Below are 42,551 nucleotides of genomic sequence, written 5' to 3'. Positions count from 1 at the left end.
TTAGTTAGTTTAACGCGATAAAGATAAAACTTTTCTACCATAATACAGCTATGCAAACAGTTAACTTTCATTTTACCAAGTTCTGGTAGGACTAGTCAATACTTTGACCACCGTTCTGGCTCTTGTCATCATTGATAAGGTAGGCCGCAAGAAACTTGTTTATTACGGAGTTTCGGGAATGGTTGTTTCTCTGATTCTCATCGGCCTGTATTTCCTCTTCGGAGATTCCTTGGGAGTATCCAGCCTCTTCCTGCTTGTTTTCTTCCTGTTCTATGTATTCTGCTGTGCCGTATCTATCTGTGCCGTGGTGTTCGTACTTCTCTCGGAGATGTATCCCACCAAGGTTCGCGGACTGGCCATGTCGATAGCAGGATTCGCTCTGTGGATCGGAACGTACCTGATCGGACAGTTAACCCCCTGGATGCTCCAGAACCTTACCCCCGCCGGAACATTCTTCCTGTTCGCCCTCATGTGCGTGCCGTATATGCTGATTGTCTGGAAACTCGTGCCGGAGACTACAGGGAAGTCGCTGGAAGAGATTGAAAGATATTGGACCCGTTCGGAATAAATATAAAACAGACCTTAATAACAATAAACTAACATCTTATAAATATGGATAGTAAGAACAACATTGGTCATTCAGCAGACATCTCTTTCACTGCTGAATTGCCCATACCAATCTATAATGGAAATAATAGTATGGATTTCGAGAAACTGGCAAGTCTGTACAAGAATGAACTTCTGGACAGTGTCCTCCCTTTCTGGCTTGAACACTCCCAAGACCACGAGTATGGTGGTTATTTCACCTGTCTGGACCGTGAAGGAAAAGTGTTCGATACGGATAAGTTCATCTGGCTGCAATGTCGTGAGGTGTGGATGTTCTCCATGCTTTACAATAAAGTGGAAAAACGCAAGGAATGGCTGGATTGTGCCGTTCAAGGTGGTGAATTTCTAAAAAAATACGGACATGATAGTTACTATAACTGGTATTTTTCCCTTGATCGTTCGGGTAGACCATTGGTAGAACCGTATAATATATTCTCGTATACATTCGCCACCATGGCTTTCGGACAGTTGAGCCTTGCAACCGGTAATCAGGAATATGCGGACATTGCCAAGAAAACTTTCGACATAATCCTTTCCAAAGTGGATAATCCGAAAGGGAGATGGAATAAGCTTCATCCGGGTACCCGTAATCTGAAGAACTTTGCCTTGCCAATGATCCTCTGTAACTTGGCACTGGAGATAGAGCATTTATTGGATGAAATGTATCTGCGGGAAACAATGGATACTTGTATCCATGAAGTGATGGAAGTTTTCTATCGTCCTGAACTCGGAGGTATCATTGTTGAAAACGTGGACATAGACGGTAATTTGGTCGATTGTTTTGAAGGCCGTCAGGTGACCCCGGGACATGCCATTGAAGCGATGTGGTTTATCATGGATCTAGGCAAGCGTCTGAATCGTCCGGAATTGATAGAGAAAGCCAAAGAGACTACTCTCACGATGCTTAATTATGGCTGGGACAAGCAATATGGAGGTATCTACTATTTTATGGACCGTAACGGTTGTCCTCCCCAACAATTGGAGTGGGACCAGAAACTCTGGTGGGTCCATATCGAAACGCTTATTTCCCTGCTGAAAGGCTATCAATTGACGGGAGACAAAAAATGCTTGGAATGGTTTGAAAAGGTACATGACTACACTTGGGAGCATTTCAAGGATAAAGAATATCCTGAATGGTATGGCTACTTGAACCGAAGAGGCGAAGTATTGCTACCACTCAAAGGAGGAAAATGGAAAGGATGCTTCCATGTGCCAAGAGGACTGTATCAGTGCTGGAAAACATTAGAAGATTTGATGAATTATAAATAACTATCTTGTTTTATTAACATTAATATTTAATATGGAGAAACAAATCACATGGAGTATAAGGTTTATAGCCTTATTCATCTGTTCGCTTTCTTTCTTAAACGTTCATGCTCAAAAAAACACGAACGTGAAAGGGACAGTGTATGACTCAAACAATGAGCCGCTTGTCGGTGCTACTGTTAGTGTAAAAGGGAATTCGTCCAACGGTACTATTACCAATATTGACGGACAGTTTAGCCTAAATGTACAGGATTTAAAATCGACTTTAGTAGTTTCCTTTGTCGGGTATCAGACTCAAGAGGTTGCTTTACATGGTCGTTCAGAAATTACTATTAGACTTCAAGAAGATGCACAAGCATTGGATGAAGTTGTAGTGGTGGGGTATGGAACTCAAAAAAAGAAATTCTTAATAGGTTCCGTTTCTCAAGTAGGCTCTAAAGAGTTGATGATGGCTCCTCAAGCTAACCTTTCTAATATGATGACAGGTAAGTTACCGGGGGTAACGAGTGTTCAACGTTCCGGTCTTCCCGGAAACGACCAGACATCTATCAACATCCGTGGTTTAGGTACTTTTTTAGATTCTAGTCCTCTGATATTAGTGGATGGCGTTGAACGTATGTTGAATACTGTGAATCCTAATGATGTAGAAAACATATCTATTTTGAAAGATGCAGCTACAGCATCCGTTTATGGTTTGGCAGCGGCAAATGGAGTAATCCTGGTAACGACCAAGAAAGGTACTGAAGGTAAAGTAACTCTTTCGTATGACGGTTCTGTTACTTTCCAGAAAAATACAGCCATGCCTGAAATGCTAAATGGTCCTGACTATATTTATTGGTATAATAAGGCAAGTGAACTTGATGGTAACGGGCCATATTATGGAGCTGATATTCAGACGAAAGTGGCTAACAACTATGATCCGGAAGGTAAATATGGAAATACAAACTGGACAAAAGAAGTTTTTAAGGATTATGGCTTCACACATCAACATAATATTTCAGCTTCCGGTGGTAACAAGAATATCCGTTTCTTCACCAGTATAGGCATGTTGGATCAATCCGGTATCATCGAAAATGTGAATTATGATCGTTACAATGTCCGTTCTAACGTAGAAGGTAATATTACCAAAGATTTAACGTTCGAACTTAATATTTCTGGCTTTTATGAAGAAAAGAACTGGCCCGGAATTAGCACAAGCGCACAGGCTGAACAAAATCCCATTCAGCAGGCTGTTTATTCAGCCCCTATTATTCCTATTTATTATCAAGGAGAATATACAGCTTGGATTGGTCCTGGTAGTTCCACCACACAGAGTCCACTCGCTACTTTAAGGAATAGCGGATTTCAGAAAAAACAAAGACATGAGTTTGATGGTACAATGAAAATTAGTTATGCCTTTCCTTGGGTAAAAGGGTTGAAAGCTTCTCTCGGTTTAGTTTATGATACTAGTTATTCGGAAGATAACGGTTTCTTGGTAGGATACAATGTTAATGCTTATAGTGCAGATTCTAAATCATATAATTTAATGCGTGCCTCTTCTACAAGCGAGAAAGGTAATTACACTAAATCTGCATCTTCTTTCAGAAGATTTATGGTCCGCCCGAGTGTGGAGTATGCTAATACCTTTGGCAAGCATGCAGTTTCAGCCCTATTCTTATATGAACAGACACAACTGAAAGGCTCTACAATGACAGGAAAGATGGGCGGCTATAATTTTAATGATCCGGTTGATCTTTCATTAGGTACTGAATTTATATCCAATCCTACAGGTAGTCATAGCGATAAAGCTACTATTGGTTATGTAGGGCGTTTCAATTATATTTTCGATAAAAGATATCTTGCAGAATTTGCTTTTCGTGTAGATGGATCCTATAAATTCGCAAAAGATAAAAGATGGGGATTCTTCCCTTCTGTATCTTTAGGATGGGTAATCTCTGAAGAAAACTTCATAAAAAACAATTTCTCTTCTATCAACCTGTTAAAGTTGCGTGCTTCTGTCGGTGAATTGGGTAGTGATAATACAGATGCTTTTTTGCATAGAAGCATTTTTAAGGTAGAGAAGAATGCGTATATATTCGGAGGAGTTCCTTATGCAGGATTAGGTGCATCCAACTCTATTACTTCCAGCTTAACCTGGTCTACTACCCGCAGTTACAATATTGGTGCTGACCTGACAATGTGGAATGGATTATTGGGAGTAGAATTCGATTTATTTTATAAGCTGACAAAAGATATACAAGAAAGCCGGAGTGGCGGTTTCCCTCCTTCATTAGGAGGAAATTATGCTCAAAAAGGAAATACGGGTAAGATCGACAATCGCGGTTTTGAATTGGTATTGAAGCACCAAAACCACGTTAATGATTTTTATTATAGTATAACCGGTAGTGTAGCGTGGGCTAGAAATAAAGTTCTGTCGCGGATTGAAAGTGAAAGTACTCCTTGGTACCGGACAAACATAGGTGAACCTTTAGGACAAATTTATGGCTATAAAGCTATAGGCTTATATCAAACACAAGAGCAATTGGATAACCGTCCTTTTGTTGGTAATGGAGTTCAACGTTTAGGAGATATCATGTATGAGGATATCAATGGAGATGGTAAAATTACGCAGGATGGGGATAAAGTTAAAATCGGCCACAGCACTTTACCAGAGTTAAACTACTCTCTGTCTATGGACTTCAACTGGAAAGGGTTCAATTTGAGTGCATTATGGCAAGGAGCTGCTATTGTTAGTTATACGTTGAATGGTACTTATAATCATGGTTCAATGGACAATACGGTCTATACACGACCATTCTACTCGGGAGGAAATGCTCCTTATTATCTGGTAGAAGATTCATGGACACCGGAAAATACGAGTGCCCGTTATCCCAGATTAAGTGCCATTCATAATGGAAATAATGCATATACCTCTTCCTGGTGGTTGGTAAATGGTAATTTCTTGCGTTTGAAGAATTTACAGTTTGGTTATACAATTCCTAAAAAAATACTTGCGAAAGCCAATATTGGACTATCTAACGTTCGTGTATATGTAGCAGGCACCAATCTGTTTACTTTCACAGAATTCAAATATTGCGACCCTGAAATGGCTATTATAAATAATGGTTATTATCCCCAACAAAAGAATTATAGTGTTGGATTAAATATCACATTCTAATTAAATCAATAATTATGAAAATAAAAAGATTATATCTATTAGGGATAGGGCTGATGTTTACGTCACAGTTTCTAACCTCATGCCATGATTTGTTGGAGAAAGATCCCACAGACTCATATTCAGAAACAGTAGCCTGGAGCTCGGAATCTTCTTTAGATATGTATGTGACTTACTTATATAAGCCTCTCAATGGCTTATCCAACTTTTCTTCTTTATCCTTAACCGATGGATATACAGATTTAGTTAAGTATGGAAATGGAGTTCCACAAACATGGAGTGCTCATAACAAGATTCTGTTGCAGCAAAACACAATAACATCAGATAATAATCCGATGTCATCGTGGGGACTTTATACTGACATATTTAGAGAAAATGTATTTTTGCGTGATGCCGGTATCTATGGAAGTAAGTTTAATGAAGATTTTCTCAATACTCGTATTGCTGAAATTCGTTTTATTCGCGCTGTGAATTATGCACGTATGATTAGAATTTTCGGAGGAGTTATTCTTCGTGACGAAACAAATGGAGTTGATTCAGAAGGGGAAAAAGCAAAAGCAAGAGCAACTGAAGCCGAATCATGGGATTTTGTTCTGAAGGACCTGGAATTCGCAGCCAAACACCTTCCGAAAGAATGGGACAGCAAATGGGATGGGCGTTTGACTAAAGGAGCAGCGTATGCCTATATGTGTCGTACAGCACTCTTTGCAAAACGTTGGGATATTGCTATTACCGCTGCTGATGAGATTAAAAAGCTCAATAAGTATGACTTAATGGATGAATATAAAGATGTATTTAAAGTGGCAGGTAATAAAGAAATTATTTTCTCCATAGCATACAAAATTCCGGATATGCCCCATTATTTCGATCGCTATTTTGCTCCTGACGGTAAACAAGGAATAAGAAGAGCTGTCCCGACAAGTGAACTGGTTGATTCTTATGATATGGCTGACGGAACTCCTTTCTCGTGGAGCGGCTCCATGGCCAAAGATCCTTATGTAGGTCGTGAACCTCGTTTCTATGCATCCATTATATATAATGGGGCTACTTGGAAAGAAAAGACTATTTATACCTATGTAGACGCTGAAAACGGTTTTGCTGCTTACAGAGATAATATGAATCCGGGAGAAAAACAAACTGTTACCGGATATTTCATCAGAAAATATCTACAAGAAAACAATACCGAATTTGATGATAAGGGAAGCGATCAGTTTTGGATTGAAATGCGTTATGCGGAGGTTTTGTTAAATCTGGCTGAAGCTCTGGCAGAACAGGATTATGCTAAAAATCAGGATGATGCCTTGGAAGCTCTCAATGAAGTAAGAAGACGTGTTGACCTACCGGAACGTACAACACAGGAAGCACCGGATAAAGACTCATTTATGAAACTATTACGTAAGGAGCGTATTTGTGAATTGGCCTTTGAAGGATTCCGTTATTGGGATTTACGCAGATGGCGTTTGGCTGGCGAAGTTATTGATGGAAAACAGGCACATGGAACAAAAATAACCAAAAAAGATGATAATTCTTATACTTATGAACAAGTGTCATGTGACGACAATATAAACCGCTTCTTTCCAGAACGCTATTACTTGCTACCTATTCCTGTAGATGAATTACAGAATAATCCGTTATGTGAGAATAATGCTCCTTGGTAATATTAAAAGATTATTATAGTTATGAAAAATTTCAAAGTAATTACATACATCATATTAATGATAGCATTTAGCTTTTCCTTTTCTTCTTGTGAAAAGCATGATGATATCCATTATCATTCTGATTGTGATATCATATCCATTATGGTTCGTGCTAATTCTCCGGAAGATGGTACTACTTATGATGGGGTTATATCAGAGAATGGAAATATAACTTTCGAACTTCCGGCAAAAGTGAAATTGAGCGAATTATATGTAACAGCCAATTTGCCTGTAGCAGCATTTGCTTATCCTTCATTGACTGGTGCTAAAGATTTATCTACTCCATTTAAACTAACTATTGTAGCAGGTGATGGAACGCAAAAGGAGTATACTCTGACTGCTAAACACCCAAATAACTAAAAAAGTAGATGTTATGAAAATAAAATATCATAATTGGCTTCAAGTTGCTGTCATGGCAACAATGGTTGCATTTTCCGCATGCTCGGATGATCCAACATTATACTCTGATACCGATATAACCGGATTCAAAGTTAGATTGGGCGAGGGTAATTATAAACAGGGTACCATTAAGGATGGTAACATCATTGAATTTAAGATTACTCCGGACTTGGATTTGAGCAAACTCAATGGAGTTACTTGTTCTTTCTTTATCTCTCCATATGCAACAGTTACACCTACCCCCGATGTACCTCAAGATTTTTCAAAAGATGTACATTACACAGTGAAGGCGCAAGATGGCACAACCACTGACTGGACCGTAAAATGGACTTATGGCGGAAAAGTAAATGATGGAGAAGGTTTTGAATATTTCTTCAAAAAATGGGAAATTAGTCTACCTACTCCATCCAATAAAGACAAAGATGGTTTCGGTGCAGTGTTTGGTAATTATATAATAGACACCCAATTTAATTTCTATGATAAATATACAGGGCAGAAAGTAGATAAGACTTTAAATGTGACAGGAATAGACGCTTCTTTGTGCCAGTTAGTCAATGATGACGCTGGTAATTTGATCGGTGTAGTAAAAAACGTAGGATTATACAGATGGACTACTGTTGAGGGAGCTCCACAAAAGGTTGCTAATGTAACTCCCGGAGCAAATAAAGTTTCTGCAATCGGTGATATTGACAAAGTGGGATATGTTTATGATTCTAAACCTGATGGTGTAGGTACACATGCAGTTTACAAATTTGAGAATGGTACATATACAGGCACTTCAACCTTGGTTACCGGTCGTCCCAGTAATGATAGTAACTGGCGACAGATTGTGGCTGTACTCGGAGTGTCAGATAACCCGCCATTTTATGTTATAGACGCAGTGAATACCGGAGGTGTAATGGGACCGGAAATCGGTTATAAAGCAAATACGGCAGGGGCATTTAACAGCATCACAGGTCCATATATAGACATGTGGAATAAGAAAGGATACGCTGGCTGGGGAAATCATGTACTTATTTCCGGTAGAGGTATTCCATTCAATGGCAGATGGTACGGAGCAACCATAACTTGCGGTTGGGGCTGGGTTGGACTACACCTGCTAGACCCGTCTAGTAATCATTCATTACCTATCACAGAAACACTCGAGCCATGGACTACCAACTCTTGTATCTGGACTACTTGTTCACCAAGTGATGACGGAGAATCATTATATCTCTATTACGGTTATGGTGTAGGTATTCGTTGTTATGAACTTACAAAATACGAGAAATAGGTATACTCCTAATTATATAGAATTGAAATATGTTGAATAAAAGCATTATATCGTTTTTTCTATTGTTATTTGCTACCTGTTCCTTTGCCGGGAACAGGGGCAAAGAACAACCTAAATACCTTTGGTTTGATGCAGAAGCTAATTTTGAACGCTTTGCCTCTAAAGATTCTATTTCTTACTATTTGGAAAAAGCCAAGTCAGTAGGATTCAATCAAGTAGTAGTAGACGTCAAACCTATATACGGGGAAGTACTGTATAAAAGTAAAATTCTACCTCCACTTACAACAGTAAATGGCAAAGTAATTCATCGTGATTGGGATTACCTGCAGTATTTTATCAATGAAGCTCGTCGGTTAGGATTAAAAGTCACTGTTTCTACTGCAATGTTTCCGTCCGGACATCCCGCTACCAACGAAGGTTTGGTCTATGAGGAGTCACGTTGGGATGGGAAAACATGCTTGGAATATACACCTGACGGAAAGATGCTTGACATCAGAGAGGACAAGAAAAAAGTAGGAGCTTTTTTAAATCCGGTTCGTAAAGATGTCCGCAAATTTGCTTTAAGTATTGTTCGTGAAATAGTGAAAAACTATGATGTTGATGCTTATGCATTAGATTATTGCCGATATCCGGGAGATGATAGTGACTTCTCTGCTGATAGTCATAAAGCTTTTGAACACTACTTAGGAAAAAAAGTCCGGAACTTTCCAGATAATATTTTTACATGGAATGCCGATGGAACGAAAAATCCTGGTGTTTATTATAAAGAATGGTGGGCATTCCGGGCTAATGTTATCACAAGTTTTGTGAAAGAAGTGCGTAAGGAGATTCATTCTATCAATAATAAAGTAGAACTGGAGTATTGGGCTGCTTCCTGGATTCATGGTATTTATGGACAAGGCCAGAATTGGGCCAGTCCAAAATCTGATTTCTCATTAAATTATCCGTGGGGATCGAAAGCCTACAATGAATCAGGATTTGCACCTTATCTGGATACTTTCTTATGTGGAACGTATTTAGAACGTATCTATGGCATGGATGATCCGGAATCGATAGAGTATGGTATTGCCCGTGCACGGAGATTAGTTGGTAATGATTGCAAAGTATTCGGAACGATATATGCTTTAAATCATAAAACCAATATAGCCGATGCAGTAAGTCTTTGTCTTGAAAAATCGGAAGGCTTGATGATATTCGACATAGTACAGGTTATTGAAATGAATCTGTGGGATGATATCCAAAAAGGTATTGAACGTGCGGAAGCACAGAGGTAATAAGAAATAAATATTTACGATTAAATCGATATGATAATGAAAAATATATCAAAATATTGGCTTCTTTTCATGATTGCCGCCATGTCTGCAACAAGTTGTTCAGATGATGATAATGAAAAGGTGGTAATGCCGGATCCTGATCCGACAACATTAGGCTGGGTTAAACAGACAACAGAGTTTGGCACGTTACCTGAATACATAAGTGTATACAAATCTCCGTCAGAACTGGAAGGCATGAAAGCCATAGCTTTTATTGCTGTTGCGGATATGTCAAAAGCAAATTTTGCAACTATCGGAGACCAGATATATTCTAAGACTCCCAATCAAATCTGGCAAGCAGAACAACAAAAATATCCGATAATTATGAATGGTGGATATTTTGTAATGGGAGCCGGAAAGTCTGTCAGTCTGCTATGCCGTGAAGGAGAGGTTTTAGCTGTGAACTCGCAGGAGGAAATACGTTCTCAAAAGAGTTATTATCCTACACGAGGTATCTTTCAGCTGTCGAAGAATGGTTATTTCTCCACAGATTGGGCTTATACAACAACTGATGGTGTGACATATACCTATGAACAACCTTCTCCCAATAAGTCCGGTTATGAGCCTCAACCTGCACCTTCGGCTTATTTTCCGACGAGAGGCGTGAAATTAAATGCAGAAACGGCGATTGGAGGTGGACCGATCCTGTTGAAAGACGGAAGTGTGAGAAATACTTTTATTGAAGAACTTTTTGATGAAGAAAGTGGAGTTGCTCCCGAAAGTTATCATCCAAGAACCGCTATCGGAGTAACAGCCAATAATAAGGTGATATTTTTCGTTTGTGAAGGCCGCAGTGTAACGGAAGGTGTAAAAGGTATGAATATGGCTATGATGGCTAATATCCTGAAGAGTTTAGGTTGTGTAGATGCTATGAATCTTGATGGTGGTGGTTCAACTTGTATGTTGGTCAACGGTCAACCGGTGATAAAGCCAAGTGCTGGTGCCCAACGTGCTATAACTACGGCAGTAGCTTTAAAATAACGGTCGAAAGATCTTTAGGATAACAAGTTTGTTTTATTTAGCTTTCTTATTATTCTCGATTTCAGGCTGTATTTTTTTTCTAAATATCAGCCTGAAGTCGGGAAATAAAAACAATAAAGTATGAAATACATTCCAAGCATTTTATTATTCTTTTTTCTTCTATCATTTAGTAGTTGTTCTACAAAGACTGTAGAATCCGAGCTTCCCGAGCCAAATCCTCCCACTCCTGTCATTCCGGAAGAACCCACTCCTGAAAAAGAAAAAATGCTATGGTTTGATGCAGAAGCAAATTTTGAACGTTTCTCAAAAAAAGAGAATATCACATATTATCTCGATCTCGCCAAATCAACAGGTTTTAATAAAATTGTAGTAGATGTGCGTCCTGTACAAGGCGATGCCCTGTTTAAAAGTTCTTATTTAACCCCATTGACCGATCTTGCCGGTACACATATCGAAAGAGATTGGAATTATCTTCAATTTTTTATTGATGAGGCTCATAAACGTGAACTTAAAGTAACGGTCTCTGCTACTATATTTACGGCAGGTCTACCTTCTTCTAAAAATGGAATGGCGTACCGTGATGATACATGGGATGGAAAAACTTGTTTGGAATATACCAAAGATCAGGGTTTGATAGATATTAAGGACGATAAAACAAAAGTCTCCGCCTTTTTAAACCCAGTTTTACCGGAAGTACAAGACTTTTGTCTGAATTTTATAAAAGAGTTAGTTACAAATTACAATTTTGATGGCTTTGCCTTAGACTATTGCCGTTATCCGGGAGATGAAAGTGATTTTTCGGAGGCAACAAAAATAGCTTTCGAACAATACATCGGAAAGCAATTAGATCGGTTCCCGGATGATATTTTCATTTGGAATACAGATGGCACTAAACGGACAGGGACTTATTATAAGAAATGGTGGGAGTTCCGCTCTATGGTCATACGTAATTTTGTAGAACGGGTGCGTACAGAAATTAAAAACATTAAACCGGATATTCAATTAGAATATTGGGCTGCCTCATGGATTCATGCTATTTATGGGCAAGGACAAAATTGGGCATCCACCGAATACGATTTTTCCAAAGAATACAGTTGGGCTTCACCTGAATATAAAAATACAGGTTTTGCCGGATTGTTAGACACCTTTCTATGTGGAACTTATTTAACCAAAATATTTGGATTGAACGATCCCGAATCCATAGAATATGGAATAGCGCGTGCACAACGCATTGTTCATGGAGCATGTAAAGTCTATGGCACTTTGTATGCTTTAAATCATAAGGACAATATAGCAGATGCTGTTTATGTCTGTCTTTCCCAATCCGAAGGATTAATGGTGTTTGACATTGTGCAAGTAATAGAATTCAATCAATGGACAGCCATTAAAGAAGGAATTCAACGAGCAGAGAGTCTTTAAATAGAGAATATTCAATAAAATATAATATACAAAATGAAACGAGTACTTATATTATTACACATTATTTTATGCACATGCATAGTAACTCAAGCCAAAAACTACACTGTAAGTTCACCGGATGGAAAAACCAAGGTGACGGTAACAGCCGGAAAACAATTGAGTTGGAGTATTAATTACAATGGTGAACGTATACTAAATCCCAGTCTGATGCAGATGGATATTGAAGGGCAGACTGAACAACCGGGAGTAAATCCGAAAGTAATAAAAGCTAAAACACTTAAAGTAAATTCGGAGCAAACAGCTGTCATTCCACTTAAACAAAGAATTATCAAAGATCAATATAACCAGTTAACTCTGACTTGTAAAGGTAACTACGCAATAGTCTTCAGAGTATATAACAATGGAGCCGCTTATCGTTTTGAGACTTCATTAAAGCAACCTAAAGTTATTATTAATACCGAAACTATTGAACAGAACTGGACTGAAGGGTGTAAGCTATATTGGCCAAGAGAAAAGAATCAAGAATACCTCACACACTGCGAAGCCATTTTTGATGAATTAAACATCTCCTCGCTCACTAACGATATGAAAGGCTATTTACCCATTTACCTCTCTACTCCTAAAGGAACGAAAGTTGTTATTATGGAATCCGATCTTTTCGATTATCCCAATCTATTTTTAACGGGTGATCGTAATAACACGCTATCCGGTGAATTTCCTCCTGTAGTTTTAAAAAGTGCCTTAAAGGAAGGTGCCGACCGTGACGAAGTATTATTGGAGAAAGCCTCTTACATTGCTGAAACTGAAGGAACAAGAACTTTCCCTTGGCGTGTGTTAATGATTAACGAAGACGACAAAGCGGTTATTGAAAATAACTTAGTGTATCAATTAGCCTCTCCATCTGTTACTCAAGACACAGACTGGATAAAACCCGGAAAGATTTCTTGGGATTGGTGGAGTACATTGAACGTATACGGGGTAGATTTTAAGGCAGGTGTGAATACGGATACCTATAAATATTTCATTGATTTCGCTTCAAAATACGGAATTGAATATATTTTATTAGATGAAGGTTGGTCAGCCGGAACCTGGAATATTAAGGAGCCAATACCCGGATTGGATATACCGGAACTGGTACGATATGGAAAGGAAAGAAATGTAGGTCTTGTATTATGGACTTTATGGAACCCACTTGATAAAGAATTGGACGAAATTCTGGATGTTTATGAAAAATGGGGAATCAAAGGTATAAAAGTAGATTTTATGCAACGTTCGGATCAATATATGGTTAATTTCTACGAACGGGTAGGAAAAGCCGCAATGGAGCGTAAATTACTCGTTGATTTCCATGGATCTTTCAAACCTTCCGGTTTACAGAAGAAATATCCCAATGTGATGACTTTTGAAGGTGTACTTGGATTAGAGCACGATAAGGATTCAAGAGATATTAATCCGGTACATGACTTGATTCTTCCGTTTACAAGAATGGTAGCCGGTCCGATGGATTATACTCCCGGTGCAGTAAACAATGCAACAGCGGAAGACTTTTACATCAATTTCGTACATCCGATCAGTCTAGGTACACGCGCCCATCAGGCAGCTTTATATGTAGTGTATGAAAGCCCGTTACAAATGTTAGCAGATTCTCCCTCAAATTATTATAAAGCTCCAGAATTTGCCTCTTTTATTTCCCGTATACCTACCATTTGGGAAGATACTAAAGCTATAACAGCTAAAATCGGAGAACAATTAGTTATTGCCCGTAAGAATGGTAAGAATTGGTATTTGGCAGGTTTAACAGACTGGAATGCCCGTAATATTGAAGTGAAACTGGATTTCCTTGAAGCATCCAAATATAAAATGGAAATTTTCAAAGACGGTGTGAATGCAGACGTTTACGCCTCGGATTTTAAAACAGAAGAAGTAATGGTTTCAAAAGATGAACTAATTAACATCACCATGGCTAAAGGTGGCGGTTGGGCAGCAATTCTTACTCCAGTTGAATAAAAAGGTTTAGTAATGAAGAAAATACTATTTATATTATATACCTGTTGCATTTTATCGTTTCCTGTAAGTGCGCAGCAAATTCCGTCATTTAAAGCAAATGACAGAATTGTTTTTCTTGGAAATAGTATAACGGAAGGAGGGCATTATCATTCTTATATATGGCTGTATTACATGACGCACTTCCCCAATTTACCTCTTCGTATGTATAATGGAGGAATTGGTGGTGATTGTGTGAGCCACATGGTTTATCGTTTCGATTCAGATATTAAAATCAAAAAGCCGACCTATTTGATCTGTTCTTTCGGGATGAATGATTCCGGATTCGACGGATATAATAAGCCCGGATATGATAAGTATGCGAATCAGCAGGTAGAGTATGCTCACACAGAGTTTGAAAAACTGCAACGGCAGATTCTTGCTGACAAAAAAATAAAAAGCGTAGTACTTCTAGGCTCTCCTCCCTATGATGAGAATGTGAAATTGAAAGGAGTAGAAGCTCTACACGGAAAGAATGAGACGATCAAACGAATTATTGAAATGCAGGCAGAAGTTGCCCAAAAGAGAGGATGGGGATTTGTCAATTTCAATACTGTGATGTGCGGGTTGAATAAGCAGATTCAGCTATCTGATTCTACAGCTACTTTCTGTGGCGGTGACCGGATTCATCCTGATAAAGACGGTCATATGGTAATGGCGTACTTATTCCTGAAAGCACAGGGACTTGCAGGACAGGAAATCGCCTCTTTCCAAATCAATGCCACTAACAGGAAAGCAATGGAAGAGCGAAATTGCCGAATATCTCATATAAAGAATGAGAATGACACAATATCTTTCAGATATTTATCCCGTTCATTGCCTTTCCCTATCGACACGATTCCTCGCTGGGGAACGAAAGGTACAGCCCGAGATGCTATCAGACAAATTCCCTTTATGCAGGAAATGAACCAGGAAATAATGAAAGTAACTGATTTGCATGGCATTTTCCGGGTAACTATTGATGGAATAGAAATTGGCTGTTGGAGTGGCGACGAATTGAGTAAAGGAGTTAATCTGGCAGAAATAACATGTACACCCCAATACCAACAGAGTCTGTCTATCATGCATCTGAATGAAGAAAGGTGTGCTATAGAAAAACGTTTACGTCAATATATGGCTATGCAGTATGTCTTTTTTAAGCATAGAGGATTACTTTTTGCAGATAATAAAGCCGCTCTTGATGTTGCCAAAGCGGAACGGGAAAGTCATTACCTGGTGAAGTATTTATATACCAATTATACTCAAGCCATGTTTCCACAGATACGTGAAGCCTGGCAGGCTGAAATAGACCAGTTGATAACTCAAATATATAAAATAAACAAGCCTCTTACGCGTTTGATTAAAATAGAAAGGATTAAAGAATGAAATTAAGACTATTATTACTTTTATGCCTGTTCCAATGGAGTTTTTCCTGTTTTAGTGTACAGGCTGAAACTACTCCCGTAGTCTATTACGGGAAAGTACTGTCCGGAGGTAAGGGAGTTGCTAACGTACCTGTGACAGATGGTACGCAGATTGTCCTTACAGATAATAAAGGACGATACTCCATGACAAGTACCTCTGATGCAGAATACATCTATATTACCCTTCCTGATGGTTATGACGTTCCGATGAAAGGTAAAGTCCCTGTATTCTTTCAAAAAGTACCTGCTCAACCTTCAAAGAAAGTACATTTTGATTTTGAGTTGACACAATCATCTACGAATAACCAAAAGCATGTTTTGGTTGTATGGGCTGACCCACAAGTGTATTTTGACGAAGAAATGCCACAAGTACGGGAGGCCTCAAAAGATGTGAAAGAGCTGTTGGCAACTAGCTATCAGGGAATCCCTGCGTATGGAATAGTGTGTGGAGATATTATTGGTGACATCAATAAAAAGCCCAGCTATTTTGCGCCCATGATAGATGCAATAGCCGAAACGGAAATTCCCTTTTTCTATGTAATTGGAAATCATGACTTAGATTTAAATGTACGTTCCAATGAACATGCACGTACTACTTATAAATCTTATTATGGTCCCACTTACTATTCATTCAATAGAGGAAATGTGCATTATGTTGTTCTCGATGATATTTTTTTTATTGCAAAAAGCTATTTGTATGTTGGTTATCTTACCGAACAACAACTCCAGTGGTTAGAACAGGATTTGAAACAAGTTACTCCGGGATCCACAGTAGTAGTTGCTACACATATCCCTACCTATTCAAGAGAAGCACGCCGAAAGGAATGGGGAAAGGAGTCTACTATGAAAGTAATGAATAACCGCTCTCATTTGTATGAGTTGCTAAAACCTTACAATGCTCATATCATGTCAGGACATGAACACTATAATGAAAATTATGTGTTGGCAGACAATCTTTACGAACACGTGCACGCCCCCTTGTCAACATTGTTTTGGCAAGCTCCCTGGGCTTGTGATGGAACTCCGGGCGGATATGCCGTCTACGAGTTTGACGGAGGTAAAGTTAACTGGTATTACAAATGTGTAGGAAAAGATAAGGACTATCAATTTGAACTTTATCCGGTAGGTGCCAGTCGAAATAAAAAGGAAGCAGTGGTGGCAAATGTCTGGAATTACGACCCAACCTGGAAAGTGAAATGGTATGAAAACGGTATTGACAGAGGAGAAATGACTCGTTTTTCCGGATACGACCCTGCTATTTATGAATACTGTGATAAAAACAGTTCTACATTTAAGCATAAGTATTTGGGAGCAGACATTACTGAACACTTATTTTATGCGGTTCCTGAAATGAAGGATTCCGAAATACGTGTAGAAGTTACAGATCATTGCGGTAATGTATATACCCGTAAAATGCAGCAACCTAAATAAGCAAAAACATAAAAAAGGAAAGAAAATGAATCGACTAACTGCATTAAGAAAAGTGTTTTATATTGTGGGAATCACCAGCTTCCTTTCAGCTTGTAACCAAACTGATAATCTGGTACTAAAGTCCCCGGATGGTAAGATACAACTAACAGTCACAGAGAATGATAATACAATATCATACGCAGTAAATAAAGAGAATGAAACCATGATACTCCCTTCTAAATTAGGGTTTATCCTGGAACATGGAGATAGCTTAAACCATTTTGTAATTAAAGGCACCGAACGTTCCTCCTTGGACGAAACTTGGGAACAACCTTGGGGAGAGAGCCGATATGTACGTAACCACTATAATGAATTGAAAGTACTACTTCAAGAGGTAGCAGGAAAACGTAAACTTAATGTAATATTCCGTCTCTTTAATGATGGTATCGGATATCGTTATGAGTTTCCGCAACAGGAATCCATGGATTCATTAGTTATTATGAGCGAAGCAACAGAGTTTAAAATGCCGCGTATACATAAAGCTTGGTGGATTCCCGCATCCGATCCATATTATGAATGTATAGCAACATTCTCTTCCATAAATGAACTGGATACTGTACGCACTCCTCTAACAATGGAAACTGCAGAAGGAAAGTATCTTGCCATTCACGAAGCTAACCTGACAGATTATCCCAAAATGAATCTGACAGTCAAGGATTCTGCCACACTCTGCGCTTCATTAGTTCCTTGGTCTAATGGGGTTGCAGCATACATCAAAACTCCATTTGTTACCCCTTGGAGAACAGTTGTTATTGGTGATAAACCGGGTGATCTGGTTACATCTTATTTGATGTTGAATCTCAACGAACCCTCCAAAATCAAAGATACTTCCTGGATAAAGCCAGGGAAATACATCGGTATATGGTGGGAAATGCATTTGGGTAAAGGAACATGGTATTATGGTCCCAAACACAGTGCTACCACTGCTAATACAAAGAAATATATAGACTTTGCATCGGAAAATGGTATCTCCGGTGTGTTAGTAGAAGGATGGAATGTCGGCTGGGAAGGAAACTGGATGAAACACGGGGATTCTTTAGACTTCACCAAACCTTATCCGGATTTTGATATTAAGGCAATCACTGATTATGCCCGTGAGAAAGGCGTAGAACTGATTGGACACCATGAAACTGCAGCTGCTACCCGCAACTACGAGAACCAACTGGATAAAGCCTTCGCTTTCTATCAACAATATGGAGTGCATGTCGTGAAAACCGGATATGTGAATCGCCTAATGGACTTTAAAGAAGCGCACGACGGTCAGTATGGTGTACGTCACTATCGGAAAGTGATAGAAACTGCTGCCAAATATCAAATAGCTATTGACAACCACGAGCCTGTTATGCCTACCGGTATTGAGCGCACATGGCCTAACCTTATGACCCAGGAAGGTGTGCGCGGACAGGAACACAATGCATGGTCTCCCGATGGAGGAAATCCGCCGGAACATACAACTGTTATTCCTTTTACCAGAGGATTAGCCGGGCCCATGGACTTCACATTCGGAACTTTCAACTTTACTAACGAAGCATATCCGGGGACTCGTGTCAATACTACACTTTGCAAGCAATTAGCACTATTTGTCGTGATCTACAGCCCCTTACAAATGGCCTCGGATTTACCAGAAAACTACAAAGGCATCAAAGCGTTCGATTTCATTAAGGATGTACCTACCGACTGGGATAAAACTTATGTAGTAGATGCCAAAATTGGTGATTATTCCGTCTTTGCGCGGAAAGACCGTAACACCAGCGATTGGTATGTAGGCTGCATCACAGACGAAAATGCAAGAGAGCTAGATATTCTTTTGAACTTTTTGGATGCGGACTCAAAGTATACTGCTCAAATATATGCTGACGGTGACGATGCGAAATGGAAAACGAATCCGACTTCTTTCAAGTATGAAGAGAAAATAGTAACAGCTTCCGACACGCTTCATGTCAAACTGGCAACAAGCGGTGGATGTGCTATTCGTTTTATCAAACAATAATATGATTATGAAGAAAATACTAAGTATACTCCTTTTTCTAGTTGTTGTCTGCCAAATACGTGCGGAAGATACTAATATCACTACCATGCATAAAATGACACAACGGTTGTTTCCTCAACAGGCTTCATCTTTTGATTTTCGTCTGTTGAATGATACTTCTGCAGATACTTTTACCATCAAAAGTGAAGGGAATAAAATTATTATTTCCGGAAATAACGCTAACTCTATGGCTGTAGGTTTGAATCATTATTTGAAAAACTACTGTCTGACCACTATTTCATGGTATAAGGATGATCCGATAGAATTACCTAAAACTCTCCCTTCCATATCAACAGAAGTCACTGTTAAGGCAAATGTCCCGACCCGTTTCTTTCTAAACTATTGTACGTTCGGGTATTCAATGACTTGGTGGAAATGGAGTGATTGGGAACATTTTATCGACTGGATGGCTTTAAATGGAATCAATATGCCTCTAGCTATTACCGGTCAGGAAGCTATCTGGTATAAAGTTTGGAGTAAACTGGGATTGACAGATGAAGAAATACGGGGATATTTTACAGGTCCTGCACATCTTCCATGGCATCGAATGTGTAACTTGGATGGTTGGCAAAGTCCTTTACCTAAAGAGTGGTTGTCAAGTCAGGCAGCGTTGCAGGAACAGATTGTTGCCCGTGAACGTGAGTTTAATATGCGACCTGTATTGCCGGCTTTTGCCGGGCATGTACCGGCAGCATTGAAACGGGTTTATCCCAATATAAAAACAACCAGAGTAAGCGAATGGGGAGGATTTGCCGATCAATATCGTTGCACTTTCCTTAATCCTATGGATTCTTTGTATGCGATCATACAAAAAGAATATCTTACCGAACAGACTCGTTTATATGGCACAAACCATATCTATGGCATCGATCCGTTCAATGAAATAGATCCTCCTTCATGGGATGCCGATTCTTTGGGAATGATGGCTAAGCACATCTACGAGTCTGTGGCTGCTGTAGATCCGGAAGCAGTATGGCTACAAATGACATGGTTGTTTTATGCTGACATCAAGCATTGGACCACTCCACGTATCAAATCCTATCTTCGTTCTGTGCCTCAAGACAGATTGATTCTATTAGACTATTTCTGTGAATATACAGAAATCTGGAAACAGACAGACAGTTATTTCGGTCAACCTTATCTTTGGTGTTATCTGGGCAATTTTGGTGGCAATTCCTTTCTGTCAGGTCCGGTAAATTTGGTGAGCGAACGATTGGCAGATGCTTTAAAGAATGGCGGCAGTAATCTTAAAGGAGTAGGTTCCACTCTCGAAGGCATAGACCTGAATCAGTTTATGTATGAATTTGTTCTTGACAAAGCATGGAATGGAGGTCAAACAGATAAAGAATGGTTCTTTAAACTGGCAGACAGACGAATTGGCAAGATATCTCCCGAAGCGAGAAAAGCATGGGAAATACTAGCAAATAAAGTGTACGTTCAACCGGCACAAGTGGGACAAGGCACACTCACCAATGCGCGCCCTTGTTTGAAAGGAAATGGACACTGGACTACCAAACCTACGATTGAATATCAACCCAAAGATTTAGTTGAAGCATGGAGATTACTGTTATCAGTAAAAGACTGTCAACGAGATAGCTATGAGTTTGATTTGGTCAATATTGGACGACAAGTTTTAGGGAATTATTTTAATGTAGTCCGTGATGAGTTCACCCTTGCATATGAAGCGGGAGATATACCGATGATGAAAAACCGAGGGAATAAGATGAGAGAGATTCTTGCTGACCTTGATAAACTCGTTAGCTGTCATCCAACTTTCTCATTGCATAAATGGATCACTGATGCTCGTGATATGGGACATGATGCCGCTTCTAAAAACTATTATGAAATGAATGCCCGTTCTCTGATTACCATTTGGGGAGATAGCTATCACCTGACCGACTATGCTAATCGATCATGGGCAGGTCTAACCAATCAATATTATTCTGTTCGGTGGGATCATTTTATAAATGAAGTAATCGAGGCTGCTGAAAAGAAGAAGAATTTTGATGAAGAAGAATTCTTTAATCAATCACGGATGTATGAAAACGAATGGGTAAATCCGAGTAACAGAATCAGCTACAACGAAGGCGGTGACGGAATAAAACTTGCCCGCCAAATCTATAAAAAATACGCAAAAGAAATCATTCGATAAAATTATAAAGTATACTTCAATATGAGAACGAATAAACTACACTTGTTTTTATTTCTTTTAATGTATTTCTGCCTGAACCTTTCAGTTCAGGCGGAAGCCTCTATCAACATTATCAAAGGCAAAGTTACCTGCGAAGGTAAAGGAATCGGGGGAGTAATGGTTACCGACGGTCATATATGTGTGCAGACCGACACTTCTGGGAAATATAGTATCCCCACTTTGGGAGACAGTCGTTTTGTATATATTTGTACTCCTTCAGGCTATCTGACAGACCGGAAAGGAACTATCCCTTCTTTCTATCTACCTATTGATTATTCTAAAAAGCAAAACTATAATTTTAATCTGAAGAAGAATCCCAAAGATGATGTTTCCCATGTTTTTGTAGCTCAATCTGATATACAAGTTACTTCCAGAGACGAACTGGCTATTTATCAACATGTAGTCGACGATTGCAAACAACTTCTCTCTTCTTATGCAACAACAGAAGTTTTTGGAATTGATTGTGGAGACATTGTAGGCGATCATCAAGAATTATATCCCGATTATTTGAAAAGAGCCGATCAACTGGATATACCTATCTATCGTGTAGTTGGCAATCATGATATGAATTATGACGGTCGCACGCATGAAACTTCCTACAAGACTTTTGAAGATACTTTTGGTCCTTCTTACTATTCTTTTAATAAGGGAAATGCCCATTATATTGTAGTAGACAATAATTTCTTTATCGGACGTGATTATTTCTATATGGGTTATCTGGATGAGAAAACATTTGCATGGCTTGATAAGGATTTATCATACGTACCGAAAGGGGCACTCGTATTCTTCATTATGCATATCCCTTCCCGCCAAACAGAAAAACAAGAAGCTTTTTTGTATAACTATGATATGATTGGTAATCAGATGGTCAACGCAGGTGCACTGCATCAGATGTTGAAACCCTACAAAGCACATCTTATCACAGGACATACTCATTACAATCTTAATGTCGTATTCGATGAGAATCTGATGGAACATAATACGGCTGCAGTTTGTGGTACGTGGTGGAAAGCGGATATTTGTCTGGATGGTACTCCACGTGGTTATGGCGTATATGAAGTAAATGATAACGATGTAAAATGGTATTACAAAAGTTCCGGATATCCCAAAGAACATCAATTTCGTTCTTATCCTGTAGGAGCTTCTAAGGAACATCCGTCAGATATTATTGCTAATGTATGGAACTGGGATAAACTGTGGAAAGTGGAATGGCTGGAAGACGGTCAGTTGATGGGAAACATGACACGATATACTGGTTTAGATCCATACGCATCAGTAGTATGTTCGGACCGGGAAAAGATGGTATATACATGGATTACCCCAAGACCTACCCAACATATGTTTCGGGCAACTCCTAAAAATAAAGATGCTCATGTAACGGTTAAAGTAACCGACCGTTTTGGCAAAGAATATATTCAAACAATCAATCCATAGATATATGAATAAACGCGCTTATGCTTTAGATGCCCTACGAGGTTATGCTATCATCACGATGGTGCTTTCGGCAACTGTTGCATGGAATTCTCTACCCGGATGGATGTATCACGCACAAACTCCTCCTCCGGACAGAGCTTTCGACGCCAGTTTATCGGGAATCACCTGGGTGGATCTTGTTTTTCCATTCTTTCTGTTTGCAATGGGTGCTGCTTTCCCTTTTTCGATCAAAAAAAGATTTGAGAAAGGGGATACTAAGTTACGATTGGTATATGAAGCTATCAAGCGAGGTGTGCAATTGACTTTCTTTGCTATTTTTATTCAACATTTTTATCCGCATGTTTTGAGTAATCCACAAGACGTGCGTGCCTGGTTATTGTCCATTCTTTGTTTTATTATACTATTTCCTATGTTCATTCGCATCCCTCTGAAAATGCCAGATTGGATGCGTACAGTTATCAAGGTAACGGCCTATGTAATAGCCATTGTCTTGTTACTGACAACTCAATATGCAAATGAAAGAACTTTTGATGTATCATTCAGCAATATTATCATATTATTGTTGGCAAATATGGCTGTTTTCGGTTCGGTCATATATATTTTCACCATGCAAAATCTCCGGGCACGAATAGGTATATTGCTGATATTGATGGCCTTGCTATTAAGCGGACAAGTCGAAAACTCCTGGACACAAGCAGTATACACCTACACGCCTCTGCCCTGGGTTTTCCATTTTGAATATTTACAATATCTCTTTATTGTGATTCCGGGAAGCATTGCGGGAGAATATTTGATGGGCTGGCTGAAGCAACACAATGATTCGTGTGTTGAATCTACTGATAAATGGAAAGCTATAATAATGATTCTTTTGACATTAGCTATAATTATTGTAAATTTGGCAGGACTTTATACACATTGTACAGTCTTGAACCTGATAATAAATATTCCGTTATTGATAAGTGGAGTCTTTTTATTGAGAAAGGGCACAGGATTTATAAAGCTTTGGAGAGAACTTTTCATAGCCGGAGCTTTTCTAGTTATTCTGGGATTATGTTTTGAACCTTTTCAAGAAGGTATAAAAAAAGATCCCGCCACTTTTGGCTATTTATTTCTCACTTCAGGTCTGGCATTTATGGCTTTGTTGCTTTTAAATGTGATATGTGACTATTTTCGTTGTGTGAAGAGTACCCGTTTTCTCGTAATGCCCGGACAAAATCCGATGATGGCTTATGTAGTAGGAGATCTGTTGATTATTCCTGTGATCAATTTATTAGGAATTGCATCATTGCTTGCTTATTTCAATGAGAATGCATGGATGGGATTTTTACGAGGGGTAGTTTTAACGGCATTATCAGTATTGGTAACGATGTTCTTTACCCGAATAAAATGCTTTTGGAGAACTTGAAACAATAATATTCAAAATATGAAAAGAAGAATTTGTTTTTTTATAATGCTTTTTTTGATGTGTCATATATATGCCCAACTAGTATATCATGATGCATCAAAGTTCCCTCTATTAGGAAAAGCCACCGAAGCCACCGGAACACGATATGAAAGACTTCCGGATTCATTGAAAAATATCTCCTGTGCTCCATTATGGAATTTAAGTCGTAATTCTGCCGGAATGGCAATACGTTTTCGTAGCAATTCTACCACGATAGCCGCAAAATGGGAAACACTCATCAATTTTCACATGAATCACATGACTGACACTGGTGCAAAAGGTCTAGACCTTTATTGTCTTCAGAAGAATGGGGAGTGGCGTTTTGTAAACAGTGCCCGTCCGAATGGAAAAACAAATCAAGCAACAATCATTGCTAACATGCAACCGGAAGAGAGAGAATATATGCTTTATCTTCCTCTCTATGACGGTTTGGTTTCCCTATCTATAGGGATTGATTCGTTAGCTACTATCGATCAGCCTTTAATTGATTATCCGATTCGCCAGAAGCCGATTGTATTTTATGGAACCAGTATTCTTCAAGGAGGTTGTGCTTCACGTCCCGGAATGGCACATACAAACATTATATCAAGAAGACTGAACCGTGAATGTATCAATCTGGGATTCAGTGGAAATGCACTTTTAGATTTAGAAGTTGCCAAAGTGATAGCCGAGGTAGATGCCAGTGTTTTTGTTTTGGACTTTGTGCCTAATGCTTCTGTAGAACAGATGAAAGAACGCATGGAGACATTCTATCGTATCATTCGTAGTAAACATCCGGATACGCCAGTTATTTTTATAGAAGATCCTATTTTCACTCATACACTTTATGATGAGAGAATAGCTAAAGAAGTGCAAAGAAAGAATGACACATTAAAGGAGATATTCAATCGGCTAAAAAAGGAAAATGAGAAAAATATCATTTTAATCTCTTCAAAGAATATGCTGGGAGAAGATGGAGAAGCCACAATTGATGGTATTCATTTCACAGATTTAGGCATGATGAGATATGCAGATTTAGTTTGTCCAATCATTAAGAAAGCAATCAAATAAAATAGTGACGCTATCGGCTCGGTATAGCGTCACTATATGAAGCTTATAGCAACGCTATCCTATTGACATAGCGTCACTATTTTTAATACTCCTAATAGATGGCTTTTTATATGTTATATCGGTAAAAACAAATCTCCAAATATCAAAATGGTAAAATATCATTTTGGTATTTGAATGATGCTATAATTGAATTTATTCAGCTTGTTAACTGGACATAGAAAAGAATCGCGTAGATTAAGCATTAGTATTATTCAGAAATTAAAGAAATCCTTCCTTTATAGAGCACAATCATTTCTATTTAATATCATGCATTACATAGTGAATATATTTATCAATCTTTTCGTGCTTTTTGTTTAATAAAACAAATTCATCAAAGCACTTCTAATAAATCAATAAATCATGTTTTTACGAGCAGAATATGCTTCCTTTTAAATGTACGTGACGTTTCTTTAAAACCAACCGTGTGTTTCTTTAAAACTAACCGTACGTTTCATTACAATCAAGCGTGTGTTTTTCTATAATAATACGGTAATTTATATGCAAATGACCGTTCTTTTATTCGTAATTATGCATATAAATACCGTATTTTATTGTTTTCTCTTTCTACTTTCTCTCATTTACAAAAAGTGAGAAATAATAAAATCAAAGAAAGAACGACAATATGTCGATCAATTTGATATAAACTAATCATATTGATATTTATGTTCTCCAAAACCACTTGATTTTTGTGAAGAACATAGTTACTAAAACAGCTAAAGAAGTAAGGATTGCTCCCTGAAGAAATCCCAACCAGGCATTTTGTTGAAAATAAGATAATAATGAAGCAATTCCAAGTATATTAGCCAATGGCATAATCAACAAATCGCCGACCACATAAGCTATCATCGGATTCTGACCGGACATCACCAAAAAACGAGTACTTTTCACACACCGGAAATAATCACAAACGATACTTAGAAATAAAAGAGCTAGAAAAGCCAGTCCGGAAGTGACAAAGAAATAACTAAAAGTAGTTGGATCTTTTTTAATACCATCCTGGAAAGGCTCAAAGCACAAACCCAGGAGAAGTAAATATGCCCCTGCGTTAAACAACTTTCTCCATAATAAAGCTATTCCATCCACTTTACGTGGAAATATACACTTACCAGCTAATAACAATAAAACAGTAAACACAAGGTTGACAACCAAATTACGAGTGTATAGACCGTAAAGATTGCTAATGATGATAACAACGGATAATATCATCAACATAATACTCATTTTATGATAAGGAGATGTAGCATAATCATCCGTCTCTTTTTGATATGCTTTCATCCACTCCGCTAAATACTCCCCGGCTATACTGCCGGGAATAACGATAAATAAGTATTTCAAATAATCAAACCGATACATCCACGGCAGAGGAGTATAATTAAATACACTCTGTGTCCACGAACCGTCAACCGTACTCCCTACTATCATAGCCATCAGCAATATCAGAATTCCTAAACGCATCCAACGATTATGCATTGTGAAAATGTAAAGGATAGAACCGAAAATAGCCATATTAGCCAACAGCAAAATGATAATGTTGCTGGAGAATAAACTGAATGTTTTCCCATCCGCATAAGAAGTGGTAGCCAACATAATGGCAGCGACAATGTAAGCTCCCACTTTTATTGAAATATGTACCCAATCCGGCATTTTCAAAGGAATGCGCATGAACATGGGAAATAGAACAGCAAAACAGAGTATAGCCAGCAGCCATGCTCTGATATCCTGCGGAGAACTTAACATATACGGATAAAAATGCTGGATGAAAATAGCAAAGAAAGTCAACTGAATCCCCCGTTTGACAGCTTCATAAACCAGTTTTAATTTTGAATCACCTTTTTCAGCACGCTTCCTTATGGAAAAAGGAAACGCGGCTCCCATAGCGAACAGGAAAAAAGGAAACACAAGATCTACCCAAGTAATACCGGGCAACAGAGGATTAAACACATGATCTGGCGGAGGCGTTTGAGCATGACTCATCCAACCGGGAAGAACATGCGTTACGATGGTAGCCGAAAGCACCATCGTAATAATTGCATATCCCCGTAAGGCATCTAAAGCTAAAGCTCTGTTGTTCATAAAGCTCCCCCCTCGCGCATTCCTTTTTCTACTTCTTTCCAAAGATTCTTTTGGATGATGTGTACTATATCGAATACCATTAGTCCATCCGATCGACGAAGGTTCATCTCTATTGTTTCGGATAATTTCCCCGGATTATCATAGAACTGATCCACCAAGATGCCGCCCATAAACTTGTTGTCTTTAAGAATCTGACGCAAGTGCTGACAGGAACCTTCTACACAGTACCATGTACCGGCTTGAGCCTGCGAATCAGTCTCGTTCCAGATGTTGCGGTTCGTTTTCTTGTATTCCTCTATCGTTATGTCTGTATAGTAATTTCCGGTTGCATACAAATCGATCAGTTCCGCGTATCCGTAATTTTTATATTCAGGAGTGGCCCAACTGAAGTCTTTAGCCGGATCATACTTTTTGCTGGCGAAATTAACTCCCACTTCATAGTAAGACGGATACCAAGCTCCGGTATATGTGCCGAAAGAAACTTTTGGATTGGCGGCTTTCACTTCCTTACGTGCCAATGCCATAAAATCAGTAATGTTTTTCGTTCTCCATTCCATCCATTTCTGGAAATACTTTCCCGGTTGTGTGATAAACTTCCCATCCGTATTCTTCTTCCACACAAAAATATCTTCGGGGAACTTCGCCACTTTCTTACCTATATACGCTTCAAACTTTTCGCGTGAAAGCGGTGAGAAGTCGGCTGTTATACCATCATAGCGTACGCGGTCGAGCATCAAGCCATCCAAATCAGGGTATTTGGTCACTACTTCTTTCAGTACATTTAGAATATGCGCACGATACTCCTCATTCAGAGGATTAATCATAGCACCATATTTTTGTTTTTCTTCCGTAATCGGAATAATGCCTTTATCGGGAGTATATACCATGGATGCCCAGTCCGGATGTCCACTATATACCATTCCACGATCGAAATAATTGTGTCCGGCACAGAATACATTTAATGAAGCATGAATCTCAAGACCCAATTCGTGCCCTTTTTTAATGAAGTATTGCAAATAATCAAAATTCCCGGCCTTTGCGCCTTTCCACTCTTTCATTTGTGGAGCAAACTGACTTTGATAAAGTACTTCTCCCGTAATGGGCCGTATATCCACTATTGCATGAGTGAAACCTACTGATTTGATTTTCTCCAAATAATAGTCAATCGAGTCTTTATGGCTGAAACGTTCGAAGTTAGCTTCGGCATCGAACCACATTAACGCAGGTTTCTTTTTGATTACAATCCGGAAAGGAGAAGCAGGAATAGCCGCATTATTGCATAATTCTCCCAACATATAATTCCGGAAACAATAACGTACCTCTATGGGGTCATTGATCGAATCATTCCAGACCTTTACAGTAGAAGAACCACTGATAATTTCCGCTTTGGCCGGTCGGAATATACCATCCGTCCCCACTATTTCAAATCCTTTCACGTTTTGATTTTCCGGTGTCAATCCTTCTTCACCATGTTCAAAGTCTATTTCTACTACGTTCCCTTTTACCCGGTGGAATTTGTATATAGGACCGGAATATTGAATACCTTTACGATGATACGTTTTTGCCAATGCCCAATAAGCCAGTCGTTCACCCACCTTTATCTTATAGGGCGAATGAATAAAGTTTTCACTCCCGGCATCACCTGTGGTCACCATTCCAACATTTGGAACAGCTGACATCAGCTCCAGCTGGCATTGACGGAACCAAGCCCAATCCAGTTTATCATTGCCTTCCGATTTCCATGGTGCAATCTGTACGTAATAAAATGGCATTTGGGGATTGTTGAAGAATGTTCTCCATTGAGAAACCATTGCAGGAAATAATCTCTTATATAATCCGGGATCGGGTGTGTTTGCTTCACCTTGATACCAAATCACTCCTTTAACAGGAAATCCTTTCCATGGATTCACCATTGCATTCCACAATAATGTAGGAGTCCCTGCCGTCCACCTGAACTCTTTCTGTATTACATCAGGCAATGCTATTTCCGGAAAGCCCGATAAAGTCTCTTTATTCATCCAAGCCTCTATTTTTGACATACTCCAGGAACAATGTATCAGACCGACAGGAACATCCAAAGATTGCTGTAACTGATTGCCAAAGAAATAGGCAGTTGCACTGAAATCAGCGACATCTTCCGGAGAGGCTTCTTTCCATTCTCCGTCCACCCCAGCTTCCTGTGGAATGGTACTCCAGGCATTTTTTACAGTATAGAGACGCAGTGGACGTTTGGGATTAGCAGATACAATGTATGGCTGGGAACCAAACACAGGCTGTCCACGGAATCCTTTCACTGGCATTTCCATATTCGACTGTCCGGAACAGAACCAGACTTCTCCTATTAAAATATTCTGCAATGTGAGGTCCTCTCCATCCGAGAACGTAATACTATACGGACCTCCAGCTACCGGTGTTTGGAGAGAAAGTTTCCATTCACCTTTTGCATCAACATTCGTTTGGATTTTTTTATTATTCCATGAAGCGGTAGCCTGCACACGTTTTCCCGAAGTCGCTGTTCCGGAAAAAGTAACTTCCGATTGTTGCTGTAACACCATATTATCCCCCCAAATGGAAGTAAGGGTTACTTTCGCTTCTGTTTTCAGGAGAAACGAGAAGCATATCAATAATATAAAATATTTGGCTTTCAACATATGATTCTTATTTGTTTTCGACAGCTTCAGTATACACATTGCCGAAGCGATCTGTTGCTTTCACTTCTATTTTAGCATTTTTATTACGGGGAGTAGCATGAAATAGATGTTCGGTAAGAACTGGGGAAATCCATTCATATTTCACCTTTTCTTTGTCAGAACAGATTGCTTTGGCTGCAGGATCATATCCTTTGTAGCGTTGCATTTCTCCCATTCGCTTTCCGTTTTCATACCATTCCACTTTCCACTGTTCATCCCAGTTCCATACGTTAGCAATAATATCGGAAGGGTACTCGTCAGATGATCCGGCCTGATATACATGTAATTGATGCTCTTTCGGGTAGCCTGCACTTTTATATAGCCATTTCACTTGGTTCCCGTCTACTTCATATACCCCATATCCCCTCGGAGTACCATCCACATTAATATCTGCACGCCACCAAGTACCGCATACGGCAGCTGTGTTATGTTCCATTAATGAGTCATTAAAACATACGTTTACATTAAAATGTGTATGTCCGGAAATGATGTGGGCATTATAACCTTCCAATAATTTATATAGTGCAGCTGTATTGACCGTTTCATCTTGATCTAGCGTGTTATATCTTAGCTTCTTCTGAAGACTGGAAGGAATGTGCATCACTACAAAGACAAGTTTGTCTTTGGGCACATAAGAGAGGTCTTTCTCCAGCCATTGGAAAGTACGTTCATCAATGTAACCTATATATTGATAATCACGGTTGACATAAAAGCAATTGTCAAGCACGATATAATGAGCATTACCTTTATTTAATGAATAGTAGATAGGACCGAAATAACTTTCGAAAGTGCGATAAGAATATTCAAAAGTACGCCCTCCATACGTCATGTCGTGATTACCAATTGCCCGATAGATGGGAATCTCTAATGATGATACCGTATCTATATAGGAAGGATATAAAGAAGGAGTATCTCCTACGATATCCCCACAATCTATGCCGAATACTTCTTTTTTGCCCATATACGGACGAATATATTCTTTCATATCTTGCAGATATTTAGCATAAGCCTTTACGTCATCTTCGGAAGTAACCTGCGCATCTGCCTGCACCAAAAACAAATGATTGATCTCATTTTGCGGATTTCTTACCAATTCGAAGTCGTAAATATCTTGCTTGGCCGGATTCAGCTTCTGATAGAATAAAGGTATTGTTTGTTCTGTTTTCGGTAAATATCCGGAAGGAGTGGATAAATAAATGAAACGAACATCCCTATTAGGGGGGAGAGTATATTGGCCTTGCTGGTCAGTCAAAACACAGTCTATTCCGTCGGTCACTACTACCCCCGGGACTCCTGTCCCATTACAGGTTACTTTCCCGCGAATAGGGTTAGAAGGAATCTGGGCTTGTAAATTCAAGCCCAGACCTATTAATAAAAAGAATTGTAATAAATATATTTTCATAATTAGTTGGTTAGTTCAAACCTCATTCTTCGATAGATTCCAGATATTTATCAAAGCCTGTTTTAAAAGCGTTCCAATAGTCGTATTTCTTAACGTGGCAAAGGTCGAAGGCAAAGAAGCCGTCACTATTACTGATACAAGCATCAATAGTATCCGGAATTTTTGCAGATTGTCCTCCGTCAGTCCATCCGGTACTGTTACCGATATCTGGTCCGCCTGCAAAAGGTACATCTCCTTGTAACAGTTCACGTCCATTCTTACAAAAACCTTCCATGGTCCATTCGCCACTTCCATATATATTGTTCACGGAAGCATAAGCACCCAAAAAGATATAGTCCAAATGGTCCGCATATCCATAATTCTTATAATCGGAAGTAGCCCATTTCGGATAATAAGCGGAGGTGTTGTATTTAGGGCTGGCCCAGTTCACGCCTGATGTATAGTATGTTGAATACCAGGCACCAACATAAACTCCAAACTTGATATTGTTATTGACAGATTTAACTTTCTCGCGTGCCTTTACTATGAAATCATGAATAACTTTCGCTCTGAATTCCAACCACTTCTTAAAATAAACAGGCTGGTCAGAAGGTATTTCATCCGTACCGGGTGCCATAATATCTGCCGGGAAGTTTGCTACAGTTTCACCGATGTATTCTTCGAACTTCTGTTTGGAAATATCTGAAAAATCGCTTTCTAAGCCATAGTCATCATAACGACAACGATCCAATATGATGCCATCCAAATCATATTTAGCCAAGTCGGCCAACAACTGTAAAACAAAGTTTTGTACATCATCATTAGCGGGATTGAAAAATTTCGCTCCATAATCGGTTTCATCGTCCAACAAATCCATCGTATTGGTTAGCCCGTCAGCTAGATTAGCTACACTAGCCCATCCTTTTTTTGATTCATCACGGAACAAGACTCCATCATGTCCTAAATTATACGGACATAAATAGCCTCCTACAAATGTATTGATAGAAGCATTCACTTTTAATCCTTGTATACGAGCCTCCTCAATAAATGCCTGTAAATAATCCCAAGTTTCCGTCCTTTCATAATAACTATATCCGGAATTACCCCATACATCCATACGTTTCACCTGATCTACAACATTAGTATTGAATAATACATCTCCTGTAGTGGGACGTACATCGACAATAATATCAGTGAATCCTGCCGCTTTTATCTTTTCCATATCTTTGGCTATGTTTTCCTTACTATTGGCATAGTCAGGAAAATTAGCAGCCGCATCAATCCAAATATATCGTGGCTTAGCTTCTGCAACATCCGGCTCGTCCGGCTTTTCTGTCGAATTATCGTTCCACGGCCATCCGGGAATTCCATCAGAATCATCACTACAGGAGGTTATTGTAACTGCTCCCAAGAAAGTCAGTATTAGTATTTTTAGAAATTTTCTCATATCATACTTGTTTTATTAGGTATATACTGCCTGATATATCCGCAGTACATTTTTTATTTAAGAGTGACTACTGATGCTACGGATCTTTCGTCTCCGCTGGAGTCACTTGTCTTGATCGTCTCTTGCCCATTGACTAACATGCAACTGGAACCACCGCCATCCAAATTGATAGCATCCGTACATCCCAGTGTTTTCATGATATTGGCTACATTTTCGGTGGTCATACCGGCAACTCCCGTTGTCATTCCATCTCCTTCACACACAAAAAGAATCATTTTCTTATCATTGGTGATACCAATAGCCGAACGAGGTCTGTTCGCCGTGGCGCCAATATCTGATAAGATTTCTTCTTCGTATGTATTCTTTATGTTTCCATCCAACAGAAGTACGGGGCCACCGCCTATTCCTGTTTTAGCATTTAAGACAGTTCCTGTAGACGGAAAATTTTCGTCAGGAGTTGTTTCTGATTTTACCGGTGAGGGCTCTGAATACCAATAAGTAACATTGGATAGTGTTGTGTAAGTCCACATTGATTTGAATGAGCCATCATTCATTTCACAGAATGCAGCTAATACAGGATACCAGAATGGACCGTTAGTCCAATCTTCTGCTGTTACATCATTGTTCTTACACACCATTTCACCGTTACGCCATATTAGGCTTAATGACCCCTCATAGAAGAAACCTCCATTGATTACAATTGTGGAGTTGTTCTCTTCATAAAATTCTTTTGGCTTTTTCAATCCAGTCTTTTCTCCTAATACACCAAATGCTGCCTTACTCATATCACCTACCGCAATATAAGCTATCGCTTTTTTGCCTTCCAGTGTTTCTGGTGATTTATATACGTTGATATGTTCAGGCAAGGTTCCATAAGTGCTTTTCACATTGGTCCAGCCTAAATTTACAATATCAGGATTGGCTTCAACAGGTTCAGTTGGAGTCTCCGGCTCCGCCCATGGCCAATCCGGGATATCAGTGTTATCATCACCACATGCTATGAAAAAAGGCAGTAATGATAATAACCATAACATTTTTTTCTTTGTTGACATATAGCTACTCCTTTAAATGATTTACAGATTTCTTTATCCCATATATGATGAATGGGTATTTTCTCATCATATATGAGATAAAGAGATCAATTAATTATTTGTCGATACAATCAAACTCATATCCTCCGATAACCTTACAGTTGTTATCCACGTAGTAAGCACGGAGCTTATATCCATCTGTTGTCGGAGCAAGCAATACATCACCTGTTGCAGCTACACCATCGGATGAATTGTATGAGGAAAGTGAAGGATTGAATGACAGAGCATCTGAAGTAGATATTGTACCAGTGAATGATCCGTCTGACGTTACATCATACATATATAAGCATGGAGTTCCACCCCATTGCGGGAAATGAGCTGTACATACCAATACAAGATATTGTGCATTATTAAAGCTTCTTGTATCCAGACAGTTGTTATTCATTGCCCAAGAATTACCATTGTCGGAGTCTTCCAGAGATTTACTTGCATTATTATTTGTTCCATTCACCCAATAAAGAATGTTAGAATCATAGTATGACAAAAAATAATCACTTTGAGCAGTAGTTCCTTTAGTCACAACTTTAGTGTTTGATGCGGGAGCTCCCCAATTACCTACACCATTCACTGTTACTACTTGAGGACTTCCCAATACACCGTCTGTTATAATCCAACGAACAAACTTATTGGAACCTGAACTGGCTGTTCCGTCACAAGTAGCAATAATAGAGGCATTAGTATTAATATCTCCTTGAACAGACACTTTCGTACCCATATCTAACCCTGTATTATTAGTATAAGTAGTCAATAAAGTTGGAGCAGTCGTAACAGAAGAAGTCTTATAGATTGAGAAAGACTTGCCATTAGTAGCCTTCGTTGCTAATAATATATTTCCCCTACTATCACTTGTCATACATCCTAAAGATGCAACACTCACACTACCCAAAGTTACATTACCAATCTTATTTCCCGTAGATGCATTGTAATATGCAGGAGTTGTGGTACCATCACCCAAGCAAACTACCAGATTATTTCCGGAAACAGCTAAAGAAGGTGCATTTGCTCCAGTCCAAGGTAAGCCGATAACTCCCATATCCAATTTAAATAATTCTGTCTCACTACCTTTTCTATATCCGTAAGGAATCTTATCCGGTACTGCTTTTTGAATAGTATAAGTTTGCTTTGTCACTCCATCGTGAGCAATCACTGTAAGCTCAACAGGTGAATTAAAATTAAGAGGCTCTGTTTTAGGATCCGGTGACATGGTCGCATGAGCCGACAGTGAATAATCTGCCAAGCAAGAAGATAAATCTTCCGCAGAGATTAAAGATACAGTTTTGTGGTCTTCATCAATAATACCTGTAATGTCTTCAGACGGTATTGAGAAACTTAATAACTGACACTTAGTAGACTTAACTCTTTCGCCTGTGATGCAGATTTGTTTCTTATATCCTTGAGCGTCTGTATAAGTGAAATAATTCTCTTTAGTCAGATCGAGAATTGAAAGAACCGGTTCAATAGTACAGTTTGGTGCCAACTTTGCCTGAATCCTCATCGCTTTCATATATTCTGAAGTTTCATTATCACTATTTTCCGGATAATACCATGGCATAGGAATTACATACTTATCTACAGAAGCATCTGCAATAGTATATACCACAGCCTCTTTATCCACGTATGGCCCAGAAGTAAAGAGTGCAGTCAAGCTCGTGATTCCCTGTCTGTCCGCAGTAGGAAGCACATATTCCGGATCCTGGCAAGAACTCGTGAGAGCCAAAATCCCTAATAATAGATATAATATATTCTTTTTCATAATGTTTTCATTTTAGATTTATTGCCATTCTGCATATTGAGTTACCGCACCGTTATTGTCCAACTCTGCCTGTGGCATTGGGAAACGATACATCTTAGTCGGGAAATTACGATCTTTATCATCACATTCTGTATAAATGTAAGTGAAAGACCCATTTGCATTTTTCTCTATTTTCATTCCATGAAGACGAATACCGGTAAATGCTGTCGCAGATAATTTCCAACGACGCATGTCCCAATAATAATGTCCTTCATAAGCAAGTTCTACTTTGCGTTCCTGACGGATGGCTTTCATTAAATCATCCCCACTTTTGTCTGTGTAAGACAATCCCACTCTGTTACGAATATCTTTTATGTCTTTATTTGCCTTATCCGTATAGCCATTCAGATGATAACATGCTTCTGCATGATTCAGTAATACCTCTGCGTAACGAATTTCTGTCCATGGCTGTGTACTGGCTTGTATGGAAGTAAAATTATGAGCTTCATCTACCAGTTTACGTAAATAATACCCGGTAGTAGAACGTCCTTCCGGTTTGGCATCTGTTTTCCATGCAGCCCAACCATCAGTACCGTTTACGAAAGATTCTATCGGTCTGCCTTTCCATGTTGCTCCATTATAGAGAATGGTAGCTTTAAAACGTGGTTCCAATTTGGCATAAGGAGGAGTCGTTGTAGTACCTTCAGCAGTATGCCATGCACTCCAATCGGGGAAGCCACTACCATCTGCATATTCATACGATTCAACCATTTCTTGTGTCGGGGTACCGAATCCTCCGGTCATGGAATTGCCGTCGAGCGCTTTATCACCTCCAGGAACCATATATCCATCAAAGTCATGAGTCACAGTGGAACTCTTATCATAACAATATTGTAGAATGGCTTCTTTGCTTCCTGCTTTAAAGGCATTTGAATAGTCTTCTTTTGCTTCTAATTCATAACCCATTCCCATCACCTTTTCAGCTGCAATACGAGCGTCATCCCATCTTTCCGCATACAACATAGCTCTCGATAACATTGCATAAGCAGCTCCGCTAGTTAAACGTCCGTTAGGAGTTTTATCAACAGGCAAATGTTCACCGGCATATTTTAGATCATTATATACAAAATTCCATCCGTCGGCTTCCGAACTAACTGGCATATCCTTTTTTATATTATCCAGATTCTCATCGTATATAATCACTTCTTTATAACGCTTTAATAAATCTGTATAGAGATACCCTCTGAAGAAACGCATTTCAGCTTCCAAGCGTTCTTCATCAGCCTGACCAAATGAAGCATATTTCTTTAATTTGTTGATACCTTCATTGACACGGCGCACATATTCGTACATCGTCCCCCAGTTGCCAAGGTAAGTACTAACATAATTCACTGTGAGAACAGAACCTCCATAAGCAATTTCACTAGGTATCTGACATTTAGCCATATAATTGTAGGAACCATATTTAAGCTGATCTGTCAGAGCTTCTGTCATTCCTGCCAAACATTGTCCATCCCTGTAGACTCCTAAATAATCTATATAGCGATAGAAATCGTTGACTGCCTGTTCTGCATAGTCGAGTTTACTCCATACAAGTTTATCTGATGCTCTGTCTGTTGGAGTCATGTCCAGATAATCACTACATGAGCCAAGCCCTAAAGAGGCTCCCAACAATATGATACTTAATACTTTTGTTTTCATAATAGAACTTTTAAAGGTTTAGAAAGTCAAAGTTATACCGCCCATAATGGTGCGTTGTTGAGGATAGTATCCGTTATTTACTCCCGGAGATTCAGGATCGATTCCATCAGGAAGACCGGAAATCGTGAATAAATTAGAACCTTCTACATAAATTCTAAGATTCTGAATGCCGACAGGACTCATCCATCTCTTGGGGAATGTGTAACCCAATTGTGCGGATTTGAGACGAAGGTATCTACCGTTACGCAACCAGAAAGTGGAAGCTAATCCATTATCTCCTCCGTGTCCTTGATTACCCAGTGTAAGTCGTGGGAATGTTCCATTCGGATTTTCTACTGTATATGCATTCTGAACCAGATATAGTGGTGAGTTGGCACCTTCTTTAAATGCCTGTGTCCAGACTGTATTATCGTCATATCCATTGTAATAAGTTCCTGTCAACGATACATCAAACAGTGCACCTCCAGTAAATTGTGCACTTAAATCGAATCCATTCCAAGCACAATTCAGGTTCAAACCGTAAGTTAATTCGGGACGATTGCCACGTCCAACACGTGTTCTGTCATCTTCGTCTATTTTACCATCACCATTTAAATCTCTGTATTTGATATCACCGACATTAGGACGAGTGCCATACCAGGCTGAATTGTCTATTTCTTCTTCCGAACGGAATAAGCCATCTGCAACCCACACAACAGAAGCATCAACACTACGTCCTGTGCGTTTTCTCCACTCTACTGTGTTCGGACTATCTGGATAACGGAGATAACGGTTTCTTGCAAATGTCAGATTGAAGCTTGCGCCATAGGAGAATGGCTTACCTGCCAAGTTTAATTTATTACGATGACTCACCGTTACTTCAACGCCTTTGCTATCCACCTTATTATAGTTGGCATAAGTATAATAATATCCTCCCATAGATGGCGGGTAATCGCCTCCCATTGCTGTCAAAATATCATAGGTATAATTATAGAATGCGTCAAACTCCATTCCCAACAGACCATTCCACATCGTAAAGTCAAATCCTGCATTGTAGGTTAAGGTGTTCTCCCAAGTTAGAGTAGGATTGGCAATTACAGAGGCGCGTAATGCTTGCATTACTTTTCCATTCAGAATTGTCTGGTATGCATTTTTGTTACCATCCATCAAATTGTAAGTACTAAGGAAAGCATACGGACTCACTGCATCGTTTCCTAATAAACCGACAGATGCACGTATCTTCATATCATCCAGAAATGTCAGACTAGACATAAAATCTTCTTTAGATATTCTCCACGCTACTGACGCTGACGGGAAGAATGCCCAACGTTTCCCACTAACATTGCCGGCAAATTTGTAAGAACCATCATATCGACCTGTAAACTCTGCCAAATACTTATTGTCATAGTCATATTTCAAACGAAAAACATAACCAATACTACGGTTTGCATCACTGTATCCCGAGATTGGAGAGTCTGCAGGTTGTCCAAAGCTCAATTCCGGTAGTTCAGAGAAACTCATGTTTTTATTATAGCCGGAGAAACTGTTTTCTTTATAATCCCGGATTTCTGCCAATACCATTGCTTCTACATTATGTTTTCCGAAGGAGCTTGCATAGTTTATACTTCCTTGGCCTACCATCTGATGAGAACTATACTGTCCTTCACCTAAATTTATTCCATTTGCTGTGCCGCGAGGATCGTCTGCTTTAGACCAAGTCCAATCTGCTGTCGAAGTCGGCATTTTATGTATATATGTGGAGTAAGGCGTATTCAAATTCTTATTATGAGAAGTTGTATAGTCATAAGCTCCGGTTACTTTTACACTCAAACCTTTAACCCAAGGCACATTGTATTGCAACGAGATGTTGGTCTGCAAATCAAAGCTATTGGTATGCTTGTATCCGGATTCATAAATAGCAGCCAACGGACTGTTGGGCAGACTTGTGTTATTCTGTGTAGTAGCAGTATAAAGTCCGTCATATGTTTCCGGCAAATAGGGATGCATCATTATAGTCTGATGAGCTACTGACAACCAACCTTGTTCACCCAATTCGGAATTAGAATCCGTACCGCCTGAAGCATATCCCGGAGTTTCACGTTTACCGACATTTCCTGCAATACCTAAACTTAACTGGAAGTTCTTAGCCAGTTGAGTCTCAAGATTAGTTCTTAAATTGTATCTCTTGTAAGAGAAATTGTCAATGTTACCTTTTTGACCTAAATAACCCACAGAAGCAAAGTAACGCATCTTATCACTACCTCCCTGTATTGTTACATTGTGTTTCTGATTAATACCAGTTCCGAATACTTTATCAATATAGTTAACATTATCCCATCCGTCAGTAGGATCACCATTCAACATAGCTTCCACATTCGCCTTTGTAAAAACGGGATTATATTGACTAATGTTTGAAATGCTTCCATTAGCCATTTTATCCATCATGTCAGCCATATTATAATAATATGCAAATTGAGGTCCATTCATAAACTGCGGGAAGTTTGCATTCATAGATGCTCCTATTGAACCATTATAAGTGATTTTGGATTTTCCTTCCTGACCTTTTTTTGTAGTTATAATAATAACACCACCGGCTCCTTTTAATCCATAAACAGCTGCAGAAGCTCCATCTTTCAAAACAGATACACTTTCGATATCATTAGGGTCAATATCATTAATAGAACGAGGCATTCCGTCTACTATATAAGTAACATTATAAATAGAGCCACGAACTCGTAATGTAGCCTGATCGTCTCCGGGTTCACCAGATACTTGAACAGATGAAATACCTGGCAAACGTCCACCTAAAAGACTCGACACATTGGTTGCCGGTGCTTTCAGCAGTTCGTCGCCTTTCACCGCAGATACGGCTCCGGTTAAAGATTGCTTCTTGGCAGTACCATATCCTACCACAATCACTTCATCCAAAGCTGCCACATCATCTTTCATAACCACATTAATGGTCGTCTGACCTGCTACCTTTATTTCCTGATCTGACATTCCAACATATGAGAATGATAAAATGTCTTTTGCGGTGGCCTGAATGCTATATTTTCCATTTACATCTGTAATAGTGCCATTAGTAGTTCCTTTTACGACAACACTTACTCCTGGTAGCGGTTCTCCTATACCATCAGTAACAGTTCCTTTCACTAAACTCTGTGCATGACTACTGATAGCACATGCAAATAGCGCGCAGATTGAAAACATAAATATTTTCAATATACGAGAGTTCTTCTTGATTTTTGAGTTAAACTCTGTCATAGAATTAATTTTTAGATTATTAATATAGATTGGTTAACATATCCATTATTGTTTATAGCTGTTCCAATACTTTCCAGCATTGGTATAACCCTCTTGGTACATGGAAACATCCTTTCCATTTTCCTCCTTTGAGTGGTAGTAGCACTTCACCTCTCCGATTTAAGTATCCATACCATTCGGGATGCTCTTTATCTTTAAAATGGGTCCATGTATAATCGTGTACTTTTTCAAACCATTCCAGACATTGGTTATCTCCGGTCAATTGATAACTCTTCAGAAGAGATATGAGTGTTTCAATATGCACCCACCAGAGTTTCTGGTCCCATTCCAGTTGTTGGGGAGGACAACCGTTACGATCCATAAAATAGTAGATACCTCCATATTCTTTATCCCAACCATATTCAAGCATTGTAAGAGTGATGTTCTTAGCCTTTTCGATTAATTCCGGACGGTTTAGGCGTTTCCCTAAATCCATTATAAACCACATGGCTTCAATCGCATGGCCAGGGGTAATCTGCCGTCCTTCAAAGCAATCTATCAGATTACCATTCACATCTACATTCTCAACAATGATACCACCAAGTTCGGGACGATAGAAGACAGACATAACTTCATGAATACAAGTATCCATCGCTTGTTCCAAATAGTCCTTGCCTAAAATATGCTCAATTTCCATAGCAAGATTGCATAGTATCATCGGCAGGGCAAAATTTTTTAGATTACGAGTGCCCGGATGAAGTTTATTCCATTTACCTTTCGGATTATCTACTTTGGAAAGGATAATATCGAAGGTTTTCTTGGCAATGTCAGCATATTCCTGATTACCGGTTGCAAGGCTTAATTGCCCGAAAGCCATGGCAGCGAATGTATATGAAAAGATATTGTATGGTTCTACCAATGGTCTACCCAAACGGTCAAGGGAAAAATACCAGTTATAGTCTCCATCATGTCCATATTTTTTTAAAAACTCACCACCTTGAACGGCACAATCCAGCCATTCCTTACGTTTTTCCACTTTATTGTAAAGCATAGAGAACATCCACACTTCGCGGCCTTGCAGCCAGATAAATTTATCTGTATCGAAAACTCTTCCTTCACGATCCAAACAGGTGAAGTAGCCTCCATATTCATGATCTTGTGAGTTTTCAAGCCAGAAAGGAAGAACATTATCCAAGAGTTCATCCTTGTATTGATTTGCCAGTTTCTTAAAATCCATACATCTTTTATTATTAAGTTATTAAGGTCTTTTTGTTTTACTATTCCGAACGGGTCCAATATCTTTCAATCTCTTCCAGCGACTTCCCGGTAGTCTCCGGCACGAGTTTCCAGACAATCAGCATATACGGCACGCACATGAGGGCGAACAGGAAGAATGTTCCGGCGGGGGTAAGGTTCTGGAGCATCCAGGGGGTTAACTGTCCGATCAGGTACGTTCCGATCCACAGAGCGAATCCTGCTATCGACATGGCCAGTCCGCGAACCTTGGTGGGATACATCTCCGAGAGGAGCACGAACACCACGGCACAGATAGACACGGCACAGCAGAATACATAGAACAGGAAGAAAACGAGCAGGAAGAGGCTGGATACTCCCAGGGAATCTCCGAAGAGGAAGTACAGGCCGATGAGAATCAGAGAAACAACCATTCCCGAAACTCCGTAATAAACAAGTTTCTTGCGGCCTACCTTATCAATGATGACAAGAGCCAGAACGGTGGTCAAAGTATTGACTAGTCCTACCAGAACTTGGTAAAATGAAAGTTAACTGTTTGCATAGCTGTATTATGGTAGAAAAGTTTTATCTTTATCGCGTTAAACTAACTAATACCCCCATTATGAGAAGAATTTTTTATTTACTTTTCCTTGTCTTATTAGGCTATTCTTTTGACGTAAAAGCTTCAGACACAGTGTTTATCCATGAAACACAAATCCCGGTTTTGATAGAGCGGCAGGACAATGTTCTGTTCTATATCCGGTTGGATG

The 42,551-nt window shown here is 39.2% G+C and carries 26 protein-coding genes and 2 pseudogenes; 18 read left to right on the top strand and 10 right to left on the bottom strand.

Annotated features, from left to right (window positions below):
* Positions 1-70: 70 nt before the first annotated feature.
* The 17 genes and pseudogenes from HMPREF9010_RS01365 to HMPREF9010_RS01445 form a co-directional block, all read left to right on the top strand.
* Positions 71-568: pseudogene (locus HMPREF9010_RS01365) on the top strand (MFS transporter); the annotation flags it as partial.
* A gap of 131 nt (positions 569-699) precedes the next feature.
* On the top strand, positions 700-1,875 hold the full coding sequence (locus HMPREF9010_RS01370; RefSeq protein ID WP_032852975.1) for an AGE family epimerase/isomerase: 1,176 nt from the start codon (positions 700-702) through the stop codon (positions 1,873-1,875).
* A 31-nt stretch (positions 1,876-1,906) separates the two neighbouring features.
* Positions 1,907-5,029 (top strand): SusC/RagA family TonB-linked outer membrane protein, encoded by a 3,123-nt coding sequence (locus tag HMPREF9010_RS01375; protein WP_004308413.1) that lies wholly within the window; start codon positions 1,907-1,909, stop codon positions 5,027-5,029.
* Positions 5,030-5,043: 14 nt separating this feature from the next.
* Positions 5,044-6,684, top strand: a complete 1,641-nt coding sequence (locus tag HMPREF9010_RS01380; protein ID WP_004308412.1) for a RagB/SusD family nutrient uptake outer membrane protein — start codon at positions 5,044-5,046, stop codon at positions 6,682-6,684.
* A gap of 21 nt (positions 6,685-6,705) precedes the next feature.
* Positions 6,706-7,083, top strand: coding sequence for a hypothetical protein (locus tag HMPREF9010_RS01385; RefSeq protein WP_004326844.1), 378 nt, complete (start codon positions 6,706-6,708; stop codon positions 7,081-7,083).
* A gap of 13 nt (positions 7,084-7,096) precedes the next feature.
* A complete protein-coding gene (locus tag HMPREF9010_RS01390; protein WP_004326843.1) occupies positions 7,097-8,395 on the top strand; it encodes a DUF5018 domain-containing protein in 1,299 nt (432 codons plus the stop codon).
* A gap of 29 nt (positions 8,396-8,424) precedes the next feature.
* Positions 8,425-9,669 carry an alpha amylase family protein gene (locus HMPREF9010_RS01395; protein ID WP_004326842.1) on the top strand — a complete coding sequence of 415 codons (1,245 nt, stop codon included), beginning with the start codon at positions 8,425-8,427 and terminating at the stop codon, positions 9,667-9,669.
* Between the two features lie 36 nt (positions 9,670-9,705).
* Positions 9,706-10,689, top strand: coding sequence for a phosphodiester glycosidase family protein (locus HMPREF9010_RS01400; RefSeq protein WP_004326841.1), 984 nt, complete (start codon positions 9,706-9,708; stop codon positions 10,687-10,689).
* 120 nt (positions 10,690-10,809) lie between these two features.
* Complete coding sequence (locus tag HMPREF9010_RS01405) at positions 10,810-12,108, top strand: family 10 glycosylhydrolase (RefSeq protein WP_004326840.1); 1,299 nt, start codon at positions 10,810-10,812, stop codon at positions 12,106-12,108.
* Between the two features lie 33 nt (positions 12,109-12,141).
* Entirely contained in the window at positions 12,142-14,115 is a 1,974-nt protein-coding gene (locus HMPREF9010_RS01410; protein ID WP_008651691.1) for a glycoside hydrolase family 97 protein, read from the top strand.
* 12 nt (positions 14,116-14,127) lie between these two features.
* The gene (locus HMPREF9010_RS01415) at positions 14,128-15,516 is read left to right on the top strand and encodes an SGNH/GDSL hydrolase family protein (RefSeq protein ID WP_008651690.1); all 1,389 of its coding nucleotides are present in this window, start codon (positions 14,128-14,130) and stop codon (positions 15,514-15,516) included.
* The gene (locus HMPREF9010_RS01420) at positions 15,513-16,985 is read left to right on the top strand and encodes a calcineurin-like phosphoesterase C-terminal domain-containing protein (RefSeq protein ID WP_050428315.1); all 1,473 of its coding nucleotides are present in this window, start codon (positions 15,513-15,515) and stop codon (positions 16,983-16,985) included. The genes HMPREF9010_RS01415 and HMPREF9010_RS01420 overlap by 4 nt, the downstream gene beginning before the upstream one ends.
* Before the next feature lie 25 nt (positions 16,986-17,010).
* Entirely contained in the window at positions 17,011-19,014 is a 2,004-nt protein-coding gene (locus HMPREF9010_RS01425) for a glycoside hydrolase family 97 protein (protein ID WP_008651688.1), read from the top strand.
* Positions 19,015-19,021: 7 nt separating this feature from the next.
* Positions 19,022-21,205, top strand: coding sequence for an alpha-N-acetylglucosaminidase (locus HMPREF9010_RS01430; RefSeq protein WP_050428077.1), 2,184 nt, complete (start codon positions 19,022-19,024; stop codon positions 21,203-21,205).
* Positions 21,206-21,226: 21 nt separating this feature from the next.
* Complete coding sequence (locus HMPREF9010_RS01435) at positions 21,227-22,678, top strand: calcineurin-like phosphoesterase family protein (protein WP_008651686.1); 1,452 nt, start codon at positions 21,227-21,229, stop codon at positions 22,676-22,678.
* Positions 22,679-22,682: 4 nt separating this feature from the next.
* Positions 22,683-24,083 (top strand): DUF5009 domain-containing protein, encoded by a 1,401-nt coding sequence (locus tag HMPREF9010_RS01440; RefSeq protein ID WP_008651685.1) that lies wholly within the window; start codon positions 22,683-22,685, stop codon positions 24,081-24,083.
* Between the two features lie 18 nt (positions 24,084-24,101).
* On the top strand, positions 24,102-25,172 hold the full coding sequence (locus HMPREF9010_RS01445) for an SGNH/GDSL hydrolase family protein (protein WP_008651682.1): 1,071 nt from the start codon (positions 24,102-24,104) through the stop codon (positions 25,170-25,172).
* Positions 25,173-25,871: 699 nt separating this feature from the next.
* Here HMPREF9010_RS01445 and HMPREF9010_RS01450 read toward each other — a convergent pair.
* From HMPREF9010_RS01450 to HMPREF9010_RS01495, 10 genes and pseudogenes are all read right to left on the bottom strand, one after another.
* Complete coding sequence (locus tag HMPREF9010_RS01450; protein WP_008651681.1) at positions 25,872-27,284, bottom strand: DUF5009 domain-containing protein; 1,413 nt, start codon at positions 27,282-27,284, stop codon at positions 25,872-25,874.
* Positions 27,281-29,935 carry an alpha amylase family protein gene (locus HMPREF9010_RS01455; protein ID WP_032852974.1) on the bottom strand — a complete coding sequence of 885 codons (2,655 nt, stop codon included), beginning with the start codon at positions 29,933-29,935 and terminating at the stop codon, positions 27,281-27,283. Before HMPREF9010_RS01455 ends, HMPREF9010_RS01450 begins: the two co-directional genes overlap by 4 nt.
* A 7-nt stretch (positions 29,936-29,942) precedes the next feature.
* Complete coding sequence (locus HMPREF9010_RS01460) at positions 29,943-31,376, bottom strand: calcineurin-like phosphoesterase C-terminal domain-containing protein (protein WP_008651676.1); 1,434 nt, start codon at positions 31,374-31,376, stop codon at positions 29,943-29,945.
* A gap of 22 nt (positions 31,377-31,398) precedes the next feature.
* Complete coding sequence (locus HMPREF9010_RS01465; protein ID WP_008644145.1) at positions 31,399-32,802, bottom strand: alpha amylase family protein; 1,404 nt, start codon at positions 32,800-32,802, stop codon at positions 31,399-31,401.
* A gap of 53 nt (positions 32,803-32,855) precedes the next feature.
* Positions 32,856-33,854 carry a phosphodiester glycosidase family protein gene (locus HMPREF9010_RS01470; protein WP_008651675.1) on the bottom strand — a complete coding sequence of 333 codons (999 nt, stop codon included), beginning with the start codon at positions 33,852-33,854 and terminating at the stop codon, positions 32,856-32,858.
* A 94-nt stretch (positions 33,855-33,948) separates the two neighbouring features.
* Entirely contained in the window at positions 33,949-35,646 is a 1,698-nt protein-coding gene (locus HMPREF9010_RS01475) for a DUF5018 domain-containing protein (protein ID WP_004308394.1), read from the bottom strand.
* A gap of 18 nt (positions 35,647-35,664) precedes the next feature.
* A complete protein-coding gene (locus tag HMPREF9010_RS01480) occupies positions 35,665-37,326 on the bottom strand; it encodes a RagB/SusD family nutrient uptake outer membrane protein (RefSeq protein WP_004297563.1) in 1,662 nt (553 codons plus the stop codon).
* Between the two features lie 18 nt (positions 37,327-37,344).
* Positions 37,345-40,569, bottom strand: coding sequence for a SusC/RagA family TonB-linked outer membrane protein (locus HMPREF9010_RS01485; RefSeq protein WP_004319081.1), 3,225 nt, complete (start codon positions 40,567-40,569; stop codon positions 37,345-37,347).
* A 52-nt stretch (positions 40,570-40,621) separates the two neighbouring features.
* Entirely contained in the window at positions 40,622-41,785 is a 1,164-nt protein-coding gene (locus tag HMPREF9010_RS01490) for an AGE family epimerase/isomerase (RefSeq protein ID WP_008651671.1), read from the bottom strand.
* A 40-nt stretch (positions 41,786-41,825) separates the two neighbouring features.
* A pseudogene (locus tag HMPREF9010_RS01495) lies at positions 41,826-42,323 on the bottom strand (MFS transporter); the annotation flags it as partial.
* A gap of 80 nt (positions 42,324-42,403) precedes the next feature.
* On the opposite strand from HMPREF9010_RS01495, the gene HMPREF9010_RS25780 reads away from it, so the two are divergent.
* Positions 42,404-42,551, top strand: a 148-nt coding sequence (locus tag HMPREF9010_RS25780; RefSeq protein WP_157453738.1) for a BNR-repeat neuraminidase N-terminal domain-containing protein, incomplete at its 3' end; no start/stop codon positions are given.

This window comes from Bacteroides sp. 3_1_23 (assembly GCF_000162555.1).
In the GTDB taxonomy this organism is placed as follows: domain Bacteria; phylum Bacteroidota; class Bacteroidia; order Bacteroidales; family Bacteroidaceae; genus Bacteroides; species Bacteroides ovatus.
This window is presented reverse-complemented; position numbering and strand designations above follow the sequence as displayed.

Bases quoted from the DNA above. Each gene is read 5' to 3' on its own strand.
- HMPREF9010_RS01440 (WP_008651685.1), top strand. From the start codon at position 22,683: ATGAATAAACGCGCTTATGCTTTAGATGCCCTACGAGGTTATGCTATC.
- HMPREF9010_RS01420 (WP_050428315.1), top strand. From the start codon at position 15,513: ATGAAATTAAGACTATTATTACTTTTATGCCTGTTCCAATGGAGTTTT.
- HMPREF9010_RS01415 (WP_008651690.1), top strand. From the start codon at position 14,128: ATGAAGAAAATACTATTTATATTATATACCTGTTGCATTTTATCGTTT.
- HMPREF9010_RS01390 (WP_004326843.1), top strand. From the start codon at position 7,097: ATGAAAATAAAATATCATAATTGGCTTCAAGTTGCTGTCATGGCAACA.
- HMPREF9010_RS01435 (WP_008651686.1), top strand. From the start codon at position 21,227: ATGAGAACGAATAAACTACACTTGTTTTTATTTCTTTTAATGTATTTC.
- HMPREF9010_RS01395 (WP_004326842.1), top strand. From the start codon at position 8,425: ATGTTGAATAAAAGCATTATATCGTTTTTTCTATTGTTATTTGCTACC.
- HMPREF9010_RS01385 (WP_004326844.1), top strand. From the start codon at position 6,706: ATGAAAAATTTCAAAGTAATTACATACATCATATTAATGATAGCATTT.
- HMPREF9010_RS01450 (WP_008651681.1), bottom strand. From the start codon at position 27,284: ATGAACAACAGAGCTTTAGCTTTAGATGCCTTACGGGGATATGCAATT.
- HMPREF9010_RS01480 (WP_004297563.1), bottom strand. From the start codon at position 37,326: ATGAAAACAAAAGTATTAAGTATCATATTGTTGGGAGCCTCTTTAGGG.
- HMPREF9010_RS01380 (WP_004308412.1), top strand. From the start codon at position 5,044: ATGAAAATAAAAAGATTATATCTATTAGGGATAGGGCTGATGTTTACG.
- HMPREF9010_RS01485 (WP_004319081.1), bottom strand. From the start codon at position 40,569: ATGACAGAGTTTAACTCAAAAATCAAGAAGAACTCTCGTATATTGAAA.
- HMPREF9010_RS01445 (WP_008651682.1), top strand. From the start codon at position 24,102: ATGAAAAGAAGAATTTGTTTTTTTATAATGCTTTTTTTGATGTGTCAT.
- HMPREF9010_RS01470 (WP_008651675.1), bottom strand. From the start codon at position 33,854: ATGTCAACAAAGAAAAAAATGTTATGGTTATTATCATTACTGCCTTTT.
- HMPREF9010_RS01430 (WP_050428077.1), top strand. From the start codon at position 19,022: ATGAAGAAAATACTAAGTATACTCCTTTTTCTAGTTGTTGTCTGCCAA.
- HMPREF9010_RS01405 (WP_004326840.1), top strand. From the start codon at position 10,810: ATGAAATACATTCCAAGCATTTTATTATTCTTTTTTCTTCTATCATTT.
- HMPREF9010_RS01465 (WP_008644145.1), bottom strand. From the start codon at position 32,802: ATGAGAAAATTTCTAAAAATACTAATACTGACTTTCTTGGGAGCAGTT.
- HMPREF9010_RS01400 (WP_004326841.1), top strand. From the start codon at position 9,706: ATGAAAAATATATCAAAATATTGGCTTCTTTTCATGATTGCCGCCATG.
- HMPREF9010_RS01370 (WP_032852975.1), top strand. From the start codon at position 700: ATGGATTTCGAGAAACTGGCAAGTCTGTACAAGAATGAACTTCTGGAC.
- HMPREF9010_RS01455 (WP_032852974.1), bottom strand. From the start codon at position 29,935: ATGTTGAAAGCCAAATATTTTATATTATTGATATGCTTCTCGTTTCTC.
- HMPREF9010_RS01410 (WP_008651691.1), top strand. From the start codon at position 12,142: ATGAAACGAGTACTTATATTATTACACATTATTTTATGCACATGCATA.
- HMPREF9010_RS01425 (WP_008651688.1), top strand. From the start codon at position 17,011: ATGAATCGACTAACTGCATTAAGAAAAGTGTTTTATATTGTGGGAATC.
- HMPREF9010_RS01475 (WP_004308394.1), bottom strand. From the start codon at position 35,646: ATGAAAAAGAATATATTATATCTATTATTAGGGATTTTGGCTCTCACG.
- HMPREF9010_RS01460 (WP_008651676.1), bottom strand. From the start codon at position 31,376: ATGAAAATATATTTATTACAATTCTTTTTATTAATAGGTCTGGGCTTG.
- HMPREF9010_RS01490 (WP_008651671.1), bottom strand. From the start codon at position 41,785: ATGGATTTTAAGAAACTGGCAAATCAATACAAGGATGAACTCTTGGAT.
- HMPREF9010_RS01375 (WP_004308413.1), top strand. From the start codon at position 1,907: ATGGAGAAACAAATCACATGGAGTATAAGGTTTATAGCCTTATTCATC.